General features: G+C 67.1%; 51 protein-coding genes and 1 tRNA gene (2 of these 52 running past the window's edge). 23 read left to right on the forward strand and 29 right to left on the reverse strand.

The window, feature by feature from the left end; genetic code table 11:
* Positions 1-5,789, reverse strand: partial view of an ESPR-type extended signal peptide-containing protein gene (locus ACW7G2_RS05460; RefSeq protein ID WP_456973522.1) — the 5' portion only. Its footprint begins 3,379 nt before the window's first position; 5,789 of the gene's 9,168 nt are visible here — the first part of the coding sequence; the start codon lies at positions 5,787-5,789; the stop codon falls past the left edge of the window.
* A 410-nt stretch (positions 5,790-6,199) separates the two neighbouring features.
* Here ACW7G2_RS05460 and ACW7G2_RS05465 point away from each other — a divergent pair, with 410 nt between their 5' ends.
* A complete protein-coding gene (locus ACW7G2_RS05465) occupies positions 6,200-7,600 on the forward strand; it encodes a sensor histidine kinase (protein WP_456973524.1) in 1,401 nt (466 codons plus the stop codon).
* Here ACW7G2_RS05465 and ACW7G2_RS05470 read toward each other — a convergent pair.
* Together ACW7G2_RS05470 and ACW7G2_RS05475 are read right to left on the reverse strand one after the other, a co-directional pair.
* The gene (locus ACW7G2_RS05470) at positions 7,582-8,292 is read right to left on the reverse strand and encodes a response regulator transcription factor (protein ID WP_456973526.1); all 711 of its coding nucleotides are present in this window, start codon (positions 8,290-8,292) and stop codon (positions 7,582-7,584) included. The two genes, ACW7G2_RS05465 and ACW7G2_RS05470, sit on opposite strands and share 19 nt — an antisense overlap.
* 225 nt (positions 8,293-8,517) lie before the next feature.
* A tRNA-Lys gene (locus ACW7G2_RS05475) sits at positions 8,518-8,593 on the reverse strand.
* Between the two features lie 225 nt (positions 8,594-8,818).
* Here ACW7G2_RS05475 and ccoN point away from each other — a divergent pair.
* The 17 genes from ccoN (at position 8,819) to ACW7G2_RS05560 (ending at position 25,670) form a co-directional block, all read left to right on the forward strand.
* Positions 8,819-10,312 (forward strand): cytochrome-c oxidase, cbb3-type subunit I, encoded by a 1,494-nt coding sequence (gene ccoN / locus ACW7G2_RS05480; RefSeq protein WP_456973528.1) that lies wholly within the window; start codon positions 8,819-8,821, stop codon positions 10,310-10,312.
* Positions 10,313-10,333: 21 nt separating this feature from the next.
* Positions 10,334-10,969, forward strand: a complete 636-nt coding sequence (gene ccoO / locus ACW7G2_RS05485; RefSeq protein ID WP_456973530.1) for a cytochrome-c oxidase, cbb3-type subunit II — start codon at positions 10,334-10,336, stop codon at positions 10,967-10,969.
* A gap of 4 nt (positions 10,970-10,973) precedes the next feature.
* Positions 10,974-11,126: a CcoQ/FixQ family Cbb3-type cytochrome c oxidase assembly chaperone gene (locus ACW7G2_RS05490; RefSeq protein WP_456973532.1), complete on the forward strand. Its 153-nt coding sequence runs from the start codon at positions 10,974-10,976 to the stop codon at positions 11,124-11,126.
* Complete coding sequence (gene ccoP / locus ACW7G2_RS05495) at positions 11,123-12,070, forward strand: cytochrome-c oxidase, cbb3-type subunit III (protein WP_456973534.1); 948 nt, start codon at positions 11,123-11,125, stop codon at positions 12,068-12,070. The genes ACW7G2_RS05490 and ccoP overlap by 4 nt, the downstream gene beginning before the upstream one ends.
* Positions 12,067-12,366: a hypothetical protein gene (locus ACW7G2_RS05500; RefSeq protein ID WP_456973536.1), complete on the forward strand. Its 300-nt coding sequence runs from the start codon at positions 12,067-12,069 to the stop codon at positions 12,364-12,366. Before ccoP ends, ACW7G2_RS05500 begins: the two co-directional genes overlap by 4 nt.
* Positions 12,367-12,372: 6 nt before the next feature.
* Positions 12,373-13,926, forward strand: coding sequence for a 4Fe-4S dicluster domain-containing protein (locus ACW7G2_RS05505; protein WP_456973538.1), 1,554 nt, complete (start codon positions 12,373-12,375; stop codon positions 13,924-13,926).
* On the forward strand, positions 13,923-14,441 hold the full coding sequence (locus tag ACW7G2_RS05510; protein ID WP_456973540.1) for a FixH family protein: 519 nt from the start codon (positions 13,923-13,925) through the stop codon (positions 14,439-14,441). The genes ACW7G2_RS05505 and ACW7G2_RS05510 overlap by 4 nt, the downstream gene beginning before the upstream one ends.
* Entirely contained in the window at positions 14,438-16,879 is a 2,442-nt protein-coding gene (locus ACW7G2_RS05515) for a heavy metal translocating P-type ATPase (RefSeq protein ID WP_456973542.1), read from the forward strand. Before ACW7G2_RS05510 ends, ACW7G2_RS05515 begins: the two co-directional genes overlap by 4 nt.
* Complete coding sequence (gene ccoS, locus ACW7G2_RS05520; RefSeq protein WP_456973544.1) at positions 16,876-17,076, forward strand: cbb3-type cytochrome oxidase assembly protein CcoS; 201 nt, start codon at positions 16,876-16,878, stop codon at positions 17,074-17,076. Before ACW7G2_RS05515 ends, ccoS begins: the two co-directional genes overlap by 4 nt.
* Complete coding sequence (locus tag ACW7G2_RS05525; protein WP_456973546.1) at positions 17,066-17,791, forward strand: sulfite exporter TauE/SafE family protein; 726 nt, start codon at positions 17,066-17,068, stop codon at positions 17,789-17,791. The genes ccoS and ACW7G2_RS05525 overlap by 11 nt, the downstream gene beginning before the upstream one ends.
* Positions 17,792-17,917: 126 nt before the next feature.
* Positions 17,918-18,370: an azurin gene (gene azu / locus ACW7G2_RS05530; RefSeq protein ID WP_456973548.1), complete on the forward strand. Its 453-nt coding sequence runs from the start codon at positions 17,918-17,920 to the stop codon at positions 18,368-18,370.
* 553 nt (positions 18,371-18,923) lie between these two features.
* Positions 18,924-20,090, forward strand: a complete 1,167-nt coding sequence (nirK, locus tag ACW7G2_RS05535; RefSeq protein ID WP_456973550.1) for a copper-containing nitrite reductase — start codon at positions 18,924-18,926, stop codon at positions 20,088-20,090.
* A gap of 537 nt (positions 20,091-20,627) precedes the next feature.
* The gene (gene hemN, locus ACW7G2_RS05540; protein WP_456973552.1) at positions 20,628-22,034 is read left to right on the forward strand and encodes an oxygen-independent coproporphyrinogen III oxidase; all 1,407 of its coding nucleotides are present in this window, start codon (positions 20,628-20,630) and stop codon (positions 22,032-22,034) included.
* Between the two features lie 19 nt (positions 22,035-22,053).
* Positions 22,054-22,803 carry a helix-turn-helix domain-containing protein gene (locus ACW7G2_RS05545; protein ID WP_456973554.1) on the forward strand — a complete coding sequence of 250 codons (750 nt, stop codon included), beginning with the start codon at positions 22,054-22,056 and terminating at the stop codon, positions 22,801-22,803.
* 59 nt (positions 22,804-22,862) lie between these two features.
* A complete protein-coding gene (locus tag ACW7G2_RS05550; RefSeq protein ID WP_456973556.1) occupies positions 22,863-24,086 on the forward strand; it encodes an NnrS family protein in 1,224 nt (407 codons plus the stop codon).
* Between the two features lie 43 nt (positions 24,087-24,129).
* Positions 24,130-24,531, forward strand: coding sequence for a SirB2 family protein (locus ACW7G2_RS05555; RefSeq protein ID WP_456973558.1), 402 nt, complete (start codon positions 24,130-24,132; stop codon positions 24,529-24,531).
* 32 nt (positions 24,532-24,563) lie between these two features.
* Complete coding sequence (locus tag ACW7G2_RS05560; protein ID WP_456973560.1) at positions 24,564-25,670, forward strand: PLP-dependent cysteine synthase family protein; 1,107 nt, start codon at positions 24,564-24,566, stop codon at positions 25,668-25,670.
* 124 nt (positions 25,671-25,794) lie between these two features.
* Here ACW7G2_RS05560 and fabB read toward each other — a convergent pair whose 3' ends face one another.
* The 17 genes from fabB to ACW7G2_RS05645 all read right to left on the reverse strand — a co-directional run bounded on the left by fabB (position 25,795) and on the right by ACW7G2_RS05645 (position 40,727).
* Positions 25,795-27,018 carry a beta-ketoacyl-ACP synthase I gene (fabB, locus tag ACW7G2_RS05565; RefSeq protein WP_456973562.1) on the reverse strand — a complete coding sequence of 408 codons (1,224 nt, stop codon included), beginning with the start codon at positions 27,016-27,018 and terminating at the stop codon, positions 25,795-25,797.
* A gap of 2 nt (positions 27,019-27,020) precedes the next feature.
* Positions 27,021-27,536 (reverse strand): 3-hydroxyacyl-[acyl-carrier-protein] dehydratase FabA, encoded by a 516-nt coding sequence (gene fabA / locus ACW7G2_RS05570; RefSeq protein WP_456973564.1) that lies wholly within the window; start codon positions 27,534-27,536, stop codon positions 27,021-27,023.
* 99 nt (positions 27,537-27,635) lie between these two features.
* Positions 27,636-28,310 (reverse strand): 7-cyano-7-deazaguanine synthase QueC, encoded by a 675-nt coding sequence (gene queC / locus ACW7G2_RS05575; RefSeq protein WP_456973566.1) that lies wholly within the window; start codon positions 28,308-28,310, stop codon positions 27,636-27,638.
* A 9-nt stretch (positions 28,311-28,319) separates the two neighbouring features.
* Positions 28,320-28,994, reverse strand: a complete 675-nt coding sequence (gene queE / locus ACW7G2_RS05580; RefSeq protein WP_456973568.1) for a 7-carboxy-7-deazaguanine synthase QueE — start codon at positions 28,992-28,994, stop codon at positions 28,320-28,322.
* 45 nt (positions 28,995-29,039) lie between these two features.
* Positions 29,040-29,825 carry a tol-pal system protein YbgF gene (ybgF, locus tag ACW7G2_RS05585; protein ID WP_456973570.1) on the reverse strand — a complete coding sequence of 262 codons (786 nt, stop codon included), beginning with the start codon at positions 29,823-29,825 and terminating at the stop codon, positions 29,040-29,042.
* Positions 29,826-29,836: 11 nt separating this feature from the next.
* Positions 29,837-30,349, reverse strand: coding sequence for a peptidoglycan-associated lipoprotein Pal (gene pal / locus ACW7G2_RS05590; RefSeq protein WP_456973572.1), 513 nt, complete (start codon positions 30,347-30,349; stop codon positions 29,837-29,839).
* A 61-nt stretch (positions 30,350-30,410) separates the two neighbouring features.
* Positions 30,411-31,730: a Tol-Pal system beta propeller repeat protein TolB gene (gene tolB, locus ACW7G2_RS05595; protein ID WP_456973574.1), complete on the reverse strand. Its 1,320-nt coding sequence runs from the start codon at positions 31,728-31,730 to the stop codon at positions 30,411-30,413.
* Positions 31,731-31,978: 248 nt separating this feature from the next.
* Positions 31,979-32,941, reverse strand: a complete 963-nt coding sequence (locus tag ACW7G2_RS05600; protein WP_456973576.1) for a TonB C-terminal domain-containing protein — start codon at positions 32,939-32,941, stop codon at positions 31,979-31,981.
* Positions 32,942-33,379 (reverse strand): protein TolR, encoded by a 438-nt coding sequence (gene tolR, locus ACW7G2_RS05605; RefSeq protein WP_456973578.1) that lies wholly within the window; start codon positions 33,377-33,379, stop codon positions 32,942-32,944.
* Positions 33,380-33,449: 70 nt separating this feature from the next.
* Entirely contained in the window at positions 33,450-34,247 is a 798-nt protein-coding gene (tolQ, locus tag ACW7G2_RS05610; protein WP_456973580.1) for a protein TolQ, read from the reverse strand.
* Positions 34,244-34,693, reverse strand: coding sequence for a tol-pal system-associated acyl-CoA thioesterase (gene ybgC / locus ACW7G2_RS05615; protein WP_456973582.1), 450 nt, complete (start codon positions 34,691-34,693; stop codon positions 34,244-34,246). The genes tolQ and ybgC overlap by 4 nt, the downstream gene beginning before the upstream one ends.
* Positions 34,690-35,727 (reverse strand): Holliday junction branch migration DNA helicase RuvB, encoded by a 1,038-nt coding sequence (gene ruvB, locus ACW7G2_RS05620; RefSeq protein WP_456973584.1) that lies wholly within the window; start codon positions 35,725-35,727, stop codon positions 34,690-34,692. The genes ybgC and ruvB overlap by 4 nt, the downstream gene beginning before the upstream one ends.
* A gap of 84 nt (positions 35,728-35,811) precedes the next feature.
* On the reverse strand, positions 35,812-36,831 hold the full coding sequence (locus ACW7G2_RS05625; protein ID WP_456973586.1) for an LLM class flavin-dependent oxidoreductase: 1,020 nt from the start codon (positions 36,829-36,831) through the stop codon (positions 35,812-35,814).
* 51 nt (positions 36,832-36,882) lie between these two features.
* Positions 36,883-38,793, reverse strand: coding sequence for a potassium transporter Kup (locus ACW7G2_RS05630; RefSeq protein WP_456973588.1), 1,911 nt, complete (start codon positions 38,791-38,793; stop codon positions 36,883-36,885).
* Positions 38,794-38,821: 28 nt separating this feature from the next.
* Positions 38,822-39,412, reverse strand: a complete 591-nt coding sequence (ruvA, locus tag ACW7G2_RS05635) for a Holliday junction branch migration protein RuvA (RefSeq protein WP_456973590.1) — start codon at positions 39,410-39,412, stop codon at positions 38,822-38,824.
* A 32-nt stretch (positions 39,413-39,444) separates the two neighbouring features.
* Complete coding sequence (ruvC, locus tag ACW7G2_RS05640) at positions 39,445-39,966, reverse strand: crossover junction endodeoxyribonuclease RuvC (protein ID WP_456973745.1); 522 nt, start codon at positions 39,964-39,966, stop codon at positions 39,445-39,447.
* 20 nt (positions 39,967-39,986) lie between these two features.
* Positions 39,987-40,727: a YebC/PmpR family DNA-binding transcriptional regulator gene (locus ACW7G2_RS05645; RefSeq protein ID WP_456973592.1), complete on the reverse strand. Its 741-nt coding sequence runs from the start codon at positions 40,725-40,727 to the stop codon at positions 39,987-39,989.
* A 403-nt stretch (positions 40,728-41,130) separates the two neighbouring features.
* Between ACW7G2_RS05645 and ACW7G2_RS05650 the strand changes: the two genes are divergently transcribed.
* Positions 41,131-42,837 (forward strand): sodium:solute symporter family protein, encoded by a 1,707-nt coding sequence (locus ACW7G2_RS05650; protein ID WP_456973594.1) that lies wholly within the window; start codon positions 41,131-41,133, stop codon positions 42,835-42,837.
* Entirely contained in the window at positions 42,834-42,965 is a 132-nt protein-coding gene (locus ACW7G2_RS05655; RefSeq protein ID WP_456973595.1) for a putative transporter small subunit, read from the forward strand. Before ACW7G2_RS05650 ends, ACW7G2_RS05655 begins: the two co-directional genes overlap by 4 nt.
* A gap of 74 nt (positions 42,966-43,039) precedes the next feature.
* On the opposite strand, the gene ACW7G2_RS05660 is transcribed toward ACW7G2_RS05655, so the two are convergent.
* From ACW7G2_RS05660 to aspS, 3 genes are all read right to left on the reverse strand, one after another.
* Entirely contained in the window at positions 43,040-43,693 is a 654-nt protein-coding gene (locus ACW7G2_RS05660) for an esterase/lipase family protein (RefSeq protein ID WP_456973597.1), read from the reverse strand.
* Positions 43,694-43,942: 249 nt separating this feature from the next.
* Complete coding sequence (locus ACW7G2_RS05665; RefSeq protein ID WP_456973599.1) at positions 43,943-44,482, reverse strand: N-acetyltransferase family protein; 540 nt, start codon at positions 44,480-44,482, stop codon at positions 43,943-43,945.
* Positions 44,466-46,235, reverse strand: a complete 1,770-nt coding sequence (gene aspS / locus ACW7G2_RS05670) for an aspartate--tRNA ligase (protein WP_456973601.1) — start codon at positions 46,233-46,235, stop codon at positions 44,466-44,468. Before aspS ends, ACW7G2_RS05665 begins: the two co-directional genes overlap by 17 nt.
* A gap of 145 nt (positions 46,236-46,380) precedes the next feature.
* Here aspS and ACW7G2_RS05675 point away from each other — a divergent pair, with 145 nt between their 5' ends.
* On the forward strand, positions 46,381-47,613 hold the full coding sequence (locus ACW7G2_RS05675; protein ID WP_456973747.1) for an MFS transporter: 1,233 nt from the start codon (positions 46,381-46,383) through the stop codon (positions 47,611-47,613).
* A 26-nt stretch (positions 47,614-47,639) separates the two neighbouring features.
* On the opposite strand, the gene ACW7G2_RS05680 is transcribed toward ACW7G2_RS05675, so the two are convergent.
* From ACW7G2_RS05680 to ACW7G2_RS05690, 3 genes are all read right to left on the reverse strand, one after another.
* Positions 47,640-47,933 carry an FmdB family zinc ribbon protein gene (locus ACW7G2_RS05680; protein ID WP_456973603.1) on the reverse strand — a complete coding sequence of 98 codons (294 nt, stop codon included), beginning with the start codon at positions 47,931-47,933 and terminating at the stop codon, positions 47,640-47,642.
* A 148-nt stretch (positions 47,934-48,081) separates the two neighbouring features.
* Positions 48,082-48,774, reverse strand: coding sequence for a hypothetical protein (locus ACW7G2_RS05685; RefSeq protein ID WP_456973605.1), 693 nt, complete (start codon positions 48,772-48,774; stop codon positions 48,082-48,084).
* Between the two features lie 43 nt (positions 48,775-48,817).
* Complete coding sequence (locus tag ACW7G2_RS05690; RefSeq protein WP_456973607.1) at positions 48,818-50,674, reverse strand: ABC-F family ATP-binding cassette domain-containing protein; 1,857 nt, start codon at positions 50,672-50,674, stop codon at positions 48,818-48,820.
* A 161-nt stretch (positions 50,675-50,835) separates the two neighbouring features.
* Between ACW7G2_RS05690 and ACW7G2_RS05695 the strand changes: the two genes are divergently transcribed.
* Both ACW7G2_RS05695 and ACW7G2_RS05700 read left to right on the forward strand, forming a co-directional pair.
* A complete protein-coding gene (locus ACW7G2_RS05695) occupies positions 50,836-53,223 on the forward strand; it encodes a TonB-dependent receptor plug domain-containing protein (protein ID WP_456973609.1) in 2,388 nt (795 codons plus the stop codon).
* Positions 53,224-53,237: 14 nt separating this feature from the next.
* A complete protein-coding gene (locus tag ACW7G2_RS05700; protein WP_456973611.1) occupies positions 53,238-53,996 on the forward strand; it encodes an SIR2 family NAD-dependent protein deacylase in 759 nt (252 codons plus the stop codon).
* 9 nt (positions 53,997-54,005) lie between these two features.
* On the opposite strand, the gene ACW7G2_RS05705 is transcribed toward ACW7G2_RS05700, so the two are convergent.
* The 3 genes from ACW7G2_RS05705 to clpB all read right to left on the reverse strand — a co-directional run.
* Positions 54,006-54,914 (reverse strand): TIGR01777 family oxidoreductase, encoded by a 909-nt coding sequence (locus ACW7G2_RS05705; protein ID WP_456973613.1) that lies wholly within the window; start codon positions 54,912-54,914, stop codon positions 54,006-54,008.
* 110 nt (positions 54,915-55,024) lie between these two features.
* Positions 55,025-56,314, reverse strand: a complete 1,290-nt coding sequence (locus ACW7G2_RS05710; protein WP_456973615.1) for an O-acetylhomoserine aminocarboxypropyltransferase/cysteine synthase family protein — start codon at positions 56,312-56,314, stop codon at positions 55,025-55,027.
* 112 nt (positions 56,315-56,426) lie between these two features.
* A protein-coding gene (gene clpB / locus ACW7G2_RS05715; protein WP_456973617.1) for an ATP-dependent chaperone ClpB crosses the window boundary here: on the reverse strand, positions 56,427-57,057 show its final stretch. The gene runs 1,955 nt beyond the window's last position; 631 of the gene's 2,586 nt are visible here — the last part of the coding sequence; its start codon lies off the right edge, out of view; it ends in the stop codon at positions 56,427-56,429.

Here is a 57,057-nt window from a genome sequence, read left to right on the forward strand (position 1 = left end):
GCACCGCCCACCAGGTTCACCGTCTCGCCCAGCAGGCGATCCACGTCCGTGCCGGCGTCACCGGCAAACGTCAGCGGAGTGTTGGCCAGCCCGGTGAGCTGGTCCACGTTCACCGCGTCGGTGCCGTCCACGCCCGGGGCCACGTTGGTGATCACCTGACCACCCGCGCTGATGCCGTCGTTGGTGAACCGCGGACCATCGGCATCGCCGATGACCAGGCCGGTATCGCCCAGGTGCACGTCGTCACCCACGCCAACCCCGGTGCCGTCGACCACTGTGTCACCGGCGGTCACGCTGTCCACGTCCAGATCGCGGTTCAAGGTGACCCCGATCACGCCTTCCTGGTCGTCTCCGGTCTGGGCCACGGTGATGTTCTGGTCGCCCTGGAAGTCCACCGAACCGTTCGGACCGATGTTCACTTCGTCCGCGCCCGAGCCGCTCAGGTTCCAGCCCGCCGTGGCGGTCTGGTTGACCAGGCCCAACTGTTCTTCCGTCGCCGCGCGACCGGTGCCGTCGGCAAACTCCGGATAGTCGATGGTCTGGTTCGTCAGCCCACCGATGGTGCCGGTGTCGCCGCTGATCAGGATCGGGTTGTCGCCGCCAATCGAGACCGCAGTGCCGCCGATCGTGGTCGTGTAGCCGCCTTCGGTGACCTCGATCGAGCCCGCGCCCACGGCGGTGCTGTTGCCGGCGCCGTCGTTCACGGCCAGCCCGTCGTTGTCCAGCTCGGAATCGCCGATCGCCAGGCTGCCGTCCTCACCCAGGTCGATGTCCTTGTTGAGCTTGATCTCCAGGGTGTCGGTGCCATCGGCGACCACGCCGATGTTGCCGTCGGTCAGCGCGGACTCGTCCGCGCCGCCGATCAGGCTCACCGTCTCGCCCAGCCTGCGGTCCACGTCCGCGCCGGCATCGCCGGCGAACGTCAGCGGGGTGTTGGCCAGTGTGTTGAGCTGGTCCACGTTCACCGCGTCGGTGCCGTCCACGCCCGGGCCCACGTTGGTGATCACCGTACCGCCGGCATCGATGCCGGCCGTCGTCACGCTCGGGCCGCCGTTGATCACCAGGCCGGTATCGCCCAGGTGCACGTCGGTGCCGACGCCCACGCCTGTGCCATCAATGGTGGTGTTGCCGTCAACCGTGATGCTGTTACCGATCTCGAGGTCGTCCGCCAGGTTGAACGCCAGGTCCGTCCCGTCGCGGCTGATCTCGATATTGCCGTCGGTGTTGCTGAAGTCCACCGTGCCGCTGGGACCGACGTTGTTGTCGGCCACTGCGCCCTCGCCGTCCACCGACACGTTCCAGCCTGCGTTGGCGGTCTCGCTGACCGCTTCCAACTGGTCGACGTTCACCGCGTCGGTGCCGTCCTGACCCGGGGCCAAGTTGGTGATGCGGGTATCGCCCATGTCGATGCCGCTGCCGTTGATCACCGGACCGTTGTTGATGGTGATGCTGTCCAGGTCGGTCAGATCACGCGCCATCACCAGGTTCAGCTGGTTGCCGTCGCTGTCCACGCGCAGGTTGGCGCCAGTGGAGGCCTCGGTCGCGGCCAAATCTCCGGAAATGGTCAGCGGGGTGTTATCGCCCAGGGTCTTGTCGATGGTGCCGCCGGTATTGCCGGCGAAGCTAAGGCCATCGTTCTGAGTGGCAATCTCCGAACCGTTGTAGGTCACGTCGCCAGCGTTGTTGACGACGAAATTGTCGCCCAGCCGGGTTTCACCCCCGACCGTCAGGTTGTTGGTGGTGATCTGGTCACCATCGATGGTGGTGCCGCCAACAGTGATGCTGTTGCCGATTTCAAGATCATCGGACAGGTCAAACACCAGATCGGTGCCGTTACGGCTGATATCGATGTTGCCGTCATCGCTGCTGAAGTTCACGGAGCCGCCCGGTGCAACGTTTGCACTGGCGCCACTCTCCGCACTGACGTTCCAGCCCTGACCGACATACGTCAGCGCGTCCTGGACGTTGGTGTAGCTGTTGCCCTGCACGGACAGGCCCGCTGTCACGTTGTGGGTGACCGGATCGTAGGCGGAGGTTCCACCCAGTGCCGCTGCCACGCTCTGGCCAGCGGTATCGAGATCGTCTGCGAGCGCATCAACGGCCTGGTTGGTGCCGTAGAGCTGGCTGCCGTTGATCGCATCGGTGCTGGTCGCGCTGATGCGTCCGGCAGCCACGTTCGTGATGGTGCGCTCGGCGCCCGGGGTGCCCACGCTTACGGTGGCCACCGGGTTGGTGCCAGCGAAGTTGTAGGTGTTCCTGTCTACCGTGTAGCTGGCGGTCCCAACCGCCGCTGCAGTCTCCGCCCCGCTGCCCAGTGCGACCGAGCCCTGGTGCATGGCCCGCGCACCCTGGCCGAACGCGGAGGCGTTCTCAGCCGAAGCTTCCGCTCCGCGGCCAACCGCAGAAGCGTTCTGCCCGGAAGCACGGGCACCGGAGCCGACTGCGAGTGCATCTTCAGCCACGGCTTCTGCACCGCGGCCGAAAGCGGATGCGTTCTGTGCAGTGACCCGTGCGCTGGAACCGACCGCCAGACCGTCCTCGGCACTCTCGGTAGCAACGGCAGAGTCGCCGATCGCGGTCGCCGACTCGGCGCGCGCCTGGGCCTCGACACCAAGGGCCATGGCATTGAGGTCATCAGCTCTTGAAGTGTCGCCAATCGCGATACTGCCGTGATTGCGCGCGTCATCGCCCGGGATGTCGACAACGAAGCCCGAGATCGCGCCCGTGCCCATGGCAATGCCGTCGGTGGCGTAGCCGCGCGAGTTGGTGCCGGTGGCGATCGCGTTGGTTCCGCTGGCGTGGGCGTCAGTGCCGCTGGCCTGCGAGTTCACGCCGGTAGTGCGGGCACGGGTGCCGAAGGCCTGTGAGTCGGTGGCCATGGCGTGCGCATCGTAGCCCTGGGCCACGGCGCGCTCCTCGGAGGCCAGCGCGCTCTGGCCGATGGCGATGCCATCGTCGGCGGTGGCCTCGGCAACCGTGCCGATGACGATGGCGTTGTCTACCGTATCGCCCGACTTGGGATCGGCCTCAGCGCCGGTGCCCATGACGATGGAGTTCTGGCCGCGACTCACGGCCTGCTGGCCGATGGCCACGCCACCTGCGTCGTAGCTGTGGCTGCGGTTGCCGAGCACGGTGGCGTTTTCCGCACGGGCGCTGACATCGTGGCCAATCGCCACCCCGTTGTGTGCGCCGGCGTTCACCCGCGCCGCATGGCCGATCGCCAGCGAGGAGCTGCCGCTGGCAACCGCCGCCGGGCCAATGGCCATGGCGTCATCGGCGGTTGCGCCGTCGTTATCCCTGTTGGCATCGACGGTGGTGTTGGCGCTGTAGTACTTCACGCCGCTTTCTGCGACCGCCTCGTTAAGTTGTTCCACATTGACAGCGTCGGTACCCACGACACCCTGTGCCACGGTCACCGTGCCGTTCGGGTTGTAGATCACGGCGTCGCCAGGCAGCACGTTGATAGCACCGCTGGAAACCGCGTTGATCGCTTCGGCGACTGTTGTGTACTGGTGGGAGATCCCATCCTGGTCCTGCAGCTCGATGACGTAGCCACCGAAGCTGCCGTTCGATTCCACTGTCACGCTGCCGCCAACAAGGTTCGCAACAGCCTGCTGCGCGCCCTGCAACTGGCCCACGTTGACCGCGTCGTAGCGCTGCGAACCATCGGCCAAGTTGGTGATCCGGCGCTGGAAAGCCTCGCCGGGGTTCGAATTGCCGACGGAGACCGCACTACCAGGCACGGCCTCGCCGGTCAGATACCCGGTGCCGATCAGGTCAGACTCCCGCGCGGCCGAATTGCGGCCCAGCGCAATGTTGCTGCCTTCCGCGTCCGCGTGGGCGCCCAGCGCAACGCCGTTTGCGCCTGCGGACGAGTCCTTGCCGAGCGCCAGCGTTTCACTGCCTGCTGCCCTGGCTCCGCTGCCGAGGGCCACCGAGTCGGAGCCGGCTTCAGTCGCATCACCGATCGCGATGGCCTGCGCCCTGCCCCCGGCACCATCGTTCGCATTGACGCCAATGGAGATGTTGTTGTTGCCCGTAAGACCGCGACCGGCCTCAACGCCGAGTGCGACATTGCCGTCGCCGATCACGCTCTGGCCTGCCCCGTAACCGATCGCGGTGCTCTGATTACCAACCACATCCTGTCCCGCCGCGGTTCCAATGGCGATGTGATCGGTGCGATCGCCTCCCGGGGTGTCCTCGGTGCCGACTCCGGCGCCGGTGCCCAGCGCGATGCTGTCGCCGGTACCGACATAGGCGCCCGTACCTGCGGCAATCGCGTTGCCGGCGGTTGCATTGGCCTGGCCGACGGCGATACTGCCGGAGCCGGATGCGTGAGCATCGGTTCCCAGCGCGGTCGCGTTGGCGGCGCTGGCGTTGGCGTTGGCGCCGACCGCTGTACCGCCGGTGCCGAAGTTCCCGGTTACCCTCGCGCCCGCGCCCACCGCGGTGGCGTTTTCCACATACTCGGACTCGACGCTGGCGCCGTCGCCCAGCGCCACGGTGCTGTTGCCCGCTGCCTGGCTGCCGCGGCCGATGGCAATGGAGCCGCTGCCGTCACCGTCCACCGCGTCTTCGGTGCCTGCCGTCGCGCCCTGCCCCAGGGCGATGGCGCCCTCGGCGGTTTCGGTGGTGGCGGCGCCGTCACCGGCGGCGAAGCTGCTGTCCCCTGCAGCTTCCGTATCCGGACCGATGGCGATGGACTCCTCCCCCAAGGGCCTGGAGTCCTCTTCCTCGGAGTTGACCCGGAAGTACCGGACGCCGAACGCCGTACCTCCCTCGAACAACGCATTATGGAGCTGATGGCCGGTGACCGCCTCGGTGCTATCCAGCGCGATATTTCCATGAGCCAGACCGGTGATGACCTTGCCGTTGACATCGATGCCATCCGCATCAAGGGTCATGCCGCCCACGCCAATGCTCCCGACCTCGATCTCGTCGGCCAGGCTGAAGGCCAGGTTGGTACCCGCCTGCGAGACCTCGATGTTGCCATCGCCGCTGAAGTCCACAGAACCGCCCGAACCCACGTTCGCAGACGGGCCGCCCTCGGCGCTGATGTTCCAGCCGGCGGTGGCGGACGACCTGACATCGTCGATCTCTGCCGTGTTGGCGGCGATGTCGGCGGCATTCGTCGCGATGTCGGCAGTGTTGGTCGAGATCGCGTTGATATTTGTGGTGATGTCGGCAGTGTTCTGTGCGGCGGCCGCCTGGGCCGCGGCGGCGACAGTATTGACCGCGTCGAGCTGGCCTACGTTGACCGCGTCCGTGGCGACTTCGCCCGCGAGAACGCCGGTGATCACGCGGTTGCCAGCATTGATACCGTCCAGGGTAACGCTCGGGCCGCCGGTGATCGTCAGACCGGTGCTGCCGAGCATGACGTTGCCACCTACGGCCACGCCGCTGTTGTTCATCACCGTGCTGCCGGTGGTGACTGTGCTGGCGGTGACGCTATCCACGACGAGATCGGGATCGAGCGTGATCGCCAAGGTGGCGTCATCGTTCGCCCCGGTCAGGTTGACGTTGATATTGTCATCGCCCTGGAAGGTGATCGTGTCGCCGTTGGAGACTGTCCAGCTCGCGTCCTGCGCGAACGCGGTTGATCCGGCCAATCCGGCCAATCCGGCCAACGCCAGCGCCGGTGCGAGCACCGCGGCCAGCAGCGACCTGCGCAACAAGGTTGCGGCGCCAGCTCCCTGGACCACGCCGGTGCTGTCGCTCCGGGCAAACTCCGAGGCCACGACGAGCTGGCCCAGTTCCTTGTTCCAAACCTTGCTGTAGATCTTGTTCATATGTAGCGGACTCCTAGGGATGTTCGCAGGTGGCAATGGATGACGTACGGCGCGACGGACGCGCGGAAAGTGCTGACACAGGCAGCCACTGGCTGCGGCGCAAAAGTGCGTCGGACGGGTAACTCAGGTGGTTCCCCCACTCCCGGCCCCGGGAGCTTCGACCCTGTTGCGGCGCTGCTGGCCCCGACAACAGGGATTGCGCCAAAAAGTGACCAACAACGGCAGCTCTCGCAGCGGCAGCGAAAAGTAACGCTCCTTTGCGAATTGGCCTCACCAACAAAGCGTGATAGTAATCACGGCCAAGGCCGGACTCACCCACCAACACCCGCCAAAACTCACTATCGGTGAGGAAGCCCCTGCGGCTGTGCGGCGCTTGCGGCACACTGGCTCACCCGCGATCACGCCCCCCTATGAGCGCAACCCCAAGCCCCTGGCATCGCGCCCAGCAATGGCTGCAGCACGTGCCGATCGCCGACCCGGTCGACCGCCGCAATGCGCCGATGCTGCAACTGGTGCTGCTGCTCATCGGTATCCCGGTGCCATTGCTCTGGCTGTACCGCATCCTCGGCACGGACATCGCCTGGCGGCCGGGTGAAACCATGGGCCTGGCTACGGGCCTGATCCTCTCGGCAATGGCCCTGTTCTGCTTCGCGCTGGTGCGCCGGGGCCATTTCCAGTGGGCAATCCGGCAGATGCTGGCCGTGGTCGCCGCGACGCTGCTGCTGACCTACGCCAGCCGGGGGATATCCGCGCACGTGCACGAACTGCCGCTGCAGGTGATGTGGCTGTTCGTGGCCGGGATGATGATCGGCCGCTGGGCGCTGTGGACGATGTATGCGGTGCTGGCGGCCTCGCTGACCATGGGGGCGGTCAGCGAGGCCAGGATTCTGGGCGAGCCGCTGTCGCACCTGCTTGGCGATGCGGTAATCCGCTCAACGATGTTCCTGGTGATTGCGGTGGTGGTGGACCGGAGCACGCGCTCGCTGCGCGACAGCCTGTCGGACGCCATCGCGCGCGGACAGGAGTTGGAGACTGCCAACCGGCGCCTGGAAGCGGAAATCGTGGCCCGCGAGCGCGCCCAGGAGCAACTTCTGCACGCACAGAAGATCGAGACCGTCGGCCACATGGCCAGCGGAGTAGCGCACGATTTCAACCATCTGCTGGGCCTGATACTGGGCTATGCCCAGCGGGCCAGGACTGCCGAGCACGAGGCCGAGCTGCGCCAAGCGGTCGGCGGAATGGAGTCGGCCGCAAAGCGCGCCAGCGCACTCACCCGCGGGCTGCTCAGCTTCAGCCGCTACGACGCCACAAAGGCCGAGCGTTTCGAGGCGGGCGAGGCGCTGGAAGACATACTGCCCATGCTGCGCCAGGCGCTGGGGCCGCGCATCACGCTCGATGTCAGCCTGGCTTCCGGCCCCTCACCGGTGGTCTTCGACCGCGCCCAGTTCGACCTGGTGGTGCTCAACCTGGCCACCAACTCGGCCCAGGCCATGCCGCAGGGCGGGCGGGTGGAACTGGAGCTGGAACTGGCCGACCCGGCTGCCGTGCGCATCGCGCTGCGAGACGGTGGGCCTGGCATTCCGGCCGGGGTGCAGGCGCGGATGTTCGAGCCGTTCTTCACCACCAAGCCTTGCGGCCAGGGCACCGGGCTGGGGCTGGCGATCGTGCACAACCTGGTGACCGCCTTTGGCGGCACGGTCCACGTGCAAAGCGCGGAGGGGTCGGGCACCAGGATCTGCATCGAGCTGCCGCTGGCCGTGGAAGACAGCCGGCAGGAGGCACGGCCGCCGCGCTACCAGGCCAGCATGTAGCCCACACCGCGCACCGCCTTGAGCGGAAGCTCCTGGCCGAATTCCTCGCGGCACTTGCGCCGCAGCCGGTAGACCAGCATTTCCAGTCGGCGCGGGTCGAAGTCCTCGGCGCGGCCGGAAAGCCTGGCGATCAGCGCTTCGCGGGACACCGGCGCACCGGTGTTGTCCGCCAGCAGCACCAGCACCTCGCGTTCGGCCATGCCCAGGTCCAGCCCGGCGTCGTCCGGGGCAACCAGCCGCCAGCCGCCGGCTTCCAGCCTCCATCCGCTTGCACCCCCGCCCGCAACGGAGCGCTCGCGCGCAACCCGCCCGGCCAGGTTGCGCAGGGTGGCCACGACTTCATCCATGTCCGTCGGCTTGGCCAGCCAGGCATCCACCCCGGCCTCCAGCGCACGCTGGCGCCAGTGGCCGCCCACCACTCCGGTCAGCATCACGATGCCCAGTGACGGCGACCGCTCGCGCAGGCGCCCGGCGATGCTCAAGCCATCCTCGTCCGGAAGCCCGACATCCAGCAGTACCAGGTCATAGCTGGACGAAAGCAGGTCGCGGTAGAGCTCCAGCGCGCTGCCCATGGCAGTCACTGCGAAGCCTGCACGCGTGAGGATCGGCAGCAGGATCTGCTCCCGGAATTCGGCGTCGTCCTCCACGACCGCAAGCCTCACCGGGGGCGGAGGACCATCCTTTGCCAGCATTCAACCAACTCCATGAACCAACGGCATACCCACGGCCTGGAAAGGCCTATCGGCGGCAGCGTCCCTTCACTGCACGGGCCGGGGAAACATAGCATGGGCGGCCGCGCCGGCTTCGCGCGTGCGGCACGTTCCGGCAAGCTGCGGCGGACTTAGACTTTGGTCGCAAGCGGGCCGGACCACAGCCGGACCGGTGGGCGGACCGGCCCCGGCAGGGACCGCGGTAAATGGTGGGTCGTGCTGGATTCGAACCAGCGACCAGCGGATTAAAAGTCCGATGCTCTACCGACTGAGCTAACGACCCGAGGGGCTTGGTCACCCTGCATTTCACAGCGGGACGCCCTACAATGGATGGGATTTTACACGCGGATGCACTTCCGGGCACCCCCCGGTCGCACTCAAGGCAAAAGCGGGCTGTGCCCGCGACCCAATGCCTGCCAGAAAGCGGGTTATTCCGACTTGATCCAGATCAAGTTGATGCCGCCCTGCAACCGCAACAATACCGTCCGGACCTAGAGACACCCCTACCATGGCAGATACCAGCATCGCTCCGGCCATCACCCCCTCTGTGGGGTCGGCCGAATCCGCAACCAAGGACTACTACAACGACAAAGTGGTGCTCCAGTTCGCCGTCGCCACGGTGATCTGGGGCATCGTGGGCATGCTGGTGGGCGTGGTCATCGCCGCCCAGCTGTTCTGGCCGACCCTGTTCGAGGGCATTTCGTGGCTGAGCTACGGCCGCCTGCGCCCGCTGCACACCAACGCGGTGATCTTCGCTTTCGGCGGCAGCGCGCTGTTCGCCACCAGCCTGCACGTGGTGCAGCGGACCTGCCACGCGCGGCTGATCTCCGACCGGCTGGCCTCGTTCGTGTTCTGGGGCTGGCAGGCGGTCATCGTCGCCACCGCCATCACCCTGCCCCTGGGGATCACCCAGAGCAAGGAATACGCGGAGATGGAGTGGCCGATCGACATCGCCATCGCGGTGGTCTGGATCGCCTATGCAGTGCTGTTCTTCGGCACCATCGCCAAGCGCCGGGTGTCACACATCTATGTGGCCAACTGGTTCTACGGCGCCTACATCATCGCCATCGCGCTGCTGCACATCGTCAACAACCTGGCGCTGCCCGCGGGCCTGGGCAAGTCGTACGTCATCTACACCGGCGCGGTCGATGCGATGGTGCAGTGGTGGTACGGCCACAACGCGGTGGGCTTCCTGCTGACCGCGGGCTTCCTGGGCATGATGTACTACTACGTGCCCAAGCAGGCCGGCCGCCCGGTGTACTCCTACCGGCTGTCGATCGTGCACTTCTGGGCGCTGATCTCCATCTACATGTGGGCCGGCCCGCACCACCTGCACTACACCGCGCTGCCGGACTGGGTGCAGTCGGTGGGCATGGTGTTCTCGATCATCCTGCTGGCCCCCAGCTGGGGCGGTGCGATCAACGGCATCATGACCCTGTCGGGCGTCTGGCATAAGCTGCGCACCGACCCGATCCTGAAGTTCCTCATCGTCGCGATCAGCTTCTACATGATCGCCACGTTCGAGGGGCCGATGATGGGCATCAAGACGGTCAACTCGCTGTCCCACTACACCGACTGGACCATCGGCCACGTGCACGCCGGTGCGCTGGGCTGGGTGGCGATGATCTCCATCGGTTCGATCTACTCGCTGATGCCGCGCCTGCTGGGCCTGAACGGCATGTATTCCACCAAGTGGATCGACGCCCACTTCTGGGTGCACACCATCGGCGTGGTGCTTTACATCGTGGCGATGTGGATCGCCGGGATGATGCAGGGCCTGATGTGGCGCGCCACCAACGCCGACGGCACGCTGACCTACGCCTTCGTCGAAGCACTCAACGCCACCTACCCTTACTACTTCGTGCGCCTTGTGGGCGGCGTGCTGATTGTCTCCGGCATGGTGCTGATGGCAGTCAATACCTGGAAGACGTTCGCCGCCGCGCGTGCTACCCGCGCTCCGCAGCCGGTGCTGCCGCCCGACGCCGCCAACGCCCGCGCCTGATTGTCTGGAACCAAAGAAAGCATGAGCAACGAGCCCAACAAGCCAAACAACCCGCACGAGAAGGTCGAGAAAAACATCGGCCTCATGGCGGTCCTGATCGCGGTGGTGGTCTCCATGGGGGGACTGGTCGAGATCGTGCCGCTGATGTACCAGGCCGAAGCGATCGAACCGCTGCCCGGGGTTGAACCCTATCCGCCGCTGGAACTTGCCGGGCGCGATGTCTACGTCCGCGAGGGGTGCCACAACTGCCATTCGCAGATGATCCGCACCCTGCGCTTCGAGACCGAGCGCTACGGCCATTATTCGCTGGCCGGCGAATCGGTCTACGACCGCCCGTTCCAGTGGGGTTCCAAGCGCACCGGGCCGGACCTGGCCCGTGTGGGCGGCCGCTATTCCGACGACTGGCACCGCGTGCACCTGATCAACCCGCGCGACGTGGTGCCCGAATCCAACATGCCGTCCTACCCTTGGCTGGACCGGCGCATGGTCGATCCGGAACAGATCACCCGCCACCTGCGCACGCTGCAGCGCCTGGGTGACCCGTACTCCGATGAGCAGATCGCCGAAGCCGCCGACGAAGTCAGCGGCAAGACCGAACTCGACGCCGTGGTCGCCTACCTGCAGGGACTCGGCCGCCACGCACCAAGAGGGCAGTGAGATGGTGTCCGGAATCGTAGCCGTAATCCTGCTGGTGCTGTTTCTGGCCGGCTGGGCCTGGGCCTGGAGCCCGCGTCGCAAGTACACATTTGATGAAGCCGCGCGCCTGCCGCTTGACGAAGAGGAACTGGAAGAAGTGAGGGAGAGGCAGTCATGACCCAGGGATGGTCCCTGTTTGTAACCGTCCTGGTGATCGCGCACATCATCGGATACACGTGGCTGCTGTGGTGGACCGGCCGTCGTCGCCCCGGCGACCCGGCTCCCGATGACACCGGCCACGTCTGGGATGGCGACATCACCGAGTACAACAAGCCGCTGCCCAAGTGGTGGGTGAACGGCTTCTACCTGAGCATCGTGTTCGGGGTCGCCTACCTGGCCTGGTATCCGGGCCTTGGGAATTTCTCCGGCCTCAGCAACTGGAGCTCGGCCTCCGAGCACGACCGCCAGCGCGCGGCCAACGACGCCCTGCTGGAAGAAACGTTTGCCGTTCACGCCGGCCAGCCGATCCCGGTGCTGGCGCGCAACGACGAAGCGCTGCAGCTGGGACGCTCGATTTTTGCCAACACCTGCGCCACCTGCCACGGCTCCACCGCCCAGGGTGCGATCGGCTACCCCGACCTCACTGATGACCACTGGCTGTGGGGCGGCGAACCCGAAGACATCCTGGCCACGATCCTTGACGGGCGCGACGGCATCATGCCGCCGTGGGAATCCGTGCTGGTGGGCATGGGCGGCGACCAGGCGATGACCCAGATCGTTGCCTACACCCGCTCCCTGGCCCAGCCGGACGCGCCGCGCGACTTCTTCGCCACCCGTGGCGAACGGCTGTTCGAAGGTCTGTGCGTGGCCTGTCACATGGCAGACGGCACCGGCAACCCCTCGCTGGGTGCCCCCGACCTGACCCGTGGGGAATACGTCTACGGCGGCAGTGCCGAAGCCATCCACCAGACCATCGCCGAGGGACGGCACGGCGTGATGCCGGCTCACCGCGACCTGCTGGGTGAAACCCGCGCACGTCTGGTGGCCGCCTATGTGTGGTCGCTGTCCAACCCGCCGGAAGGCACGGTCGCCACTGCGGCGCCCGGGAGCGGGCAGCAATGAGTCACCAGGTCCGCCCATCCGCGCCGGAGCACCCGCCCCGGCCGATGGCACAAAGGCTCGGCGCAATCCTGTGGCCGAGCTTCTTTGCCGCGGGCGTGACCACCATGGTGTTTTTTGCCCACGTCGACCCGCTGGAACTGCGGGACATGACGTTCCCCGGGCTCCCGATCAGCCGCACCCTGGGCTACACGATCGGCTTCTTTGTTTTCTGGCTGGCTACGGCGTCCTCCAGCCTGTTTACGTGGTGGCTGCTGCGACCGGCAAGCCGCTTCAACCGGACGCTGTCAGGCGACTGAGCACCTATGTCCGGCCGTATTCCTATCAAGATGCTCGATGACGAAGGGCACGACAGCTACTACGTCAGCGAAGGCAAAATCTACCCCCGCGAAGTAAACGGTCGCCTCGACCGGCTGCGCAAGCTGGCGGTGTTCTGGCTGCTGGGCATGTTCTATGTGTTCCCGTGGCTGAGCTGGAATGGGCGCCAGGCGGTGCTGTTCGACCTGCCCGCTCGCCAGTTCCACGTGTTCGGACTGACCTTCTGGCCGCAGGACTTCGTGTTCCTGGCCCTGCTGCTGATCATCGCCTCGATGGCGCTGTTTTTCTTCACCGCCCTGGCCGGGCGCCTGTTCTGCGGTTACGCCTGTCCACAGACGGTCTGGACCGAAGTGTTCCTGTGGATCGAACAGTGGACCGAGGGCAAGCGCAACCAGCGCATGCGGCTTGATGCCGGCCCGTGGACGCGGGAGAAGATCCTGCGCAAGGGCAGCAAGCACATCCTGTGGCTGGTGCTGGCGCTGTGGACCGGCTTCACCTTCGTCGGCTTCTTCACCCCCATCACCGATCTGGGCGCACGCCTGCCGCAGCTGGCATGGGGCGGCTGGGAAATCTTCTGGGTGCTGTTTTACGCCCTGGCCACCTGGGGCAACGCCGGGTTCCTGCGCGAACAGGTGTGCAAGTACATGTGCCCCTACGCGCGCTTCCAGAGCGCGATGTTTGACCGCAACACGCTGATCATCGCCTACGACCCGATGCGCGGCGAGCCGCGCGGCCCGCGCAAACGTGGCCTGGAAAGCGTGTTTGAGCGCGGCCGCGGGCTGCTGGACAAGATCACCGCCTACGACTTCGTGTTCCGCTCGGCCCAGCATCCCACCGCAGCCGATAACCGCGCCCATGCGCGCGGCACCATCAGCTTTGACAACGAGCTGGATATCGAAGCCGAGCCGCTGCCCAAGTTCGCACCCGAACAACTGGGCGACTGCATCGACTGCACCATCTGCGTGCAGGTCTGCCCCACCGGCATCGATATCCGCAACGGCCTGCAATACGAGTGCATCGCCTGTGGGGCCTGCATCGACGCCTGTGACGATGTCATGGACAAGATGGGCTATCCGCAGGGCCTGATCCGCTACACCACCCAGAACGCGATCGACAGCAAGCCCAGCCGGGTCATGCGCCCGCGGATCATGATCTACGGCACCATCCTGCTTGTCCTGGTGCTGGCCTGGGGCTGGGGCGTGGGCACGCGCAGCCCGCTGATCGTCGAGGTCCTGCGTGATCGCAACGCGCTGTACCGCGAAACCCCCGCGGGGGTTGAAAATGGCTACACGCTGAAGCTCATCAACAAGAGCAACGAGCAGGCGCAGTACAATATCGCCATTGAAAGCGGCATCGACGACCTGCAACTGATGCTCGATGACGTCGTCTCCCTGGACGCCCAGCAGGTGCGCTCCCTGCCGCTGGTCATTGCCGCACCGGCCGGTGTCTCGGGCCGGCATGAAATCACCTTCTTGATCGAATCGGCCGATGGCCAGGTCCGTCAGGAAGTCGACAGCAGCTTCTTTGGTCCCCTGCAATGAATGAAAAAGTCCCCTTCTGGCGTAACCACGTCCTGATCCTGGTCTTCGTATTGCCGGCGATTTCCATCATCGCCGGCGTAGGCCTGCTGATCACGGCGCTGCGCACCGGCGGCGACGATCCGGTGCTGGATGAAGTGCGACGCACCGCCCGCGGCGCGCAGGTCACCGACCTGAGTGCCGACGAAGCAGCCCGCGTCGGGCGCTACGTCGCCGTGGTCCGTCTGGACCTGGAGGCCGGCACGGTGGAAGTCTTTCCGGTGAGCGGGCGCTTCACCCGCAGCGCGCCCCTGGACCTGGTGCTCAGCCACCCGATCAGCTCCGCCGAGGACCTGCGCCTTCAGCTGGACCCGTCCGACATCGGCTGGCGCGTTGAGGCCGAAGTGGACACCAGCCACGACTGGAACCTGCGCCTGTCCCCGGTCGACCGTGAGTGGCGCCTGCAGGGCAGGCTGACGCGCGGGGAGCTGGCCGCGCGCCTGCAACCGGCCCTGCAGGAAGCCGGCCCCGACCGATGAGCGCGGTCGCGCCGGGCGCAACCCTGCGCGCGGACGCCGTTTCTCCGCGGCAGGCCGCCGGCTGTCACCACTGCGCCGATCCGCTGCCTGCATCGCCGGCGCAGCGCACCCTCTCTGGTACTACCCGTTCGTTCTGCTGCGAAGGCTGCGCCGCCGCGGCCGAATGGATCCAGGACGCGCGCCTGGGCGATTACTACCGGCTGCGCACCGCGCCGGCCAGCCGCATCGACGAAGACGCCCTGGATGACGACCTGTCGCTATGGGACCGCGAGGAAGTCCAGGCCGAACATGCCCGCAACGTACCGGGCGGGCGCGAGATCACCCTGCTCACCGACGGCATGCGCTGCGCCGCCTGCGCGTGGCTGATCGATCGGGCCCTGTCGCGCGAAGAAGGCATCATCGAGAGCGGCGCCAACGCCGTGACCGGCCGTATCCGCCTCACCTGGGACCCCACCCGTACCCGTTTGTCCGCGCCGCTGCGGCGCCTGGCCGCCCTCGGCTACCGGCCCTATCTCGCCACTGGTGAAGCGCGCGAGCGCGAGCAACGCCGCCAGCGCAACCGTGACCTGCTCCGGATCGGCGTGGCCGGGATCGGCGCCATGCAGGCCATGATGGTGGCCGAAGCGCTGTACCTGGACATCCACTTCACCATGCCCATCCCCACGCGGGATTTCTTCCGCTGGGTGACCTTCCTGCTGTCCACGCCGGTAGTGTTCTACGCCGGCTGGCCGTTCCTGCTCGGATCCTGGCGCGAACTCGCCCAGCGCCGCCTCGGCATGGACACCCTGATCGCCAGTGCCACCCTGCTGGCCTGGGGTGCGAGCGTGCTGGAAACGGTCCGCGGCGGCGTCCACGTCTGGTATGACGCTGCGGTGATGTTCGTGTTCCTGCTGCTGGTCGCGCGCATGCTCGAGCAGCGCGCGCGCGCCACCGCCAGCGCCCAGGTGGATGCCCTGGCACGCGCCCGGCCGGCCTTCGCCGCGCGCGAAGGCCCCGATGGACAGCGCGAAACCGTGCCGGTTGCCGCGCTCTCGCCAGGCGACGTGGCCTACGTGGCAGTCGGCGGCGTGGTCCCGGCCGACGGGATCCTGCTTGAGCCGTCCAGCTTCGAAGAAGCGCTGCTGACCGGCGAATGGACGCCCGTGGCGCGCGGGGCCGGCGAGCGCGTCTTCGCCGGCACCCTGTGCCGCGAGCGCCCTGCCCGCCTGCGGGTGGACGAGACCGGTGCCGGCACCCGCCTCTCCCAGCTCACCGCCCTGGTCGAGAAGGCCCAGGCCCAGCGCCCCGCGCTGGCAGTGGTGGGCGAACGCATCGCCCATCACTTCGTCAGCTGGCTGCTGATCGCGGCGGTGGCGGTTTACATCGGCTGGCGCATCTACGATCCGTCCCGCGCCCTCGAGGTCACCCTGGCACTGCTGGTCATCAGCTGCCCATGCGCACTGGCTTTGGCCGCGCCGGCCGCGCTGGCGGCCGCACACGGCACCCTGGCCCGCCTGGGCGTACTGGCCCTGGGCGAATCCGCGCTCGACCAGCTGGCCCGGGTCACCGATCTGGTATTCGACAAGACCGGCACCCTCAGCGATGGGCATCCCGTGCTCTCGGAAGCCACGCCGCTGGCGGAGCTGGATCGTGACACGGTGCTTTCGATCGCCGCGGCGCTTGAAAGCGACAGCGGGCACCCGCTGGCCCGCGCTTTCGCCGGCCTGGAAACTCCCCATCCCGCCAAAGAAGTCCGTGCGGTACCCGGCCAGGGCATCGAAGGCAGCGTCAATGGACAGCGCTGGCACTTGGGCCGGGCGGCGTACGCAGCGGCCGGACAGGCCGATGACGATGCCATCTGGCTGGGCAATGGCGAACGCGCCGTGGCCCGGTTCCGGGTGCAGGAAGCCACCCGCGCTGACGCCGCTGCCGCCGTGGCGCGCCTGCGGGAAATGGGCATCCGCGTGCACCTGTCCAGCGGCGACGCTGAAGCGCCGGTCGCCGACTTCGCCAATCGTCTGGGCATCGAGCATGCCCACGCCCGTCAGAGCCCCGAGGACAAGCTGGCCTATGCGCGCGCCCTGCAGACCCAAGGCCGCGTTGTGGCAATGGTGGGTGATGGTCTCAACGACGCTCCCGTCCTCGCTGGTGCCGACGTCTCCCTGGCGCTGTCAGGTGGCGCCGCGCTGGCCCAGCAGTCAGCCGACCTGGTGCTGACCGGCAATTCGCTGCTGCGCGTCCCGCAGGCGGTGGAAACCGCCCGCCGCACGCGTCGCGTGGTCCGCCAGAACCTGGTCTGGGCCGGGGGCTACAACATCATTGCCCTGCCGGTGGCCATTGCCGGCCTGGTGACCCCCTGGCTGGCCGCGCTGGGCATGGCACTGTCTTCGCTGCTGGTGGTGGGCAACGCCCTGCGGCTCACGCGCGTTCCACGCGCACATTCCAGGACTGCGGCATGAACATCCTTTTCGTCCTGATCCCCATCAGCGTGATCCTGTTGTTGCTCATGATCGGCACCTTCGTCTGGGCGGTACGCAAGGGCCAGTTCGAGGATCTGGACACGGCGGCGATCGACATTCTCAGCGAGGATGCGCCGCCACCCGGCCGGCTGGAAGATGTCCAGCCCGGCCAGGCACGGGAACGCGATGCCGATTGACTGGCTTGCCCTTGGCGCCGCGCTGCTCGCGGGCCTGATGGGCGGCGTCCACTGCGCCGCCATGTGTGGGGGGATTGCCACGGGATTTTCCGCCATGTCCACGCGCAGCAGCTGGCGGGCGGCGTTTGAACCGAACCTCGGCCGGGTGCTGGGCTACACCCTGGGCGGCGCCATCGTCGGCGGACTCGGCCACGGCCTGCTGCGGGTGGTCCGCGTCGACTGGCTGGCCTGGGGCCTGCGCGCCGCCGTGGGGCTGATGATGGTGATGGTTGCCATGCGGATCCTCAACCCGCGGGCGGGTGCAGGCATCCTCGCCGGTCCTGCGCAGCGTCTGTGGGGGGCATTGCGGCCGCTTCAGCGGCATCTGCTGCCGGCCGACAGCACGGCCAAGCGCATTGGCCTGGGCATGTTGTGGGGCTGGCTGCCGTGCGGCCTCAGCACCACCCTGCTGGCCGTGGCGTGGCTGCAGGCCGACGCGCGCAACGGCGCCCTGACCATGGCGGCCTTCGGCCTGGGCACGCTGCCGCTGATGGTATCCATCACCTGGTCGGGCGCACGCATCGGGCGCTGGCTGCAGCAGCCCCGCTGGCGCACCGTGGCCGGCGTGCTGGTGCTTGGCGCCGGCCTGCTGACCATGGCCTCGCCGTGGCTGATGCAGATCCCCGCCCTGCACGGCGTTCTGGCAGCGCTCGGCTGCCTGCCGCAGGGCACCTGAACGCTCTTTGCACCCGGCCGCAAAAGCATGCCGTCGGCATGATCCAGATCAAGGTGGTCGAAGGGCCGCATCTCCATACTGCAAAGCATGGATTTCAACCTTCGTCACTGCACAGGAGCAGCCACCATGAAACGTCTTACCGCCGCCCTCGGACTTGCCATTCTCTTTGCCGCCGGCAGCGCTGCCGCCCAGAACTGCACCATCTCTCTGGACAGCAACGACCGCATGCAGTTCAGCCAGAAGAGCGTCAGCGTGTCGTCCAGCTGTTCGTCGATCACGGTCGAGCTGACCCACTCCGGTTCGCTGCCGGTGGCGGCCATGGGCCATAACGTGGTGATCACCGAGACTGCCGCCGCCAATGACGTTGCCCAGGCCGGGATCAAGGCCGGCGCCGCGAACAACTACGTGCCTTCCGGCGATGCCCGGGTGATCGCCGCAACCGAGATGATCGGCGGTGGTGGCAAGACCAGCATCACGTTCCCGGGCAGCAAGCTGACGGCCGGTGATGACTACACCTTCTTCTGTTCCTTCCCGGGCCACTCCGGCCTGATGCGGGGCACGGTTGAAGTTACCCGCTGATCGCTACACACAGCTCTCTCCCCTCGACATGCCGGCGAAAGCCGGCATGTTTTTTTGTGCGCTGCCGTGTGTGGAGAAGTCTCTTTTCCAAGAGCGGGGAAGCAGCGAGGGAACTGCCTTTCTTCTCCTGGCTTTGCGGTGAGCTGACGGGCCCCGCCGCGGCCGGAAGCCCTTGCGGCTCATGTCCCCCGGCCTCCGCCTGCGGCGGTGGCCTCCTCCTTTACTTCCCCGCAAGGGCTTCCGGCCACGACGGGGCTCGGCTTGCGGGGACAGGCGACCACCAATCGACTCCGAACTGTTCCCGAAGCCACCCCGGACTCGACACGCGGGGGTCGGGGCCCTTGAGAGCGAAGTAAAGGAGGAGGCGGCGGCCGCAGGCCGTCGCCGGGGGACATGAGCACTCAAGGGCCCCGACCCTCGCGCCCCGCGCCGTATCAGCCCTGCTCTGAAAAGCCCTTTAAAACAAGCGTCCACTTGATTCCGATCAAGGCGTGAATAGCGCCCCCGGGAGACCATGTCTCCAGACAAAAGGAACACCCACTGGAGACCCACGATGAACGTGTTCAAGACCACCCTTCTCGCCGCTGCAATCGTCCTTGGAATGGGCGCTGCACCCGAGCCCGCACAGGCCATGGATGCCATGGAGCTGGTGCAGCGGAACATTGCCGATGCGCCTGACCTGTCCAACCTGCCGCGTCAGCAGGTGCAGCTGGTCCGTCCCCCGCATATCCATGACCATACCCAGGTCGCGGTTGGCGGGCCCAAGGTGGTGCAGTTCACCCTGCCCATCACCGAAGAGGAAGTGGTCATCGATCAGCAGGGCACCACGCTGCAGGCCATGACGTTCGGCGGCAGCATCCCGGGCCCGATGATGGTCGTGCACGAGGGTGACTACGTTGAGCTGACCCTGATCAATCCCGCCACCAACACCATGCCGCACAACATCGACTTCCACTCGGCCACGGGTGCGATGGGCGGCGGCGACATCACCGTCATCTCCCCAGGCGAGCAGGTCACGCTGCTGTGGCAGGCCACCCGGCCGGGCACCTTCATCTATCACTGCGCACCTGGCGGCACGATGACGCCCTGGCACGTGGTGGCCGGCATGCAGGGCGCGATCATGGTGCTGCCCCGCGATGGCCTGAAGGATGGGGAAAGCAATCCGCTGCGCTACGACAAGGCCTATTACATCGGCGAGACGGAGTTCTACATCCCGCGCGATGAGGACGGCAATTTCAAGAGCTACGGCTCGCACGCCGAAGCCCTGCCGGACACGCTCGAGGTCATGCGCAGCCTGACCCCCAGCCACGTGGTGTTCAACGGTTCGGTGGGCGCCCTGACCGGCGAGAGCGCGATGACCGCCAAGGTCGGCGAGACGGTGCTGTTCATCCACTCGCAGGGCAACCGTGACACCCGCCCGCACCTGATCGGCGGCCACGGCGACTACGTATGGGAGCGCGGCAAGTTCAACAACGCACCGCTCAAGGACCTGGAGACGTGGTTCATCGCCGGTGGTTCGGCCGGTGCAGCGCTGTACACCTTCCTGCAGCCGGGCATGTACACCTACCTCAACCACAACCTGATCGAGGCGGTTGAACTGGGTGCAGCTGCACACGTGATGGTCGAAGGCGACAGCTGGAATCACGACCTGATGACCCTCCCGTCGGCCGCGGGTCCGATCAAGGCCGACACCGACCTCTCCCTGCCCATCGCCCGCTGACTTCCCCCAGCCCGATGGGTTACCCCGCCGCCGCCCAGCTCTTGGGGCGGCGGTTTCTTTTTTGGCTCCGGTAAATCGGGATCTGCAGAGATGCGGGGAAGGGCCTGCGCTTTCGCTTTCCAATGTCGTGACCTGATGGGCCCCGTCGCGGCCGCGAGCCTTCGCTGCGAATGTCCCCCGGCAGCCGCCAAAAACGCGGCTGCCTCCTCCTTTATTTCGCTGCGAAGGCTCCCGACCGCGACGGGGCTTGGGCTTGGAAAGACTTCTCCGGAATCATCCCTCGCCCGCAGCGCTTGCTTTTCAACTGAGCCACCCCGCACCCACCACGCGGGTGCCGGTGCCCTTGCGTGCGAAATCAAGGAGGAGGCGAAGGCCGCAGGCCGTAGCCGGGGGACATTCGCACGCAAGGGCACCGGCGCCAGGCGCCGCGACAACCCTTCAGCCCCGGGCTTTCCCAAAATAAAGAGCAACCGTCCATCCGCCCAGAGATTGACCAGAGTCAAGGCATCCCCCTCCGCCCAGGACTAATCTTCAGTCATGCAGATTCCCTCCCAGCCCCAGTTCGACGCAGGGCTGCTGCGGCGATACGACCGCCCCGGCCCGCGCTACACCTCCTACCCGACCGCGCCCAAGTTCAACGCGGACTTCGGCGAAGCCGAGCTGCGCGAAGCCGCGCTGGCCAGCAACGGAGACCCCATCCCCCGGCGCCTGTCGCTGTACGTGCACGTGCCGTTCTGCATGAGCCCGTGCTTCTACTGCGGCTGCAACCGGATCATCACCCGTGACCTGACCCGGGGCGAGGCGTACCTGGCGCGCCTGTACCGCGAGATCGCCCTGTTCGCGGAGCTCTTTGACCGCGACCGGGAAGTGATCCAGCTGCACTTCGGCGGCGGCACCCCGAACTTCCTCGCCCCCGCCCAGCTGGCCGAAGCCGTGGATGCCCTGCGCAGCCAGTTCCACTTCTCCGACCACCGTGACCGCGACATCTCGATCGAGCTGGACCCGCGTTTCATCGGTCCGAAGGAAGTCGCCGAGCTGGCGCAAATCGGATTCAACCGCGCCAGCCTGGGCGTGCAGGACTTCGACCACGACGTGCAGGTGGCGGTGAACCGGGTGCAGTCGGTGGAGGAAACCTTCGCCGTAGTGGAGGCCTGCCGCCAGCATGGCTTCCGCTCGGTCAACCTGGACCTGATCTACGGCCTGCCGCTGCAGACCCGGGAAAGCTTCGCCCGCACGCTCGACCTGGTGCTGGAGGCGCGCCCGGACCGCCTGGCGGTCTACAGCTATGCCCACCTTCCGCAGCTGTTCCGCCCACAGAAGAAGATCCGGGACGATCAGCTTCCGGATGCCGAGACCAAGCTGGGCCTGCTGCAGTTGGCCATCGAAAAGCTCGGCGCGGCCGGCTACGTCTACATCGGCATGGACCACTTCGCCCTGCCCGATGACGATCTGGCCCGTGCCCAGGAGCGCGGCGGCCTGCACCGCAACTTCATGGGCTACACCACCCACGCCGATACCGACCTGATCGGTTTGGGCGTCAGCGCCATCAGCCATATCGGCAACACCTTCAGCCAGAACCCGCGCGACCTGCCTTCCTGGCAGATCGCGATCGACGAGGGCCGGCTGCCGGTATTCCGCGGGCTGGGCCTGGATGAGGATGATTGCCTGCGCGCCGACCTGATCCAGCGCCTGATGTGCCAGGGGGAAATACCGGTCAACGCGCTGGAACGGCGCTACCTGATCAACTTCCCGGAGTATTTCGCCGACGCCCTGGACCGGCTGCACCCGCTGGTGGAAGACGGACTGGTGCGGGTTGAGCAGGACCGAATCATCGCGACCTCGCGCGGACGCCTGCTGTTGCGTAATATTGCGATGTGCTTCGATCGATATCTCAACCAGCCCACCGCCGAGCCGTCTGCTCCGCGCTACTCGCGTGCCATCTGACTGCTTCGGCGGGATGGCGATGAGTACGCCGTTTCCGCATCACAACCAGGCAACGCTAGCGGACGATGGTGATGACTTCACCTTCTGCTCCACCTGTGCCTTTTCCCAGGCCTGCCTGGCCGAAGGCATGGACAAGTCCGGTTTGCGCAACCTGCACATGCTGGTCGAGCACACCGGGCCGCTGCACGCGGGAGATCATGTGTTCCGCGCGGGCGATCCATTCGAGGCAATCGCCGCGGTGCGTTCGGGCACGGTCAAGACCTACACCATCGATCGCGAAGGCCGGGAACATGTGCTGGGGTTCCATTTCCCGGGCGAGGTGATCGGCCTGGACGGGATCGACGGCGACCGCTACCCCTGCAACGCTGTGGCGCTGGACACGGTGATGCTGTGCCAGTTCTCGTTCCCCAAAATTTCGGTACTGGCCGCGCAGCTGCCCGGCCTGCAGCGGCACCTGTTCCGCCTGCTCAGCCGCAACATCGGCCGCGCCGCGCTGCTGGCCGGCGACTGGACCGCGGACCAGCGCATGGCCGCATTCCTGATCGGCCTGTCGCGGCGACTGGCCGCGCGCGGTTTCTCGCCGCACCGCTTCCAACTGACCATGGCCCGCACCGACATCGGCAACTACCTGCGGCTGGCGCCTGAAACGGTCAGCCGGGTGCTGCGCCGCTTCCAGCAGGATGGGCTGCTGCAGATCGACCGCCGCGACGTGGAGCTGCTGGACCGCGACCGTCTGGAAACGCTGGCCGAGCCGATCCTGCGCAACTGAGCCGACCCCGGCTGACCTGGGTCAAGGCCCCGGCCACCGGTGGCGCCCATACTGGCGCCATGCACCCTCAACACTCCCCTGCCCTGTCCCCGCGTCGCCTGGGCGACGCCCCGCACCGGCTGATGTTCTTCATCGGCGCCGGCAACCTGCTGTTGGCGATGGCCTGGTGGGCCGCCTGGCTGGGCGCGCTGCGCTGGCCGCTGGTGGAAATGCATCAGCCGCTGACCTACGCAGGCTGGCTGCACGCCTTCGTGATGCAGTACCAGATGCTGCCCAGCTTCATCTTCGGCTTCCTGCTCACCACGTTCCCCAAATGGATGGGACAGCCCGAGTTCGAGCGCTGGCGCTACGCGCCGGTCGGCGTGGGCCTGTTCGGCGGCCAGATCGCGACCCTGCTGGGGGCGATCGGCTGGGACGTGGGACTGGTGGTGGGGCTGTTCATGACCATCGGCGGATGGCTGGCAGGCCTGTGCACCCTCGGCCCGCTGCTGTGGCGTGAGCGCGGCACCACTTGGCACGCGCGCTCCTGCTTCGCTGCCCTTTCGCTGGGCTTCGTGGGCCTGCTGGCCTGGCTGGTCCATGTGTGGGGTGCTCCGCCGTTCTGGGCGTTCGTGAGCATCAAGATCGGCAGCTTTGGCCTGCTGCTGCCGATCTATCTGACTATCGCCCACCGCATGTTCCCGTTCTTCGCCGCCAGCGCCGTGCCCGGTTACCAGGCATGGCGGCCCATGTGGCTGCTCGCGGCGCTGTGGCCGCTGTGCCTCGGGCACCTGGTGCTGGAACTGTTCCACATGTACGGGCTGCTGTGGCTGGTGGACGTGCCGCTGCTGGCGCTGACCGGCTGGATGCTGTGGCGGTGGTGGCCGCGCGGGAAAAAGCCCGGCCTGCTGACGGTGCTGTTCCTGGGCCTGGCGTGGCTGCCGCTCACCTTCGCGCTCTATACCGGCCAGAGTTTCTCCTACCTCCTGACCGGCGTGTACTGGCTGGGCCGCGGTCCGGCGCATGCGCTGTTCGTGGGCTTTTTTGGCAGCGTGCTGGTGGCCATGGTTACCCGGGTCACCCAGGGCCATTCCGGCCAGGGCCTGTATATGCCGAAGGTGGCCTGGTTCGCTTTCATCGCCATCCAGGTGGTCGCGCTGATGCGGGTTGCGGCCGAGGTGCTGCCGGATACCCCGGCCTGGCAGGCGGCGGCCGCGCTGGGCTGGCTGGTGGCGTTCCTGCCCTGGGTGGCGAGGCTCGGCCGGATCTACCTGAGTCCCCGGGCCGACGGCCGGCCGGGCTGAAACACCCGGACACGGGTCAACTCTTGTGTTGCCGGAAGCTTCAATGATCGAGTTCTACCCGCAGATCAAACACGCCCATATCGGCCTGGCGCTGACCAGCGGCGCCCTGTTCGCACTGCGCGGCGCCGGCGCCCTGGCGGGCATGCGCTGGCCGCGCTGGGCCACGGTGCGCTGGACCAGCTATGGCATCGACACCGCGCTGCTCACCGCAGCATTGATGCTGCTGGGCATCCTGCCGCGCGGGCTGTACGCCAACGGCTGGCTGACGGTGAAACTCATCCTGCTGGTGGTCTATGTCGTGCTGGGCGTATACGCACTGAGGCGCGCGCGCAGCCGCGCGGGACAGATCGTGTGCTACGTGGCCGCGCTGGCCATCTTTGGCATGATCTACAGCATCGCGCGGGCCCACCATCCACTCGGGGTGTTCTACGGCATCACCGGGTGAAACCAGCCCATCCCGCGTATCCTTACAGGCACATGGATACGCAGATTCCCCCCTCCGTCGAAGACTCCACCAGCCACCGTCTCTGGACCCGCGAAGCACTGAAACTGCTGCGCCAGGAGGCGGCCCGTTCGGCTGATACGCACCTGCTGCGGTTGGCGTTCAAGGGCTTTCCCGGCATCGAGTTCTACTTCAAGGACGAGGCCGCCCACCCGACCGGCAGCCTCAAGCATCGCCTGGCCCGCTCGCTGTACCTGTACGCGCTGTGCAATGGCCGCCTGCGCCAGGGACAGCAGGTGGTGGACGCCTCCTCAGGCAGTACCGCCATCTCGGAAGCCTGGTTCGCACGCCTGCTCGGCCTCCCCTTCACCGCGGTGATGCCCGCCGCCACCGCACCGCGCAAGATCGCCGATGTGCAGGCGCTGGGTGGCCACTGCGACCTGGTGGAGGATCCCTCCCAGGTGTACGCACGCGCCGCCTGGCATGCCGCCAACGGCGCCTGCCACCTGGACCAGTTCGGCCTGGCGGTGACCGCCACCGACTGGCGCGGCAACAACAACATTGCCGAATCGATCATCACCCAGCTGGCCGCGGAACCGCATCCGGACCCGGCCTGGGTCGTCTGTGGCGTGGGTACCGGTGGCACCTCGGCCACGATCGGCCGCTACCTGCGCTATCGCGGTCTGGCCACCCAGCTATGCGTGGCCGAGCCCAGCGGCAGCGCTTTCGTCCACGCCTGGCAGAGCCGCGACCGCGGCGTCCGCTGCAGCCAGCCGACGCTGATCGAAGGCATTGGCCGGCCACAGGTTGAACCCGGCTGGGTGTTTGAAACCGTGGACGATGTGATCGAGGTTCCCGACGCCGCATCCGTCGCCGGCATGTGGCTGCTGAAGGAACACTTGGGGCGCCGCTACGGCGGCTCGTCCGGCACCAACCTGGTCGCTTGCCTGCAGCTGGCCTGCCGCATGCGCGAGCAGGGGCAGGAAGGCAGCATCGTGACCCTGCTGTGTGATCCCGGCGAACGCTACGACCAGACGCTCTACGACACGGAATGGCTCGCGCGCAACGGCATTGATTCCGCTCCCATCATTGAAGCCCTGCGTAGCACCGTGGCCAGCGGCAGCTGGCATCCGTGGGACTGAACTTCCACCGGCACTGACCGCTTCCGGCGGGATTGCCCAGCCTGTCGGAAGCACGACGACGGCTGCAATCGGCCCGGGTTGATCTGCGCGGGAGTGCAGTGCCGCACTCCCGCGGAGGATGGAATCAGTCCAGGCGGCTGAACACCAGGCTGGCGTTGGTGCCGCCAAAACCAAAGCTGTTGGACATCACCGTGTGCAGATCCGCATCGCGGCTCTCGCCCACGATCGGGAAGCCTTCCGCCCGCGGGTCCAGCTGCTCGATGTTGGCCGAGCCGGCGATGAAGCCATCGCGCATCATCAGCAGGCTGTAGATGGCCTCATGCACGCTGGCAGCACCCAGTGAATGCCCGCTCAGCGCCTTGGTCGAGGACAGCGGCGGCACCTTGCCGGCGAATGCCTCGCGCACGGCCTCCAACTCGACGATGTCGCCGGCCGGGGTCGAAGTGCCATGGGTGTTGAGGTAGTCGATCCCGCCCACCGGCGTACCGTTGAGGCCGGCCAGCGCCATGCGCATGCAGCGCACCGCGCCCTCGCCCGAGGGAGCCACCATGTCCGCGCCGTCGGAGGTCACGCCATAGCCGGTGAGTTCGGCCAGGATCGTCGCACCGCGCGCGACCGCGTGCTCGTACTCTTCCAGCACCAGCATGCCGCCACCGCCGGCAATCACGAATCCGTCGCGGTCCGCGTCATACGGACGAGAGGCGCTCAGCGGGGTGTCATTGCGTTTGTTCGACAGGGCGCCCATCGCATCGAACTGCGCGGTCATCGCCCAGTGCAGCTCTTCACCGCCGCCGGCGATCACGACGTCCTGGGCACCGTGGCGGATCAGGTCCGCACCGGCGCCGATGCAGTGCGCCGAGGTGGCGCAGGCCGCGGAGAGCGAATAGCTCACGCCGCGGATCCCGAACGCGGTGGAAAGCGTTGCCGAGACCGTCGATCCCATCGAGCGCGGAACCATGTACGGCCCCACCTTGCGCACGCCGCGGTTGCGCAGCAGGTCTGCGGTTTCCACCTGCCACTGCGGCGAACCGCCGCCGGAACCGGCCACCAGGCCGGTGCGCTCGCTACGTACCTGTTCGTCGGTCAGCCCCGCAGCGGCAATCGCGTCGCGGGCGGCCACATACGCATACGCAGCGGCGTCGCCCATGAAGCGCTTGAGCTTGCGGTCGATCTCAGCCGTCAGGTCGATCTCCGGCACGCCGGCCACCCTGCTGCGCAGGCCAAGCTCTTCGTACTCGGGCACAAAGCTGATGCCCGGGCGGCTTTCGCGCAACGACTTCGACACCGTCTCCAGGTCATTGCCCAGGCACGAAACCACGCCCATTCCGGTCACTACCACGCGACGCATGATCAGAAGCCCTCAGTGGAGGAAAACAGGCCCACGCGCAGGTCGGAGGCCAGGTAGATCTCACGCCCGTCAACCAGCGTACGGCCGTCGGCAATCACCAGGTCCAGCTTGCCGCGCATGGTGCGGCGGATGTCGATTTCATAGCTCACCACCTTTGCGCCCGGGAGTACCTGGCCGCTGAATTTCACCTGGCCCACGCCCAGCGCACGTCCCAGGCCGGTCGCGCCCAGCCACGGCAGATAGAAGCCGCACAGCTGCCACATGGCATCCAGGCCCAAACAGCCGGGCATCACCGGATCGCCTTCGAAGTGGCAATCGAAAAACCACAGGTCCGGACGGATATCCAATTCGGCCTTCAGCTCGCCCTTGCCGTAGCGGCCACCCTCGGTGGAGACATGGGTGATGCGGTCGAACATGAGCATCGGCGGCGCGGGCAGCCGGGCATTGCCGGGGCCGAAGAGTTCGCCGCGCGAACAGGCGAGCAACTGCTCATAGTCGAAGGAGGAAGGCTGTTTCATGTCGTCCAAAGGTGGGGGAACCCGTCTATTTTGCGTGTTTTGCCGGAAAATTTCCGGGACGCCATCCGCACGCCGGGTTTCGGCGTCCGGACGGCGTATTCAGCAGTAGCGCGTGGGGTCGGCAATGCCGGCTCCGGAGAATCCTTCCGCGCGCAGCCGACAGGCATCGCAGCGTCCGCAGGCGCGCCCCGCGGCATCCGCGCTGTAGCACGAGACGGTGGCGGCGAAGTCCACGCCCAGGCGTACCCCTTCCTGAACGATCCCGTCCTTGCCCATCGCCATCAGCGGTGCGTGCACCCGGATCCCGGCCCCCTCCACGCCTGCCTGGGTGGCCAGGTTGGCCAACGACTGGAAGGCATCAATGAACTCCGGACGGCAATCGGGATAGCCGGAATAGTCGACCGCGTTGACCCCGCAGAAGATGTCCGCCGCGCCCAGTACCTCGGCCCAGCCCAGGGCAATGGACAGCATGATCGTGTTGCGGGCCGGCACGTAGGTGACCGGGATGTCTCCGGCGCCGTGCCCGCCAGCCTCGGGGACGTCGATATCGTCGGTCAGCGCCGAGCCGCCGATGCTGCGCAGGTCAACCGAGACGGTCTTGTGCGCCGCTGCGCCCTGTGCCTGCGCAACCCGAGCGGCGGCTTGCAGTTCCGCGGGGTGACGCTGGCCATAGTCCACGCTCAGCGCATGCACGGAAAAGCCCTGCTCGCGGGCGATGGCCAGGACCACGGCGGAATCCATGCCGCCGGACAGGAGTACGACTGCTTTCTTCATGAGTCTGCCTCAGCGTCCCGGTTCGTCATTCCAGAGGATTTTGTGCAGCTGCATCTGGAAGCGCACCGGCAGGCGGTCGGCAACAATCCAGTCGGCCAGGTCACGCGGGGCCAGTTCGCTCTTGCTGGGCGAAAACAGCACATCGCAGCGGGATGGGATGTCGTACTGGCGCACGATGCCGCTCGCCCATTCGTAGTCCTCGCGCCCGCAAAGGACGAACTTGACCTGGTCGTGGGCAGTCAGCAGCTCGATGTTCTCCCAGAGATTGCGGTGGGCCTCACCGGAACCCGGCGTCTTGATATCCAGCACGCGGCTCACCCGCGCGTCGACGCGACCGATGTCGATTGCGCCGGAGGTTTCCAGGGACACCGCATGCCCGGCATCGCACAGTCGCTGCAGCAGGTCCACGCAGCGCTTCTGCGCCAGCGGCTCGCCGCCGGTCACGCACACGTGGCGCACTCCGTGGCGGGCAACTTCCGCCACGATGTCGTCGATCGTCCACCACTGCCCGCCGTGGAACGCATAGGCGGTGTCACAGTAATGGCAGCGCAGCGGGCAGCCGGTCAGGCGTACGAACACGCTGGGCCAGCCGGCCTCCCGTGCTTCGCCCTGCAGGGACAGGAAGATCTCGGTAATCCGGAGCCGGTCGGCCCTCTCGGCATCTGGGGCAACAACATGGGTCATGGGTGCAATTGTACGGAGCCTACCGGATCCCGGCAGAATCAGACCTCAGCGCAGGCGGCTGAGGCGGATGACGCGAAGGCGATCGTCGGCGGTCACCGCCGCATCGCTGCCGGGATAACGCTCGATCACCTTGGCCAGCGTCTGTTCGGCAGATTCCATGTCCTGCCGACCGTACTGGGACAGGCCGACCTTGAGCAGCGCACGCGGCGTGCGCGAGTCCTCGGGGAAGCGCTGGATCAGGGCTTCGAACGCGCGCTGGGCGGCGTCATAGTCCTCCAGCACGTAAAAACTTTCACCCAGCCAATACTGGGCGTTGGGAACCAGCGCCCCGTCCGGGTGCGCGCTGAGGAACTGCCGGAACAGCTCCGTCGACTTTTCATATTCGCCCGCACGCAGGGCGCTGAAGGCCACCTCATAGGCGGCCCGCTCATCGGGATCCTGTGCTGGCAGGCGCGGCCGCTCGGCGGCATCTGCATCCGTCTCCGGCACGGGGACCGGCAACGATGTCCCGGCTTCGCCATCCGCCGGTTCCGGCGCGAAACCGCTTTCCAGGCGGTTGAGCCGGCCGTCCGCATCCAGGTACTGGGCACGGCTGGTCTCGCGCATCTGCTCGATGCCGTGCTGCAGCTCTTCGATCTGCGAGCGCAGCTGCACCACTTCGCGACGCAGCTCGTTGACCTGGTTCAGCAGGTCGACATTGGAGGTGCGGGTGGTGGAATCCTGGCGCTCCAGCGCGGCCACGCGATCGGCGAGGCTTGCGCGCTGTGCAAACGCGGGTGCAGCGGCCACAAGGGCCGCCGCAACCACGACTGGAACAATCAGTCTACGCATGACGCCAGCGATCAGCGTGCGCTGTAGACGATCTCAACGCGACGGTTGCGCGCCCAGCAGTCTTCGTTGACATCGGTGCAGCTGGGGCGCTCTTCGCCGTAGCTGACGGTGGTCAGCTGGGTGCCGGAACCGCCATTGGCCTGCAGGGCGGAGGACACCGCGTTGCCGCGGCGCTCACCCAGACCCAGGTTGTAGTCACGGCTGCCGCGCTCGTCGGCATGGCCTTCCAGGGTGATGCGGGCCGAAGGGCGGTCACGCAGGTACTTGGCGTGGCAGGCCATCTGGGCCTGGAACTCCGGACGCACCGACTCCTGGTCAAAATCGAAGTACACCACCCGCTGGCGCAGGCAAGCATCGGTGTCCAGATCCTCGGGGCCGAAAACACCGGCAGTGGGGGCGGGCGCAGTCGCGGTCGGCGGCGGCGCGGCCGGCGGCGGCGGCGCTTCCTCCTGAACCTGGCGGGCGCAGCCAACAGCGGCAACGCACAGCGCAGCGATGAACACGATACGGGTGGTGGTCTTCATCTCGTCGATCCTATGGTTGAACAACAGCGTTCAGGTTGATGGAAACAATGTGGAGACGGCGTCAGCGTTGTTCCCGGAACGGACCCCAGGCCGGCTCGCGCACGTCACCATCAGCAAGCACCAGGCGCTGGCGCACTCGGCCATCGGACGAAACGGCGTACAACACCCCTCGCCGTCCCTCACGTGCCGCGTACAGGATCATGCTGGCATTCGGTGCAAAGCTCGGTGATTCATCGAGCGAACCTGGCGACAGCGTGGACCAGCGCGGCGTGCCGAGGCTTCGATCCAGCACTGCAATACGGTACACGTTGCCCGCGCCTTGCGCTACGGCAATCTTCTGCCCATCGAAGGAAACACTGGGGTCGGAGTTGTAGCTGCCCTGGAAGGTCGTCCGGCTCTCTCCGCCGCCGCTGGCAGGCACCTGGTAAACCTGCGGCCGGCCGCCGCGATCGGAGGTGAAATAGATGCTGTTGCCGTCATGGCTCCAGGCGGGTGAGGTGTCGATGCCGAAGTGGTTGGTCAATCGGGTCAGCGCCTTGCTGCCCAGATCCATGACATAGATCTCCGGATTGCCGCTGCGCGAGAGCGTCAGCGCCAGCCGGCTGCCGTCCGGCGAAAATGCGGGCGAGGCGTTGATGCCGCGGAAGCTGGACATCAGTTCGCGGCCGCCGGTGGCGATGTTCTGGATGTAGATGGCCGAGTTGCCGCCTTCAAAGCTCACGTAGGCCAGGCGGTTGCCATCGGGGCTCCAGGCCGGGGAAAGCAGCGGCTCATTGGAGCGCACCACCGTTTGCGGGTTGAATCCGTCCGAATCAGCCACGATCAACGCGTAGCGTGCGCTTTCACCGGCGCCGGTCTGGGTGATATAGGCGATCCGGGTCCAGAACGCACCGCGCACGCCCAGGATCGCTTCGTAGATGGCATCCGACATCTGGTGGGCCACATCGCGCATGGCGCTGGCGCGGCCGGTCATGGCCATGCCCAGTACGCGCTCCTGCTTGGCCACGTCGAACAGTTCGTACTCCACCCGGTAGCCGCCACCAGCCGCGTCCAGCACCCGGCCGACCACCAGGAAATCCTGCCGCAACATGCGCCAGGTGGGGTACTGGACCTCGGCGCCGCGGGTCGGCCGCTCGACGATGTCGCGCTCGGGCAGCGTACGGAACTGGCCCGAGCGGTCCAGGTTGGCGCGGATCACCGCGGCCACGTCGGTATCGGGAGCGGTTGCCGAGCCCTGGTAGGGCATGGGCACCACTGCGATCGGCAGCGCCGAGGCGTGGCCGCCAACGATATCGATCTCCAGGCCCTGCTGTTGCGCCATGACGGCAACGGGCAGCAGAAGCGCAAACAGGGCAGCGAGGAAGCGGGTCATGGATTTCATCGTCTGGCTCGACATTGGAAAATAGGGAATGCTCACAACGCTACAGCTTGGCCGCTGGGCGTGGAGGATTGATGAACGGCAACCGTCGCCGCGTGCTCACCAGCTGCTGTAGGAGCGCGCCATGCGCGCGAAGCCGCGTGACAGTGATCGGTTCGCGCAGGCGAGCGGGGGAAGGCCCGTGATGTTCCGGATTTTCGGCAATTGTAAGAGTTGCAGACGTCACGCGGCTTCGCGCGCATGGCGCGCTCCTACCGGTCCCGGGCGGTGAAATTGAGGTTGAGCCTGCGGTTGAACACCGATTCGAAACCGGCATACGGCAGCGGTTCGGCCCGGCGCACCGCAGCCTCCACCGATCGCCGTCCCAAGGCGTCATAGGGGCAGGAACTGTCGAATTCGACATTCATCACCTGCCCGCCTGGCAGCTGGGTGATGTAGATCCGGCAGCGCTGGCCCAGGGCCACGTTGTCGGGACGGGTCCAGTTGCGCACGATCGCCTCCTGCAGCGCGGCGGCATAACGGGCGGCCAGGTCGCTGTCGCCGTCGGGGGTGCCGCGCGGCGGGCTGGCGGTGGAGCCGGTGGTCGGCTCGGACGTCTGGCGCTCGCGCGAATCGGCGATCTGCTGCAGCTTGCGCTCGGCCTCCTCCGCCTCGCGCTGCACCCGCGCCTGCTCTGCGCGCAGCTTGGCGAGCTCCTGCTCGCGTTGCTGCCGGGCCAGGCGGCGCTTCTGCTCGGCCTCTTCCTGCTTCTGCCGTTCGGCCAGCTCGATCTGCTCCTGGCGCCGGCGCTCTTCCTGTTCGCGCTCGGCAACCAGCTCGGACTCGGCGTCGGCGCGGGCCTCGTCCTGGTCCACCACGTCGGGCTCCGGGATCTGCTCCTGCGGTGCGGGCTGCGGCTCCACCTCGGCATCATCGGGAACCGGCTCAGGCAGCGGCTGCGACGGGGGCGCCGCGTCTTCCTCGACCGGCTCGGGTGTGGGCTCAGGCTCAGGCTCCGGCGCGGGCATGGGCTCGGGCACCTCGGCCAGCGCCTGCTGGGCGGCTGGCGACAGCGCGTCGGCATCCACCAGCTCGGCGCTGATCGGCACGCCGGCCGCCTGCGGCGCCGCGCTGCGGGTCCAGTGCAGGCCAAGGAACACCAGCGCGAACAACAGCACGTGCAGCAGCAGCGCCAGCACGACCGCCTGGACGGTGTCGGCACGCGCCTCACGCATTTATTCGCCGCCCTCCTGCGGACGGCTGATCAGGCTCACCCGGGTCACCCCGGCCTGGTTGATGGTGTCGATGGCGCGGATCACGCTCTGGTAGCTGGCGTCGCGATCGCCGTTGACCAGCACGCTGGCACCGGGATTCTGGTTGTGGATGGCCTGCACGCGCTCGCGCAGGCCGGCCACGTCGACGATCTGGTTGACGTTCTCGATCATCAGCCCCAGCGAGCCGTCCGCGTACACGCTGACCACCACCGGGTCCTTGGGCGAGCCCAGCGAGCGTGCACTGGAATCGGGCAGGTTCACCTGCGTGCCGAGGTTCAACAGCGGCGCGGTGACCATGAAGATGATCAGCAGCACCAGCATCACGTCGATGTAGGGAACGACGTTGATCTCGTTCTTGAGCTTGCGGCGGTGGCGGCGGCGATTGGAGATGACCGACATGGGGACTCCGGACTACAGGGCGATCAGGCAAACGGTCGAAGGCGGGCAGCGGGGCGGGCCCGCGTCACGGTCATTCGTCGGGGTAGGCCTGGCGCTCCAGGATCGAGGAAAACTCGTCGGCAAAGGACTCGTAGCGGGTGGCGATGCGCTCAACCTTGGTGGCATAGCGGTTGTAGGCCCACACCGCCGGGATCGCGGCGAACAGGCCCATCGCGGTCGCGATCAGCGCCTCGGAAATACCCGGGGCGACGGTAGCGATGGTGGCTTCCTGCACGTTGGCCAGGCCCTGGAAGGAGATCATGATCCCCCACACGGTGCCGAGCAGGCCCACGTACGGGGCAATCGAACCGACGTTGGCGAGGAATTCCAGGTTGTGCTCCAGCCCTTCCAGCTCGCGCGAGGTGGCCACGCGCATGCCGCGCTGGGCACCCTCAAGCTGGCTGGCTGGCGTGGCGCTGCGGCGTTCGCGCTGGCGCGAAAACTCACGGAAGCCGGACTCGAAGATCAACTCCAGGCCCCCGATCTCGCGGTTGCGCTCGGTGGCGGCGGCGTACAGCTTGCCCATGTCCGAGCCGGACCAGAACTTCTCCTCGAACCGGTCGGCTTCGCGCTGGGCGCGGTCGAGCAGCTTCTTCTTGCGGAAGATGATCACCCACGAGGCGATCGATGCGGCCAGCAGCAGCAGCATCACCAGCTGCACCGGGATCGAGGCATGCAGGAGCAGCTGCAGCATGTCGATGTCCCCGCCCACTGCGGTGGCCACTTCAACCACGCCGGCATCCGCGGGCAGCTGGCTGGCCAGCGCACCGTCCTCTGCGGGCAAGGGCTGGATCTCGGTGGCCTGCAGCAACATCGTCAGTGGAATCATGCATCCGCTCCGGATTTCTGTATTTGGTGTGGAACCAGTTCGGCAAGGAGCGCCTCCGGGATCGCCCGGGGACGGAATCCTTCCGCATCCAGCGCCGCCAGCCGCACTTGCGCGTCCAGCAGGCACCGGCCTTCGCGTTCAACCAGCTGGTCCACGACCAGGCTGGCCCGGCGGCATTCTCGCAGCGCCACCGTGACCTCAAGTACATCGTCCAGCCGCGCCGGCGCACGGAAGTCCATCCGCATCGCCCGCACCGCGAACACCAGGTTGTGCGAGGTACGCAGCGCTTCCTGGCCGTACCCGAGCGTGCGCATCCATTCGGTACGCGCCCGCTCCAGGAAAGCCACATAGCGCGCGTGGTACACCACGCCACCAGCGTCGGTATCTTCCCAGTACACCCTTGTCGGCAAGCTGAACGCTGGCTGCAACCTGGTCGTGTGGCTCAAAACTGCCCCTCCGTCCCGCCCTGGCCCGCGGCCTTGCGCAGCGGCTCCAGGCCCAGGTGCCGATACGCCTTGGCCGAGGCCATGCGTCCGCGCGCAGTGCGCACCAGGAAGCCCTGCTGGATCAGATAGGGTTCGATCACATCTTCCAGGGTGCCGCGCTCCTCGCTCAGCGCCGCGGCCAGCGACTCCACGCCCACCGGGCCGCCGTCGAAGTTTTCGATGATCAGGTTGAGCAGGCGCCGGTCCAGGTCGTCAAAGCCTTCCGGGTCCACGCTCAGCATCTTCATTGCCGCATCCGCCACCTGGCGGTCAATCTTTCCGCCCGCACGCACCTGGGCGTAATCGCGTACCCGCCGCAGCAGGCGGTTGGCAATACGCGGCGTGCCGCGCGCGCGGCGGGCGATTTCCGCAGCGCCCTCAGGCTCGCAGTCGATGCCCAGGATCCCTGCCGAACGCCGCACGATCCGCTCCAGATCCGCAGCGCTGTAGAACTCCAGCCGCTGGACGATGCCGAAGCGGTCGCGCAGCGGCGCGGTCAGCAGGCCTGCACGGGTGGTCGCGCCAATCAGGGTGAACGGCGGCAGGTCAAGCTTGATCGAGCGCGCGGCCGGGCCCTCTCCGATCATGATGTCGATCTGGAAATCCTCCATCGCCGGGTACAGCACCTCCTCGACCACGGGCGGAAGGCGGTGGATCTCGTCGATGAACAGCACGTCGTGCGGCTGCAGGTTGGTCAGCAGCGCGGCCAGGTCGCCGGCCTTTTCGATCACCGGCCCGGAGGTCACCCGCAGGCTCACCCCCAGCTCGTTGGCGATCACGTGGCTGAGCGTGGTCTTGCCCAGTCCCGGCGGGCCAAAGATCAGCACGTGGTCCATGGCCTCGCCGCGCTTGATCGCCGCTTCGATATAGATGGAAAGCTGCTCGCGGACCGGTTTCTGGCCCAGGTAATCGGCCAGCCGTTGCGGCCGGATCGAAGCCTCGACGGCCTCGTCTTCACGGGTCGCGTCGGCGGCGATGATGCGCTCTTCGGTCATCGCGTTATGGTCGCATAGGTGCGCGCCTCAAGGCGCACGCCCCTCGCCGTAGGAGCGCGCCATGCGCGAGAGCCGATCGTCGGGTTACAGGGTTGGCTGAAGGCCCCAGGCCTCCGCGGCGATGGTGAAGCTGCGCTTGCGGGCCTCCAGGCTGGCGAGGTTGGCAGTCAGGATCAGCTCGTTCGGGCGGTGGCGCTCGACGAAGTCGGCGATGCCCTCGCCCACGTCCTTTGCGTCACCGACCACCGAACAGGCCAGCGCCTGGCCGACAGCGGCCAGCTCCTGCGGGCTCAGCTCGGCGTTGATGTCATCCACCGGCAGCGGCACCTTGCCCGGCGGGCCGGGGCGCCGCAGGCGGGCGAACATCTGCTGCAGGGCGGTGAACTCGCGCTCGGCTTCCGCCCGGGTATCAGCGGCCACCACGTTCAGGGCCAGCATCGCGTAGGGCTCGCGCAGGTATTTGGAGGGCCTGAAATCGCGGTGATACAGCGCCAGCGCTTCGCTCATCATCGCCGGCGCAAAGTGCGAGGCGAAGGAATACGGCAGGCCCATGGCCGCGGCCAGCTGGGCGCCGAACAGGCTCGAGCCCAGGATCCACACCGGCACGTCGAGTCCCGAGCCGGGCACCGCCTGCACCAGCTGTCCCGGCTTCACCGGCTCGAAGTAGTGCAGCAGCTCGGCCACGTCCTGCGGGAACGCGTCGGCGCCCTCGTAATAGCGGCGCAGCGCGCGCACGGTGGGCTGGTCGGTGCCGGGCGCACGGCCCAGGCCCAGGTCGATGCGGTCCGGATACAGCGTGGCCAGGGTGCCGAACTGCTCGGCCACCTGCAGCGGAGCGTGGTTGGGCAGCATCACCCCGCCGGCACCGACGCGGATCGTCTTCGTGGCTCCGGCCACGTGGCCGATCAGCAGCGCGGTGGCGGCGCTTGCCACGCCGGGCATGTTGTGGTGCTCGGCCATCCAGTAGCGACGGTAGCCCAGCGCGTCGGCGTGCCGGGCCAGGGCCACCATGTCGGAGAACGCGGTGGCAACGTCGCTGCCTTCGGCCACCGGAGCCAGGTCGAGGATGGAAAGCGGAACTTTGGGGGCTGGAGATGTCGTCATGGGCACAGGATGAGGGTGCCGGGAGCACATTGCCACCGGCCGGGGCGCACTTCAGATTTCCACCGGTGTCCCCAGCTCCACCAGGCGGTCGCCGGGGATATGGAAATAGGCCGAGGCCGGCGCCGCATTGCGGTGCATGGTGGAAAACAGCTTCTCCCGCCACAGGGCCATGCCGTGGCGTACGCCAGGCACCACGGTCTCGCGGCTGGTGAACCAGGTGGTCTCCATGGGATCGAACCAGAAGCCGTCCTCTTCATCGCTGGCGGCCATCAGCGCCACCGGCAGGTCGGGCGTTTCCATGAAACCGAAGCGCACCACCACGCGGTGGAATCCATCGCCGATCTCCTTGACCTGCAGCCGCTTTCCGCGCGGCGCGTACGGCACCGCCAGAGTGTCCACAGTCAGCGCCACGTTGCGCTCGTGCAGCACCTTGTTGTGCGTGAGGTTGTTCAGCAGCGCCGGTGGCACCACGCCGCGGTCGGCGGTCAAAAACACAGCGGTGCCCGGCACCCGCAGCGGCGGCGCCAGCAGCAGCCCCGGCAGGAACTCATCCAGCGGCGTGCCGTGCTCGCGGATGCGCGCGCGCAGCAGCAGCCGGCCCCGGCGCCAGGTACGCAACAGGGTGAACAGCACCAATCCCAGCAGCAGCGGAAACCAGCCGCCCTGCGGCACCTTGGCCAGGTTGGCGGTGGCAAAGGCCAGGTCCATCACCAGGAACAGCCCGCACAGCGGAAGTACCCAGCGCCTGCCCTGCGGCCACAGCGCATGGGCCACGATGGCCAGCAGCACAGTGTCGATCAGCATGGTCAGCGACACCGACACCCCGTAGGCCGCCGCCAGCGCCGACGAGCTGCCAAAGCCGATCACCAGCGCAATAACCACCACCATCATGGTCCAGTTGACCGCGGGGATGTAGATCTGGCCGATGGCGTCCCGCGAAGTGTGGCGCACCTGCATGCGCGGGATATAGCCCAGCTGCATGGCCTGGCGGGCAATGGAATAGCCGCCGGTGATCACCGCCTGGGAGGCGATCACCGTCGCCGCCGTGGCCAGCACGATCATGGGAAAACGCCCCCATTCGGGCACGCCGTAATAGAACGGATTGGCCGCGGCCGCCGGATCCTCCAGCACCAGCGCGCCCTGCCCGAGGTAATTGAGCATCAGGGCCGGCAGCACCACGGCGTACCAGGCAATGCGGACCGGTCGGGCGCCGAAGTGCCCCATGTCGGTATAGATCGCCTCGCCGCCGGTGACTGCCAGTACCACCGCGCCCAGGATGAATATCCCGCCCCAGGAGTGGTCGATGAAAAACCGCACCGCCCAAGTCGGGTTCACCGCCTTCAGCACCTCCGGCTCGTGCAGGATATTGGCTACGCCCAGCGTCGCCAGCACCAGGAACCAGAGAATGGTGACCGGGCCGAATACCCGCCCCACCTTCTGCGTGCCATAACGCTGGGTGGCGAACAGGGCCACCAGCACCGCCACGGCGATCGGCAGCACCCAATGGCCCAGCTGCGGCGCCGCAACCTCCAGGCCTTCCACCGCCGCCAGCACCGATACCGCTGGCGTCAGCACCCCATCGCCAAAGAACAGGGCCGCGCCGAGGACGCCGAAGATGCCGACCAGCCATGCCGCACGCGAGTCCGCCGGCAGGCTGCGCTGGGCCAGCGCCATCAGCGCCATGATCCCGCCCTCGCCGTCGTTGTCGGCGCGGGTAATGATGCTCACGTATTTCACCGTGACCACCAGCACCAGTGACCAGAACACCAGCGACAGCAGGCCGAGCACGGTGTCGTGGTTGGCCACCAGGCCGTAGTGCGGGGAAAACGCCTCGCGGATCGCGTAAAGCGGGCTGGTGCCGATATCTCCGAACACCACGCCCAGCGCGCCCACGGTCAGACCGAACAGGCCTATCCGGTGGTGCCCATCCGTAGTGTCGCGGGCAGAGCGTGGTGCGGCCATGCGGGTGTCCTGGACGCGGGTGGGAGCGTCAGCGCAGTGCGGACTGTAGCGCCTTGCGGATGATGGCTTCCGCACCGTCGCCTTCGGCGCCAGCGGCCCGAGCCATCTTCTGCGCCTCGGCCGGACGGTAGCCCAGCTGCTGCAGGGCCACGATGGCCTCGGCCATGGGGTCAGCCGGTACCCCGCCGGACACCGCCGCAGGCGCTGCGCTGATCATGTCCGCTGCGCGGTCGCGCAGTTCCACCACGATGCGCTCGGCGGTCTTCTTGCCGATTCCGGGAATGCGGCACAGCGCGGTGATGTCGCCGGCCTGCACCATCAGGGCGAATTCGCCCACCGACGCCCCGGAGAGGATTGCCAGGGCGATCTTCGCCCCGATCCCGCTGACCCTCTGCACATCGCGGAACATGCGCCGCTCGGCCTCGGTCAGGAAGCCGTACAGGGACACAGTGTCGTCCTTGTGCGCGTAGTGGGTGGACAGCGCCACTTCGCGGCCCAGCTCAGGCAGTTCGTAGAACGTGCTCATGGGCGCTTCCAGCTCGTAGCCCACCCCGCCCACGTCCACCACCAGCCACGGCGGCTGCTTGTGGATGAGGATGCCTTTCAACCGTCCGATCATGTCCCCTCAATCTCCATTTACTCGCGCCTCCATTACTTGCGCGCCCAGGCCTGGCGCGTTCCCACGCCCAGGCGGCGGGCGCTGGCCCGCACGTGTGCGTGGGTGATGGCGGCGGCCAGCGCATCGGCCGCGTCGGCCTGCAGCTTGCCATGCAGGTTCAGCAGGATCCCGACCATGTGCTGGACCTGCCCTTTCTCGGCCCCGCCGCGGCCCACCACCGCCAGCTTGATTTCGGTGGCCGCGTATTCGTGCACCGGCAGGTCGCGCAGCACCGCGGCGCAGATCGCCGCCCCACGGGCCTGACCCAGCTTCAGCGCCGAATCCGGATTGCGGGCCATGAATACCTGCTCGATCACCACCTCATCGGGCCGGTGCTCATCGATCAGCCCGCCCAGACCGTCCAGCAGCAGCCGCAGCCGCCCCGGGAAGTCGGGCGCCGACAGCAGGACCACCGGACCGCTGAAAACGTGGGTCATCCGCCCGCCGGGATCGACATCAATGATGCCCACGCCGGTGCGCTGGGAGCCGGGGTCGATGCCGAGGATGCGGGTCATGTCGGGCTTGGGCGCCGCCATCAGGCGTAGGCGTCCTCGCCCAGGTCGGCGTTCGAATACACCGCCTGCACGTCGTCGATGTCTTCCAGCCAGTCCAGCAGCTTGACCACCTGCTGGCCGGTTTCGCCATCCACGGCCACGTCGGTGTCGCCGCGCCAGGTGACCTCGGCCTCGGCCGGCTCCGCCCCGGCTGCGATCATGGCGTCGCGCACCTCGGCAAAGGTGTCCGGATCGGTAAGCACGTCGATCGAGCCATCTTCGGGATAGGTGACGATGTCATCGGCGCCGGCCTCGATCGCAGCCTCGGTCACCTTGTCCTCGTCCGATCCGGGCGCAAAGCTCAGCACGCCGAGCTTGCGGAACATGAAGGCCACCGAGCCATCGGTGCCAAGATTGCCGCCAAACTTGCTGAAGGCGTGGCGCACATCAGCCACGGTGCGGACCTTGTTGTCGGTCAGGCAGTCCACGATCACCGCAACCCCGCCCGGGGCGTAGCCCTCGTAGCGGATCTCTTCGTAGTTCACGCCCTCCAGCTCGCCGGTGGCCTTCTTGATCGCGCGCTCGACGGAGTCGCGGGTCATGTTGGCCGCCAGGGCCTTGTCCACCGCGGTGCGCAGGCGCGGGTTGGAGGCGGTGTCACCGCCGCCGATGCGCGCCGCCACCGAAATCTCGCGGATCAGCTTGGTGAAAATCTTGCCCCGCTTGGCGTCCTGCGCGTTCTTGCGGTGCTGGATGTTCGCCCACTTGGAATGTCCTGCCATCTTGCTTGTGGTCCGGAAAAAAACGTGAAGGGATGCCCCGGATTATAGGCACCACGCCTGCGGGGCGCGCAGCGGCGGGTCCGCCAGACCGGCATCTGCTATAATGACCGGCGCTTCGCGGACCTTCCCTGCGCATTGAATTGCGCATGCCACGCGAACGCCCAAGCCGCTGCGTCCGGCTTTTTTTGTTTGCGCTTGTTTCCCAGCTTTTCTTTCGCAGCGCCTCTGGCGGCAGCAGCCGCCCTGCCCCCGGCACATCAGCATGCCGCGTGACGCAGCAAATCCGGCTGTTTTCACCTGGCCCCAAATGGCCCCCAACCCGGCGGATGCATCCCGCACGGGCGACTGTTGTGTTGTCTGCCGCCCGCGCCTGACGTCCCGCCAAAGGACCGTCCACCAACGTATGGAACAAACAGGAATCCACCAGCTCAGCTCCGGTACCGCCCTGCTGCTACTGATCGGCTTCTACGCCCTCACCTTCCTCATGTCGCTGACGATCATCCGCAAGAATGAGAACGTCGACGCGTACATGGTCTCCAACAGCGCCATCGGCTTCGGCATGGCCGCGGCCAGCATGATGGCCACCTGGATCTGGGCCGCATCGTTCTTCGCCAGCGCCACCTCCGGCTACCGCTACGGTATTTCCGGGCCGATCCACTACGGCCTGTGGGGCGCGCTGATGATCCTCTTCATCTACCCCTTCGGCCGCCGCTTCCGTGAAGTGGCCCCTGATGCCCACACGCTGGCGGAGATCCTGCATGCCCGCCACGGCACCTCCAGCCAGATGGTGATGGCGGTGTCCAATATCGTGGGCAGCTGCATCAGCCTGATGGTGAACTTCAGCGCCGCCGGCGCGCTGGTGGCAGTGCTCTCGCCCCTATCCTTCATCCACGGCGTGCTGATCGCCGGCGCCGGCGTGCTGGCCTACACCCTGTGGTCCGGCTTTCGCGCTTCGGTGATGACCGACTTCGCCCAGCTGGTGGCGATGGTCGTGGCCGCCGCCGTGCTGATCCCGATGGTGTACTTCAATGCCGGTGGCAGCTCACTGCTGCAGGAGGGCATGGTGCACTTGACCTCCGAACAGGCGAGCTTCTTCTCCGGCACGGCCTTCCTGGAACAGGGCGCACCCTATCTGGTGGCGGTGCTTGCATATGCGATCGGCAACCAGACCATCGCCCAGCGGCTGTTCGCCGTACGCCAGGACCTGATCAAGCCCACCTTCATGATGGCCACCGTCGGCTACGGCGCGGTGGTGATCGGCCTGGGCATGCTGGGCATGCTGGCACTGTTTGCCGGTATCACCCCGCTTGATGGCGACAGCAACAACCTGATCCCGCAGATGGCCTCGCAGTACCTGCCGCCGTTCGCGATCGGCCTGTTCTTCATCCTGGTGGTGGGCTCGCTGTCTTCCACCGCCGACTCGGACCTGTCCGCGCTGTCAGCCATCGTGATGACCGACCTTTACGGCAAGAACCTGGCCCGCAAGCGCCCGGACCCCAAGCTGATGCTGCTGATCGGACGCCTCACCATGATCGTGGCCACCGTGATCGGAATCATCTTCGCCAGCCTGCGTCTGGATATTCTCATCGTGCTGGTGTTCGTGGGCGCGCTGTGGGGGGCGATCGTGTTCCCGGTGATCACCAGCTTCTACTGGGATCGGGTGAACAACCGGGCGTTTACCTGGTCGGTGGCGGTTGCAGTGACCCTGTTCTGTCTGACCCGGTTCGAGCTGATCGCACTGGACGGCATGACCGGCTACCTGCTTGAGGGCGTTGCCCTGGTGGGTGCCGGCGTGGTGACCGGGCTGATGGCCTTTGGATTCTTCGGCAGGCGCGTCGCCTTCTTCGTGGGCAGCGCCACCATCATTGGCCTGTCGACGATCGTATTCGGCGCGCTGCGTGAGTACATCCCGCTGATGAGCGCCCTGGTGTCCTACGGTGCCAGCGCCATCGTCTGCACCGTGCTGAGCCTGCGCAACCAGGACCGCTTCGATTTCTCCCTGCTGGACCAGCGGGTACGCAACTTCCAGCTGACCGCCTTTGACAAGAGCCCGGCCGACAAGGTTCGCGAACCGGCCGACAATGAACTTGAATCAGGAGTCCGCGCATGAGCATCCCCCTGCTTTCCTTCTACATCCTCGTCTGGCCCGCCTTGGCCGTGCTGGTCATGATCGTACTGTGCGTGGCACTGGTGCGTGATATCCGCGCCGCCCGCAAGAAAGGCACCCGCATGGTGTAACCCGCAACGCCGGGGATCGGAACGCTTGTCCCGATCCCCGGAAGCGGGGCACCGCCCGTAGCCCGCGTGAAACGCTACGGGGAAGGCTTGCCGTGATCAAAAAATCCGGCGCCGAGGAACTGCGCGGTCTGCGCAGCCACCTCGTTCGAGAGCAGCATGCCTAAGTGACTGGCATGGACTACCAGGTGATCCGCCAGCGCCGGGCTGCGGGTCTCCTCCACCGCCACGGTGCCGTCGTGTTCGCCATCGAAGCCGCCGAAGAAGCGACCAAGCCCGTAGGGCGCGCTGCCGGCGATCATCCCCACCTCAATGCCTTCCGGCCAGGCTAAACAGCCGTCCAGCAGGACCCGCTTGCTGCGACCGAACCAGACATGTGAGAAGCGGTGTCGGGCCAGCCCCGCCGCTGCTCCGCTCCCGCACAGCGGAGAGCCCAGACACACGATTCGACCGACCGTTACTGCGGGATCTTTTTGCAAAGCATGCAGCGCGATCAGGCCGCCAAGGCTGTGCCCGACCACATGGGCTGGACCGCCTGCGTGCAGACTTTCCAGCAGCCGGCTGGCCGCGTTATCGGTGCCGTCGGTGACGCTGCGGTAGCCGAGGAGCTCCGGAGCGAAACCCTGGGCCCGCAGCCGTCGGGCCAGCGGCCACATGGTGGACCGCGTCATCCAGATGCCGTGGAGCAGGATGACGCGACGGATGGAATCGACAGGAGAGGGTGCGGACATGGGGTGATCTTATCGGAGGCCTGGCGATGCTTCTGGCAAATCACCGACAACCTTGAGGGACCAGCGGGGCACCCCTTGGCGGGACTGTCCGCGCCATGGACGGCGCGGGCAAGCCCCCATGGACGGGTTTACGGCGTGTCCCGCCAAGGGGTGTCCCGCTGGTTCGCGGGCAGGAGTCCGGACGCCCCTTCTAGCCGGGACATTCGCCGGGAAACAGGTGTCACGCGGTTTCGCGCGCGTGGCGCGCTCCTACAGGGGCGGGCGGCGGAGGATGAACTCGAGGTCGCGGGCCTGGCCGACTTCGAACAGGTATTCGCCGACCTTTTCAAAGCCCCAGCGCGCGTAAAAGCGGTGTGCGCCCAGGTTTTCCGACCATGCGCCTATCCACAGCGTCCGCGGTCCGTCGCGCAGCAGCCAGGCCATTGCCGCTTCCATCATCCGCGCTCCGTGGCCGCCCCCCTGCCAGTCGGGCAGCAGGTACAGCCGCTTCAGTTCACCGTGGTCCCGCGATGCCTCCGGATGGGGCAATCCGCACGGGCCGGCGGCCATGTGCCCCACCGCTTCGCCGTCCGCTTCCAGCAGCCATACCGCGTAGTCCGGATGCGCCAGGATCACCCGCTGTTTTTCAACCGAGTACGCGTCTTCAAGAAATGCGTCCAGGTCCTGCGGCCGGTAAAGGTGGCCGAAGGTTTCGCTGAAAGTCCGCGCGGCGAGCGAAGACAGCGCCTGCGCGTCGTCCACCGTCGCCCGTCGCAGCGCCGCCTCCAAGCAATCAGCTCCCACTTGCATCCGGCCGCACCTGGATGTGCAGCTCCACCAGCTGCTGATCGTCGATTGGCGACGGTGCATCGGTCATCAGGCACTGCGCGCCGGTGGTCTTGGGGAAGGCGATCACGTCGCGGATCGATTCGGTGCCGGCCAGCAGCGCGGCCATGCGGTCGATACCGAAGGCGATGCCGGCGTGCGGGGGAGCGCCATACTTCAGTGCGTCCAGCAGGAAGCCGAATTTGGCCTGTGCTTCCTCGGCGCCAATGCCCAGCAGTTCGAACACCGCCTTCTGCATCGCCGGACGGTGGATGCGCACCGAGCCGCCACCGATCTCGTTGCCGTTGAGCACCAGGTCATATGCCCGGGACACCGCCGTGCCGGCCTGTTCGCGCAGGACCGAGGCATCGTCAATTGCCGGCGCGGTGAACGGATGGTGCAGGGCCACGTAACGCCCCGCGTCTTCGTCCCACTCGAACATCGGGAAATCCACCACCCACAGCGGCTTCCAACCCTTCTCGACCAGGTCGAATTCGACGCCAGCCTTGAGCCGCACCGCGCCCATGAAGGCGCTGACCACCGGATAGTCACCGGCGCCGAAGAACACCATGTCACCGTTGCCCGCGCCCACGTGGGCCAGCAGCGCGCTGAACTGCGCCTCGTCAAAGAACTTCTGGATCGGGGACGACACGGCTCCGTCCTCGCCTACCTTCACGTAGGCCAGGCCCTTGGCGCCGAACTTGGCCGCGTGCGCGGCGTAACCGTCGATCTGCTTGCGCGACAGCGCCGCGCCGCCGGGGATCCGCAGCGCACACACGCGACTGCCGTCGGTGCCGGCCACATCGGCAAACACCTTGAAACCGCTGCCCTTGACCAGATCGGCCACGTCCACCAGTTCCAGCGGGTTGCGCAGGTCGGGCTTGTCCGAACCGTAGCGGCGCATCGCCTCGGCCCAGGTCATGCGCGGGAACGGATCGGCCAGCTCCACGCCCGCCACTTCGCCGAACACCTCACGAATCATCGTTTCCACCGTGCCCTGCACGTGGCTCTCATCGACCCAGGCGAACTCCATGTCCAGCTGAGTGAACTCCAGCTGGCGGTCGGCGCGCAGGGCTTCGTCGCGGAAGCAGCGCGCGATCTGGTAGTAGCGGTCGAAGCCGGACATCATCAGGATCTGCTTGAACAGCTGCGGGCTCTGCGGCAGCGCGTAGAACTCGCCCGGGTGCTGGCGCGCCGGTACCAGGAAGTCGCGCGCGCCCTCGGGCGTGGCCCGGGTCAGGATGGGGGTTTCGATATCCTGGAAGTCGCGCGCATCCAGCCAGTGGCGCAGCGCGCTCACCAGCTTCGTGCGGATACGCATGCGGCGCTGCATCTCGGGATGGCGCAGGTCCAGGTAACGGTACTTGAGGCGGATGTCCTCGCCGGGATTCTCGTGGTGGTGGAACGGCAGCGGCTCGGCCTTGTTCAGCACCTCGATCGCGGTAGCCACCAGTTCCACCTGGCCGGTGCGGATCTTCGGGTTCACCGATTCACGGCGCCGCACGGTACCGGTGACGCGCAGGCAGTCCTCGTATCCCACGCCGGCCGCAGTGGCGATCACCTCGGCGTTGCCGACGGTATCCGACGGCTCGGCCACCACCTGCACGATGCCGTGATGGTCGCGCAGATCGATGAAGCACAGACCGCCAAGATCGCGGGCCACGTCGGCCCAGCCGCAGAGGGTGACGGTCTGGCCGATCAGGGACTCGTCGATCAGGCCGCAAAAGTGGGTACGCATGCAAACTCCGGACAGCCCGCGCAGGGGCGCGGAAAGCCCGATATTTTAGCTGGTTGGGGGCAAGGTTTAGAATGTGGCCATCGACACGCGCCCCGCCCCGCCCCCGTCCGCCCCCTCCCGGAGCCCGATCGCCACCGTCAAATCGCTGGCCGCATTGCTCACGGGCGTGGCCCTGTTGCTGATGGGAAGCGGCCTGCTCAGCACCCTGATCGCAGTGCGCGGCGGCCTGGAAGGCTACAGCGAGCAGACCCTTGGCCTGGTGATGTCGGCCTATTTCGCCGGCTTTTTCCTGGGCACCTACGTCGCGCCCGGGCTGATCCAGCGGACCGGCCACATCCGCGCCTTCGCGTTCTACGCCGGCCTGTGCGCGGCCATGGTGCTGCTGCATCCGATCTTCGTCTCGCCCTGGGCCTGGGGACTGCTGCGCCTGGGCACCGGAATCGCCCTGGTGGGCCTGTACACGGTGATCGAGAGCTGGCTCAACGTGCAGGCGCCGCCGGAGCAGCGCAGCCAGGTATTCGCGGTCTACATGGCGGTGAACCTGCTGGCCCTGGCGGCCGGCCAGTGGCTGATCGGGCTGGCCTCAACGGCCGGGTTCATCCTGTTCAACCTGGTGGCCATCCTGATCTGCATGGCCGCGCTGCCGGTCACCGCCAGCCGCATGGTGCAGCCGGAGCTGCCCGAGGTTCCCAGGCTGGCGTTGAGCAAGCTGTTCAAGGTGGCGCCCGCGGCCACGCTGGGCGCCCTTCTGGCCGGCCTGGCAGTGGGCAGCTTCTGGGGCCTTGGTGCGGTATTCGCCACCCGTCTGGGCTTGGAACTGAGCGGCGTGGCCCTGCTGGTGAGCGCAACCATTCTCGGCGGAGCCGCCCTGCAGTGGCCGATCGGCCGCCTGACGGATGGCACCGACCGGCGCACCACCCTGGCATTGGTGTGCGTGTTGGCCGCCGTCGCGGCGTTGGGCATGATGCTGCCGGTCGGCCAGTCGGGATGGCCGCTGTACACGCTGGCCTTCATCTTCGGCGGGCTGGCGTTTGCGATCTATCCGATCTGCATGGCCCACCTGCTTGACCACCTGACGCCGGATAAAACCCTGGCCGCAGGCAGCAGCCTGCTGCTGCTCAACGGCGTGGGATCGGCGATCGGACCGGCGCTGGCCGGATTGGCCATGACCCGCTGGGGTGCAGAGGCACTGCCCGCTTTCTATGCGGCCACGCTGACACTGGCCGCCCTGGTAGCCGGCGCGCGCAGGGTGTTCCGCCCGCGCGAGAACGACACCCCGTCCGAGTTCCACCTGATGCTGCGCACCACCCCGTCGGCGATCGAGCTGCTGCCGGAAGTGGAAGGGGACGCGGAAGCGGCAGTGGAAGAAAACCGCTGACCGACCTGGCCCGAGGGCCGTGGCGCTCAGCTCGACGGGTTGGCGGCTGGTTCGCTCTTCGCAGGCTTGGCGGCCGGCTCGGCCGCAGTGGAGCTTGCACCTTCGCCTGAACCAGCCAGATTGCGCCTGCCTTCTCCTTCCTTCTTGAAATCGGTCTCGTACCAGCCGCTGCCGGCCAGCCGGAACGACGGCGCGGTCACCTGCCGCTTGATCGCGCCCTTGGCGCAGGACGGGCAGCTGTCCGGATCGGGATCGGACATTTTCTGCAGGCGATCGAACTGATGACCACAAGCAGTGCACTCAAAACCATAGATCGGCATGGCAACGGACTCGAACTGGCAAGTGTGAAAGTGAAAACCCGGACATGGGATGGGGCCGGAGACGCCGGTTTCAAGCCCCTGCACCGGGCACAAAGAAAAGCGGCGGCCCCCGGGGAGCCGCCGCGCTTGTCAGATGAAGCTGAAAGGCTCAGTAGCCCCAGGGCGTGGGCGGGGCTTCCACCGGCTGGGTGAGGTCGAACTCGACCTGGAACAGGCGGCCTTCCGGATTCGCATCGCTCACCGGACGCGACAGCTCGTAGAGGAAGCGCTGGCCGGGCTCGATTTCCATCGCCCACACGTTGGTGATGGAGACATCCAGGCCCTCGCGCGTGAACAGGTCGATCGACTCCCGGTCGATCGGGAACTCCTGCCGCTGGGAGGTGCCGGGGCCCACGGTGTCGCCGCCGTACATGGTGACCGGATCGTCGCTGCCGTCTTCCAGGCGATGGTCGTGCTTGAGGCGCAGGCCATCGTCGGTACGGGTCAGCAGCCAGGTACGCGAATGGTTGTCGCCCACGTGGAAGGGCACCTGCAGTTCGCGGGTCGGGTCATCACAGCCGCGCACGTGCATCACCAGGTCCTGACCCTCGAAGGCGTCGGGCTCGGGCGAAGCGGGATCGTTGGTGAGGACGCGGCCGGCGAACGCCTGTCCGCAGTGCTCGGCCAGACGGATGAGGAACTCGTCGGCCGGGATGGACACATCCTGGGCGGCAGCTGCGGCTGCGGCCGCGGCGGCTTCTGCCTGCGGATCCACGGCATCGGCTGCCGGCTCGGTGGAAGGTGCGCATGCTGCCAGGGCAACGGCAAATGCGATCGATACGGGAAGAGTGAGCTTGTTCATCCGCGCACGGTAACCTCCGCCGTCGCAGCGCGCAAACCGCAGCTCAGTCTTCCAGCAGCTCCAGCCAGCGCTCCTCGGCCACCGACAGCCGCTGGGCAACAGCCTCCCTCTCTCCGCCGAGTTCGGTCATGCGCCCGGCATCGGAATGATGGGCAGGGTCGGCCAGCGCCGCGTCGATCCTGCCCAGCGATGCCTCAAGCTCACCGACCTCACGCTCGGCCTCCTGCAGCCTGTGCGGATTGACCTTGCGCGCGGGAGCCGCCGGCTTGGCCGGCTCGGGGACGGACTGGGCACTGGATTTCTTCCCGCTTTCCCCGCGCGTTTCCCCCTGCCGGGCACGCAGCCATATCGCGTACTCATCCAGGTCACCCTCGAACGGCTTGACCTCGCCGTGCGATACCCGCCAGAAGCTGTCACTGACCAGGCCGATCAGGTGCCGGTCGTGCGAGACCAGCACAATCGCGCCTTCGAAGTCACTCAGCGCCTCGGCCAGCGCCTCGCGCATGTCCAGATCCAGATGGTTGGTGGGCTCATCCAGCAGCAGCACGTTGGGCTGCTTCCAGGCGATCAGCGCCAGCGCCAATCGCGCCCGCTCTCCGCCGGAAAAGCCGTCAATGCTTTCAAACGCACGGTCACCGGGGAAGAACCATTTCCCCAGGAAATCCCGGAACGCCTGGCTGGACGCATCCGGCGACAGCTCACGCAGGTGATCCATCGGCGAGGTGCCGGCCACCAGCGATTCCACCGTGTGCTGGGCGAAGTAGCCGATCCTCAAGTCCGGGTGCGCCGCGCGCTCTCCTTCCAGCAGCGGCAATTCGCCCACCAGCGATTTGACCAGGGTGGATTTGCCGGCGCCGTTGGGACCCAGCAGGCCGATCCGGTCGCCCGCCTCCAGCCCGAAGCCAACGTTTTCCAGAATGCGCGCATCTTCGCTGTAGCCGCACACGCCATCATTGATCCGCAGCAGCGCGTGCGGCAGCTTCGCCGGCTGGGGGAATTCAATGTGGAACCCGCGCTCGGCGCGGACCGCCTCGGTACCGGCCAGCTTGGCCAGCCGCTTCATCCGGCTCTGGGCCTGGCGCGCCTTGCTGGCCTGGGCGCGGAAGCGGTCGATGAATTTCTGCAGATGGGCGCGTTCGGCCTGCTCCTTGTTGTGTGCGATCTGCTGCTGGCGCAGGTGTTCGGCGCGCTGGCGCTCGAAGGCGGTGTAGTCGCCCACATACAGCTTCGCCTTGCCGTCATGCAGGTGCAGGGTGTGGGTGGACACGCCGTCCAGGAACTCGCGGTCATGGCTGATCAACAGCAGCGTGCCCTGGTACTTGAGCAGCCACTGTTCAAGCCACAGCACCGCGTCCAGGTCCAGGTGGTTGGTGGGCTCGTCGAGCAGCAGCAGGTCGCTGGGCATCATGAGCGCGCGGGCAAGATTCAGCCGCACCCGCCAGCCACCGGAGAACGAGCTGACCGGCCGGTGATGGGTGTCAGCCGAGAACCCGAGGCCGTGCAACAGCCTGCCCGCACGGGCTTCGGCGTCGTAACCGTTGAGCTCGGCCAGGCGCTGGTGCGCGGCGGCCACGGCGTCCCAGTCCTCGGCAGCCACGGCGTCGGCCTCGGCCTGCAGCGCGGCGGCCACTTCAACATCGCCCGACAGCACGAAGGAGATCGCGGGATCGGGCAGAGAGGGCGTTTCCTGGGCCACGCTGGCGATGCGCAGCCGCGACGGCAGGTCCAGGTCGCCAAGGTCCGGCTCGACCTCGCCGCGGATGGCGGCGAACAGCGATGATTTGCCGGTTCCGTTGCGGCCGACCACGCCCAGGCGCCATCCGGCGTGCATGGCCAGGTCCACTCCGGACAACAGCAGGCGCTCCCCGCGACGCAGGGCAAAGTTTCTGAAAGAGATCATGGGGCCGATTGTAAAGGTCCGGACGCGGCGACCGGCGCGTCGCCGCCACCCGTGGTCAGGCCCGCGACACCATTGCCGCCGCGCCGCCCGCATGCTAAGCAACCACAACAGGGAACCCCTGCGGCACTGCCGCGCATACCCACCGGATTGGGAGATCACCGATGCAGCACACCACGCTTGCCGCCGCCCTCGCCCTGGCCCTGGTCGCCCCCGCGGCCCTGGCCCAGGACAGCGAAACGCCTGCCGAACGCACCTCCACCCTGGACACGCTGATCGTCACCGGCACCCGGGTGACCGACCGCACGGTGGCCGAGTCCACCTCGCCGATCGACATCATCACCCCGGAGACATTGCAGGCTACCGGCACCACCGAGCTGGCCACGGCGCTGTCGCGCGCCCTGCCGTCGCTGAACTTCCCGCGCCCGGCGGTCACCGATGGCACCAGCGCGATCCGCCCGGCGCAGCTGCGCGGGCTGGCCCCCGACCAGGTGCTGGTGCTGGTGAACGGCAAGCGCCGCCACACCACCGCGCTGATCAACGTCAACGGCACCCAGGGCCGCGGCTCGTCACCGGTGGACCTCAATGCGATCCCGATCGCGGCGATCGAGCGCGTGGAGGTGCTGCGCGACGGCGCCTCGGCCCAGTACGGATCGGACGCGATCGCCGGCGTGATCAACGTGGTCCTCAAGGGCAGTGGCGCCAGCGGCGGGGGAATCGATGCGCGCTACGGCCAGTACTCGGCCGGCGACGGGGCGCAGTGGAACCTGTCCGGCGACCACGGCATGCCCCTGGGCCAGGACGGCTTCCTGCACCTGGCTGCCCAGTTCGGCGAACAGGACCCCACCAACCGCGCCCGCCCCTACGCGGGCACATCGCCCGGCGGCAACAACGCGCAGCTGGGCGAGAAGCGCTTCATCTACGGCGACCCTGAAGTTGAGCACTGGGGCCTGTCGTTCAACGCCGAGATGCCGCTGGGCGACTCGGCGACGCTGTACGGCTTCGGCATGGCCAGTGAGCGCGACATCACCTCGTTCGCGTTCTTCCGCGCGCCGGGCAACCCCAACCAGAACGTGCCGCAGGTCCACCCGGACGGCTTCGTGCCGCAGATCAACAACATCGCCGACGACCGCTCGATGGTGGCCGGGGTGCGCGGTGACAGCGGGGGCTGGAACTGGGACCTCAGCTACAACTGGGGCTTCAACCACCTGGAGTTCTTCACCCGCAACACGGTCAACGCAAGCCTCGGCCCGGCCTCGCCGACGGACTTTTACGCAGGTGCGCTGGAAACCACCCAGAACATCTTCAACCTGGACGTGAGCCACGCGCTGGATTGGGGCCTGGCGTACCCGGTGAACCTGGCGCTTGGCGCCGAGTACCGCGAAGAGAAGTGGAACCAGTCGCCCGGCGAGCCGGACTCCTGGCGCCAGGGAGCGCTGCCGCCACCGGTGGCCTCCGGCGCGCAGGGCTTCCCCGGTTACCGGCCCACCGACGCCGGTCACCACAAGCGTGACAGCCACGCGGTGTATGCGGATCTTGAAGCGGACTTCACCGAGCAGTTCTCGGCCGGCGCGGCGGTGCGTTACGAGGACTACAGCGACTTCGGCAGCCAGACCTCCGGCAAGCTCTCGGCCCGCTTTGCGTTCACTGACGCGGTGGCCATGCGCGGCACGGTGGCGTCGGGCTTCCGCGCGCCATCGCTGTCGCAGCAGAACTTCCAGACCACCAGCACCACCTTCATCGCCGGCTTTGCCGATCCGTTCGAAATCCGCACCTTCCCGGCCGGCAGCGCCATCGCCCAGGCGCTGGGTGCGGAGCCGCTGCGGCCGGAGGAGTCGATGTCGCTGAGCATGGGCCTGGTCCTGCAGCCGGTGGATGCGCTCTACGTGACGGTGGACGCCTACCAGGTCGAAGTGGATGACCGGATCGTGCTGTCGGCCAACCTGACCGGCAACATCCGCGACTTCCTGGAGGACCGCGGGATCTTCGGGGTCACCGGCGGCCGCTACTTCACCAACGCCATCGACACCCGCACCCGCGGCATCGACGTGGTGGGCAGCTATCGCTGGGACCTGGCCTCCGGCACCTTCGACCTGACCGCGGGCTACAACTACTCCAAGACCGAGATCACCCGCATCGCGGACAACCCGCCGGAGCTGGAAAGCGGCGGGCTGAACCTGGAGCGCATCGACCGGGCCGAGCGCGGCCGGATCGAGCGCGGCTTCCCGCGTGACAAGCTGCTGCTGACCGGGGTGTGGAACACCGGCGACTGGTCCTTCACCGCCGGCACCACCCGCTACGGCAGCTTCCAGACCACGCCCAACGCTTCAGCCAACGACCAGACCTACGGGGCCAAGTGGCTGGTCGATGTGGCGGCAACCTGGCACCTGGACGGCTGGAGTTTCACCGTGGGCGGGGACAACGTGTTCAACCAGTACCCGGACGAGAACATCTTCGGCAACTCGACCAACGGCCAGTTCCCGTACAACTCGGCGTCGCCGTTCGGCTTCAACGGCGCGTTCGCGTACGTGCGCGCCGGCTACCGCTGGTAACGGGACGCAGCGGCATGCGGATTGCGGTCATGAGCGGGGCCGGGATGTCCGCGGAGAGCGGCATCAGCACGTTCCGCGATGCCCAAACGGGGCTGTGGGCGCGGTTCGACCCGCAGCAGCTGGCCACACCCGGGGCGTTCAACGACGACCCCGCCCTGGTCTGGGGCTGGTACCGCTGGCGCGCCGCCTCGGTGCTGCGCGCGCAGCCCAACGACGGCCACCTGGGACTGGCCCGGCTGGAACAGCTGGGCCACGACGTCACCGTGATCACCCAGAACGTGGACGACCTGCACGAGCGCGGCGGCTCCCGCCGCGTGCTGCATCTGCACGGCAGCCTGTTCGCCTCGCGCTGCATTGACTGCGGCGCGGCGCCGGCCAGCGAGCCCTTGCGCGAGCGGCTGCACACCGTCCCGGCGGATGGCGGGCGCGAAGATCCGCCCGCCTGCATCCCATGCGGCGAACGGCTGCGACCAGGCGTGGTCTGGTTTGGCGAAGGCTTGCCGGAAACCCCATGGCAGGCCGCCATGGAAGCGGTATCAGCCTGCGACCTGCTGCTGGTGATCGGCACCTCTGCACTGGTGTATCCAGCGGCTGCCCTGCCGCTGGCCGCGATCGAAGACGGCACCCCGGTATTGGAGATCAACCCGCAGCCCACCCCACTTTCCAGTCGGGTGGACGCAAGCTGGCGACTGCCGGCCAGTGCGGGCGTGGGCCAACTGCTTGAACGCTTTGCCAACGCCCCGCCGGTTGGCGCCCGCGACCTGATCGCCTGAGGTACGGATTCAGGACTGCAGCGCGGATTGCAGATAAGGCAGCAACCGCGGGTGCCGGAACTGGAAACCGGCCTGCTGCAGCCGCTGCGGGATGACCCGCTGGCCGTCGAGCAGCAGGGTCGACATCTTGCCCAGCGCCAGTTTCAACAGCGGCGTGGGCACGGTAAGAGCCGTTGGCCGCCCCAGGGCGCTCCCCAGCGCATGGGTAAATTCCGCATTGCTGGCCGGCTCGGGCGAGGTCAGGTTGACCGGGCCCACCGGAGCGTCCCCGGCGCCGCCCACGTGCCGCCGCAACAGGATCCGCACCGTCTCCGCCCAGTCGGCCAGGGCGATCCAGCTCAGCACCTGGGCGCCGCTGCCCAACCGCCCGCCCAGACCCAGGCGGAATGAAGGCAGCAGGCGCCGCAGCATCCCGCCAGCGGGATCCAGCACCACCCCGGTGCGCAGCAGCAACACCGGCACTCCCAGCGGCACGGCCTGCATGGCCGCCTCTTCCCAGACCTGACACAAGGTGTGGGGGAAATCCTCGTGGGCACCACTGTCCTCGGTCAGTTGAGTATCGCCGCCCTGGGCGCCGTACCAGCCCACTGCCGAACCGCTCAGAAGCACCGTGGGACGCCGTTCGCAGCGGCGCATCCACTGCATCAGGCTGCGCGTAGGGCCCAGCCGGCTGTCAAACAGCAGTTGCCTGCGTCGATCGCTCCACCGGCGCTCGGCAATGCCCGCCCCGGCAAGGTTGACCACCGCATCAAAATACTGCGACGGCGACAGTCCCTCGTAGCCAAGCACCTCGATCCCGTCCGGCGCCCTGCGTGAGGGGTCGCGCGACGCCCAGGCGACCCGGGCGCCGTCCCGCTGCAGCCGCTCGCTGAGCGCCCGCCCGAGAAACCCGCTGCCACCGGTGATCAGAATCCGCATCGCACTGCCTTGACCCACCATTGGCGGTGGGCAAAGTCGCCAGCCTGCAGCTTCGCGGATCAAGCCCTCGTCAATCCTCCCTGTATCCGGCTACCGACCACGACTGGGGTTCAGGCCCGCGCCAGCGCCTGCTCGATATCGGCCAGCAGGTCGTCCACGTGCTCGATCCCGATGCACAGGCGCACCGTATCCTCGCTGACCCCGGCCTTCTCAAGTTCCTCCGGGGAGAGCTGGCGGTGTGTGGTGGAAGCCGGGTGGGTGGCCAACGAACGCGTATCGCCGATGTTCACCAAGCGGGTGAACAGCTGCAGCGCATCAAGGAACTTCGCTCCCGCATCACGCCCGCCCGGCAGGCCGAAGGTGAACAGCCCCGAGGCCGCACCACCCCGCAGGTACTTCTGCGCCAAGGCATGCTCGGGATGATCCGGCAGGCCGGCATAGTTCACCCACGAGACCTTCGGGTGCCGCTGCAGGTGGCTGGCGATGGCCAGGGTATTGGCATTGATCCGGTCCATGCGCAGCGGCAGGGTCTCGATGCCCTGCAGGATCAGGAAGGCGTTGAAAGGCGACAGCGCCGCCCCGGTATTGCGCAGCGGCACCACCCGGGCGCGGCCGATGTAGGCCGCCGGCCCCAGCGCCTCGGTATAGACCACGCCGTGGTAGCTGGGATCGGGCGTGTTGAGCTGCGGGAAGCGGTCCTTGTGCTCGGCCCAGGGGAATCGGCCGGAGTCGACGATCGCGCCGCCCAGGCTGTTGCCATGGCCGCCCAGGTACTTGGTCAGCGAATGGACCACGATATCGGCGCCGAAATCGATCGGCCGCAGCAGGTACGGCGTGGGCACGGTGTTGTCGACGATCAGCGGCACGCCACGGGCGTGGGCCGCCTTCGCCACCGCTTCGATATCGGTCACGTTGCCCAGCGGGTTGCCGATCGATTCGACGAACACCGCCCTGGTCCTGTCGTCGATCAGGCGGTCGAAGGCGGCAGGATCACGGTAATCGGCAAACCGCGTCTCGATTCCGTACTGCGGGAAGGTGTGCGCGAACAGGTTGTAGGTGCCGCCGTACAGCGCGCTGGCCGAGACGATGTTGTCGCCCACCCCGGCGATGGTCTGGATCGCGTAGGTGATCGCGGCCTGCCCCGAGGCCAGCGCCAGTGCGCCCACGCCGCCTTCCAGCGCCGCCACCCGCTGCTCGAGCACGTCGGTGGTCGGGTTCATGATGCGGGTGTAGATGTTGCCCGGCACCTTGAGGTCAAACAGGTCGGCCCCGTGCTGGGTGTTGTCGAAGGCGTAGGCCACGGTCTGGTAGATCGGCACCGCCACCGAGCGGGTGGTCGGATCCGGGGTGTAGCCGCCGTGGACGGCGATGGTTTCAGGCTTCCAGTCGGAGGAGGTCATTGCGTGGCTCGAACGGGCTGTGGACAGCCACGCTAACCAAGCCGGGCGCCAAAGTGGCGCCCGGAAAGGAAATCAGCGTTGTCGTCCGTGGAACGATCGCCTTCCGGCGGCCTCAGCCCTTGCTGAAAGCCAGCGCGCCGGCTTCCGCCTCGACCCGGATCAGGTCGCCGTTGACGAAGTCACCAGCCAGGATCAAGGACGCCAGCGGGTTCTCCAGCTGCTGCTGGATCGCTCGCTTGAGCGGGCGCGCGCCATAGACCGGATCAAAGCCGACGTTGCCCAGCAGTTCGAAGGCCGCATCGGATACCGAGATCCGCAGTCCGCGTTCGGCCAACCGCTTCTCCAGTCCGGCCATCTGGATCCGGGCAATCGACTTGATCTGCGCCTTGTCCAACGGGTGGAAGACCACGATGTCGTCGAGCCTGTTGATGAATTCGGGGCGGAAATGCGCCTGCACCACGCCCATCACCGAAGCCTTCATCTGGGTGTAGGCCTGGGGAGAGCCGTCGCCGTCCAGCTCCTGGATCATCTGCGAGCCCAGGTTGGAGGTCATCACGATGACGGTGTTGCGGAAGTCCACCGTGCGGCCCTGGCCGTCGGTCAGGCGGCCATCATCGAGCACCTGCAGCAGGATGTTGAACACGTCCGGGTGCGCCTTCTCGACCTCGTCGAGCAGGATCACGCTGTACGGGCGCCGGCGCACGGCCTCGGTCAGATACCCGCCCTCCTCATAGCCAACGTAG

It is taken from the genome of Luteimonas sp. A277 (genome assembly GCF_054052045.1).

Bases quoted from the DNA above. Each gene is read 5' to 3' on its own strand.
- ACW7G2_RS05630 (WP_456973588.1), bottom strand. From the start codon at position 38,793: ATGGCCGCACCACGCTCTGCCCGCGACACTACGGATGGGCACCACCGG.
- ACW7G2_RS05660 (WP_456973597.1), bottom strand. From the start codon at position 43,693: ATGTCCGCACCCTCTCCTGTCGATTCCATCCGTCGCGTCATCCTGCTC.
- ACW7G2_RS05700 (WP_456973611.1), top strand. From the start codon at position 53,238: ATGCGGATTGCGGTCATGAGCGGGGCCGGGATGTCCGCGGAGAGCGGC.
- ccoO (WP_456973530.1), top strand. From the start codon at position 10,334: ATGAGCAACGAGCCCAACAAGCCAAACAACCCGCACGAGAAGGTCGAG.
- ACW7G2_RS05525 (WP_456973546.1), top strand. From the start codon at position 17,066: ATGCCGATTGACTGGCTTGCCCTTGGCGCCGCGCTGCTCGCGGGCCTG.
- nirK (WP_456973550.1), top strand. From the start codon at position 18,924: ATGAACGTGTTCAAGACCACCCTTCTCGCCGCTGCAATCGTCCTTGGA.
- tolR (WP_456973578.1), bottom strand. From the start codon at position 33,379: ATGTCGGTCATCTCCAATCGCCGCCGCCACCGCCGCAAGCTCAAGAAC.
- ACW7G2_RS05505 (WP_456973538.1), top strand. From the start codon at position 12,373: ATGTCCGGCCGTATTCCTATCAAGATGCTCGATGACGAAGGGCACGAC.
- tolB (WP_456973574.1), bottom strand. From the start codon at position 31,730: ATGAAATCCATGACCCGCTTCCTCGCTGCCCTGTTTGCGCTTCTGCTG.
- ACW7G2_RS05645 (WP_456973592.1), bottom strand. From the start codon at position 40,727: ATGGCAGGACATTCCAAGTGGGCGAACATCCAGCACCGCAAGAACGCG.
- ACW7G2_RS05515 (WP_456973542.1), top strand. From the start codon at position 14,438: ATGAGCGCGGTCGCGCCGGGCGCAACCCTGCGCGCGGACGCCGTTTCT.
- ccoN (WP_456973528.1), top strand. From the start codon at position 8,819: ATGGCAGATACCAGCATCGCTCCGGCCATCACCCCCTCTGTGGGGTCG.
- ACW7G2_RS05695 (WP_456973609.1), top strand. From the start codon at position 50,836: ATGCAGCACACCACGCTTGCCGCCGCCCTCGCCCTGGCCCTGGTCGCC.
- ACW7G2_RS05685 (WP_456973605.1), bottom strand. From the start codon at position 48,774: ATGAACAAGCTCACTCTTCCCGTATCGATCGCATTTGCCGTTGCCCTG.
- ACW7G2_RS05555 (WP_456973558.1), top strand. From the start codon at position 24,130: ATGATCGAGTTCTACCCGCAGATCAAACACGCCCATATCGGCCTGGCG.
- ACW7G2_RS05650 (WP_456973594.1), top strand. From the start codon at position 41,131: ATGGAACAAACAGGAATCCACCAGCTCAGCTCCGGTACCGCCCTGCTG.
- ACW7G2_RS05690 (WP_456973607.1), bottom strand. From the start codon at position 50,674: ATGATCTCTTTCAGAAACTTTGCCCTGCGTCGCGGGGAGCGCCTGCTG.
- hemN (WP_456973552.1), top strand. From the start codon at position 20,628: ATGCAGATTCCCTCCCAGCCCCAGTTCGACGCAGGGCTGCTGCGGCGA.
- fabB (WP_456973562.1), bottom strand. From the start codon at position 27,018: ATGCGTCGCGTGGTAGTGACCGGAATGGGCGTGGTTTCGTGCCTGGGC.
- fabA (WP_456973564.1), bottom strand. From the start codon at position 27,536: ATGAAACAGCCTTCCTCCTTCGACTATGAGCAGTTGCTCGCCTGTTCG.
- ACW7G2_RS05550 (WP_456973556.1), top strand. From the start codon at position 22,863: ATGCACCCTCAACACTCCCCTGCCCTGTCCCCGCGTCGCCTGGGCGAC.
- ACW7G2_RS05710 (WP_456973615.1), bottom strand. From the start codon at position 56,314: ATGACCTCCTCCGACTGGAAGCCTGAAACCATCGCCGTCCACGGCGGC.
- ACW7G2_RS05545 (WP_456973554.1), top strand. From the start codon at position 22,054: ATGAGTACGCCGTTTCCGCATCACAACCAGGCAACGCTAGCGGACGAT.
- ACW7G2_RS05625 (WP_456973586.1), bottom strand. From the start codon at position 36,831: ATGACGACATCTCCAGCCCCCAAAGTTCCGCTTTCCATCCTCGACCTG.
- pal (WP_456973572.1), bottom strand. From the start codon at position 30,349: ATGAAGACCACCACCCGTATCGTGTTCATCGCTGCGCTGTGCGTTGCC.
- ACW7G2_RS05560 (WP_456973560.1), top strand. From the start codon at position 24,564: ATGGATACGCAGATTCCCCCCTCCGTCGAAGACTCCACCAGCCACCGT.
- queC (WP_456973566.1), bottom strand. From the start codon at position 28,310: ATGAAGAAAGCAGTCGTACTCCTGTCCGGCGGCATGGATTCCGCCGTG.
- queE (WP_456973568.1), bottom strand. From the start codon at position 28,994: ATGACCCATGTTGTTGCCCCAGATGCCGAGAGGGCCGACCGGCTCCGG.
- ccoP (WP_456973534.1), top strand. From the start codon at position 11,123: ATGACCCAGGGATGGTCCCTGTTTGTAACCGTCCTGGTGATCGCGCAC.
- ccoS (WP_456973544.1), top strand. From the start codon at position 16,876: ATGAACATCCTTTTCGTCCTGATCCCCATCAGCGTGATCCTGTTGTTG.
- ACW7G2_RS05665 (WP_456973599.1), bottom strand. From the start codon at position 44,482: ATGCAAGTGGGAGCTGATTGCTTGGAGGCGGCGCTGCGACGGGCGACG.
- ACW7G2_RS05500 (WP_456973536.1), top strand. From the start codon at position 12,067: ATGAGTCACCAGGTCCGCCCATCCGCGCCGGAGCACCCGCCCCGGCCG.
- ACW7G2_RS05600 (WP_456973576.1), bottom strand. From the start codon at position 32,941: ATGCGTGAGGCGCGTGCCGACACCGTCCAGGCGGTCGTGCTGGCGCTG.
- aspS (WP_456973601.1), bottom strand. From the start codon at position 46,235: ATGCGTACCCACTTTTGCGGCCTGATCGACGAGTCCCTGATCGGCCAG.
- ruvB (WP_456973584.1), bottom strand. From the start codon at position 35,727: ATGACCGAAGAGCGCATCATCGCCGCCGACGCGACCCGTGAAGACGAG.
- ybgF (WP_456973570.1), bottom strand. From the start codon at position 29,825: ATGCGTAGACTGATTGTTCCAGTCGTGGTTGCGGCGGCCCTTGTGGCC.
- ACW7G2_RS05465 (WP_456973524.1), top strand. From the start codon at position 6,200: ATGAGCGCAACCCCAAGCCCCTGGCATCGCGCCCAGCAATGGCTGCAG.
- tolQ (WP_456973580.1), bottom strand. From the start codon at position 34,247: ATGATTCCACTGACGATGTTGCTGCAGGCCACCGAGATCCAGCCCTTG.
- azu (WP_456973548.1), top strand. From the start codon at position 17,918: ATGAAACGTCTTACCGCCGCCCTCGGACTTGCCATTCTCTTTGCCGCC.
- ACW7G2_RS05510 (WP_456973540.1), top strand. From the start codon at position 13,923: ATGAATGAAAAAGTCCCCTTCTGGCGTAACCACGTCCTGATCCTGGTC.
- ACW7G2_RS05680 (WP_456973603.1), bottom strand. From the start codon at position 47,933: ATGCCGATCTATGGTTTTGAGTGCACTGCTTGTGGTCATCAGTTCGAT.
- ACW7G2_RS05705 (WP_456973613.1), bottom strand. From the start codon at position 54,914: ATGCGGATTCTGATCACCGGTGGCAGCGGGTTTCTCGGGCGGGCGCTC.
- ACW7G2_RS05655 (WP_456973595.1), top strand. From the start codon at position 42,834: ATGAGCATCCCCCTGCTTTCCTTCTACATCCTCGTCTGGCCCGCCTTG.
- ruvC (WP_456973745.1), bottom strand. From the start codon at position 39,966: ATGACCCGCATCCTCGGCATCGACCCCGGCTCCCAGCGCACCGGCGTG.
- ACW7G2_RS05470 (WP_456973526.1), bottom strand. From the start codon at position 8,292: ATGCTGGCAAAGGATGGTCCTCCGCCCCCGGTGAGGCTTGCGGTCGTG.
- ruvA (WP_456973590.1), bottom strand. From the start codon at position 39,412: ATGATCGGACGGTTGAAAGGCATCCTCATCCACAAGCAGCCGCCGTGG.